This window comes from Achromobacter sp. ACM03 (genome assembly GCF_014851665.1).
Classification (GTDB): Bacteria; Pseudomonadota; Gammaproteobacteria; order Burkholderiales; family Burkholderiaceae_B; genus Achromobacter; species Achromobacter aegrifaciens.
Map to the genome: position 1 here is coordinate 56,471 of NZ_JACVAD010000008.1, position 56,031 is coordinate 112,501.

A 56,031-nucleotide genomic window follows, 5' to 3' on the forward strand; every position below is an offset into this window, starting at 1 on the left:
CTGCTTTTTGAAGCCGCCCGCGCCAAGCAGCAGGTTGCCCACGGGGATGCGGCAGTCTTCAAAGTAGAGCTGGCACCATTGTTCGCCGCTCATGAAACTGGAGGGTTCGCCAACCGAGAATCCCGGCGCGCCGCGTTCCACCAGCACGGAACCGATGCCGCCGATGCCGGCGCCGAAACGCACGTAGATCAGAAACAGATCTGCTTCCGGACTGTGGGTGGAGAACACTTTGCTGCCGTTGATCACGATCTCGTCGCCGTCCAGGCGCGCGCTTGTCTTGAGTTCCGTCACGGCGGAGCCCGCGTCGGGTTCGCTCATGCCCAGGGCGATCAGCTTCCTGCCTGCCAGCAGGTCGGGCAGGAACCGCGCCTTTTGCTCTCGGGTGGCGTATTCGACAAAGGTGCGGATGGGACCAAAATTTCCCGCCTGCACGATATCCGCGCTTTTGGGGCAAACCAGCGCCACTTCCTGGATGGCCAACACGGCGTGCATCAGCGAACCGCCCTGGCCGCCGTCGGCTTCAGAAAAGGTGATACCGAGCAAGCCCTGCTCGGCCAGCAGACGCGCGGCATCCCATGGATACGCAGAGGAGTGCGCCCGCGCCAACGCCCCCGCGGCGAGCTTGTCTTGCGCAAAACGGCGGACGGCATCCGCGAAGGACTGATGCTCCTCAGTCAGATCGAAGTTCATGGGATTTTCCCGAGAGGTTCTGCATGCCGCACATGATGGTCGGATTCAGCATCTGTCGGAACTTCGCGCTATGAAGCGCAGGCATTACAAAATCTCATGAACGAATGTTGTCGGGAGCGGACGGCGGGTCCGACATTCGCTTGGGATGAAGCCATACGCGGCAGCCGCGTCGCCCCTCGGCGACGCGCGGCTGCCGGACTTGCCCGCAATAGCTGCAGGGCTACTGCTTATCGGCCCGATGCAGCGCTCAGGCGGCCGAAAACCGCATGATGCCGTCCGCGCCCAGCGCGCGCTTGAGCTTCCCTTCGAAATACAGTGCGTGCAGGTGCGCCAGCGCCTCGCCCATGGCGAAGGTCAGCTGGTGCAGGTCGAGCTTGCGCTTGAACAGCACCGGCACGATGTCGGTGGTCGATTGCGGCTGGACCGCACAGGCTTCCAGCACTTCCGCCAGGCGGTCGCGGTGGTGTTCGTGCTGTTGCGCGATGCGCTCGTGCAGACCCTTGAAAGGCCGGCCGTGCGAAGGCAGCACCAGCGTGTCCTCGGGCAGGTCGGCGTAGCCGTCCAGCGAGCGCAGGTACAGCGGCAGGGGATTCGCGTCGGGCTCGTAGTCGAACACGCTGACGTTGGTGGATATGCGCGGCAGCACCATGTCGCCGGAGATCAGCACGCGCAGGTCGGCGGAATACAGCGACGCGTGTTCAGGTGCGTGGCCATAGCCCACGATGACGCGCCAGTCGCGCCCGCCGATGCGCACCGCGTCGCCATGCAGGATGCGGGTGTAGCGCGCGGGCACGGCCGGCACCAGGTTGGGGTAGTAATTGGCGCGCTGGCGGATCTGCTCCTGCGCGTCGAGGTCAGTCAGGCCATGGCGCGCGAAGTGGTCCACCGCCGATTGGCCGCCCGGGCCGCCGCCGGCTTCGCCGCGGCGCGAGGACCACAGCGAGGCCACCATGAAGTCCGTCATCGTCATCCACAGGGGCGCATTCCAGCGTTCGCACAACCAGTGCGCCAGGCCGATGTGGTCGGGATGCATGTGGGTGACGATCACGCGCAGCACCGGCAGGCCTTCGAGTTCGGTCTCGAATACCCGTTCCCACAGCGTCTTCACTTCATCGCGGGTGATGCCGCAGTCGACGATGGTCCAGCCGTCGCGGCCGTCGATGTTGTCGCGCAGCAGCCAGAGGTTGATATGATCCAGCGCGAACGGCAGAGGCATCCTGATCCACTTGACCCCATCCGCCACCACGTGCGAACGGCCGGCTTCGGGCTGGAAATCGGCCCAGGGGTACTGCAGTTTCTGTTCGTTCGGATTCATTGCCTCTCCTCCACGCTTGACGATTGGGTCAAGTCATCATAATTTACGTTTACGTAAACTGCCACACGCCGCATGTCCCCGTCAACCTGGACCATCTCTGAACTCTCGCGCGAGTTCGACGTCACGCCCCGCACGATCCGCTTCTATGAAGACCAGGGGATCGTCAGCCCGGCGCGCGAAGGACGCAACCGCATCTTCGGGCCACGCGACCGCACGCGCCTGAAGCTGGCCCTGCGCGGCAAGCGCCTGGGCCTGCAATTGTCCGAGATCCTGACCTTGATCGACATGTACGACGGGCCGGGCGACACCGCGGTCCAGCTGCGCCAGTACCTGAGCGTGCTGGAACAGCACCGCTCCACGCTGGAACAACAGCGCCGCGACATCGAGGATACCCTGCGCGAGATCGCGCAGCAGGAACAGCAATGCCGCGAGCTGCTCGCGCAAAAGCCCTAGCGGGACGCGCATGGGCGCCCTGCAAACCCTCGCGCTGTTCATCCTGACGGCGCTGGCCGAGATCGTCGGCTGCTATCTGCCTTATCTTTGGCTGCGCAAAGGCCATTCCATCTGGCTGCTCGCGCCGGCGGCCGCCAGCCTGGCGCTGTTCGCCTGGCTGCTGACGCTGCACCCCACGGCTTCGGGCCGCGTCTATGCGGCGTATGGCGGCGTGTACATCGGCATGGCGCTGCTGTGGCTGTGGGCCGTGGACGGCGTGCGGCCCAGCATGAGCGACTGGCTGGGCGTGGGGCTGTGCCTGGCCGGAATGATGGTGATCATGTTCGGGCCGCGCAGCGCGTAGGCTGCGGCAAGCCTCTCGAAGCGTCCGCGGTCTTGGGCCGGCTCAAAAAAAAAGCGCGCCTAACCCCCAGGGGTCGCGCGCTTTTTTGCCAGGCAGAGCTTATTCGGCCTTGATGTTGCCTTCCTTGATGACTCGCGCGTTGTTCGCGAATTCCGCCTGCACCTGCTTGGCGAAGGCCTCGCCCGTGGCGGTGCCCGGTTGCAGGTAGGACTTGGCCAGCAGTTCCTGGAATTCGGCGCTGGCCACCGCCTTGGCCAAGGCGGCCTGCAGCGGCTGCGCGACGGCCGGCGGCAGATTGGCCGGCGCGAACACGCCGAAGTTGGAGTAGTACTGCGCCTGCGGCATCTTCAGTTCCGCCATGGTGGGCACGTCCGGCCAGGCGGCCAGGCGCTCGGGCGCCATCACGGCCAGCGGCTTGAGCGCACCGCTGGCAACGTGCGGCAGCACCACGTCGCTATTGACCACCAGCAGCTCGACCACGCCGCCCAAACCGTCGGTCAGCGCCTGGCTGTTGCCGCGGTAAGGCACGTGCAGCATCTTGGTGCCGGTCTGCGCCGTGACGGCCGACATGCCGATGTGGGCCACGGTGCCCTGGCCCGGCGTGCCGTAGCGCACGCCGTCGGGATGCGACTTGGCGTAGTCGATCAAGCCGGCGAAGTCCTTCACGGGCAGCGCCTTGGTGGCGACGATGGCGACGGGCGCTACCGCCACGCTGGCCACGGGCGTCAGGTCCTTCATCGGGTCATAGTTGGTCTTGGCCAGATGCGGGAAGATCGTCAGCGGGCTGGTGGAGGCCAGCAGCAGCGTGGTGCCGTCCGGCTGTGCGCGTGCCACGAAGTCGGTGCCGACGGAGGCGCCCGCACCCGGCTTGTTCTCGACGATGACGGTTACGTTGCTTTCCTTGCGCAGGACGTCGCCCAGGCGGCGTCCGATCGCATCGGCGCTGCCGCCGGCGGTGTAGGGCACGACCAGCGTCACGGGCTTGGCCGGCCAGTTCTGCGCCATGGCGCCGCTGGCCATGATTGCCAAGGCCGCCCCCGCGGCCTTGATCAGCAATGTCTTCTTTTTCATATCGTCCTGGTAATGTTGCGTGGCACTGCGTCAGATAAAACGAAAGGCGTGAAGCACATCAGGCCAGATAGCGTTGCGCCAGGCGTACCCAGTACGACGCGCCAGCCGGAATCAGGGAGTCATTGAAGTCGTAGCTGGCGTTGTGCAGCATGCAGGGACCCAGGCCGTGGCCGGCCATGCGGTGCTCGCCGTCGCCGTTGCCCAGGAACACGTAGCAGCCGGGCTTTTCCTGCAGCAGGAAGGCGAAATCTTCCGAGGCCATGGCCGGCTCGATCACCATTGCCTTGTCCTCGCCCACGACCTCGCGCATGACTTCCATGCAGAACTCGGTTTCAGCCACGGTGTTCACCAGCGCCGGATAGCGGCGCTCGAAGAACACGTCGGCCTCGCAGCCGTGCGCGGCGGCGATGTTGCCGGCGATCTCGTTCATGCGGCGTTCAATCAGGTCGACCACCGCCGTGCTGTAAGCGCGTACCGAGCCACCCAGCCAGGCGCTGTTGGGGATGACGTTGATCACGCTGCCGCCGGCCTGCACCTGGGTGATCGACAGCACGGCGGCGTCCAGCGGACGCTTGCTGCGCGTGAGGATGGTCTGCAACGACTGGCCGATGGCGAACAGCGCCGGCACCGGATCGCTGCAGTCCTGCGGCGCGGCCGCATGGCCGCCCTTGCCGCGCACGGTGATCTTGAAACCGTTGGCGGCCGCCATCATCGGGCCGGAACAGACGCCGATGGATCCGGCGGGCAGCCCCGGCCAGTTGTGCAGGCCGAACACGGCTTCGCAGGGGAAGCGCTCGAACAGGCCGTCCTGGATCATGGCCCGGCCGCCCGCGCCGCCTTCCTCGGCCGGCTGGAAGCACAGGTACACGGTGCCGTCGAAGCCGCCTTCGGCCTGCAGATGGCGCGCGGCGGCCAGCAGCATGGCGGTGTGGCCGTCGTGGCCGCAGCCGTGCATCTTGCCGTCGTGGCGCGAGCGGTGTTCGAACTGGTTCTCTTCCTGCATGGGCAGGGCGTCCATGTCGGCGCGCAGCATGATCGCGCGATCCGACGTGCCGCGCTTGATCACGCCGACCACCCCGGTCTTGGCGATGCCGGTGTGGGTCTCGATGCCCCAGCCGCGCAGCGTGTCCGCCACCACTTTGGCCGTGCGATGCTCTTCGTAGCAAAGCTCCGGATGCATGTGGATGTCGCGCCGCAGCGCCACAATTTCGTCCAGGTTGGATAGTTCGAGCACGGCAGACTCCATCGCAATGATTCAGGATTCAAGGATCGGCTGGCATCTTACTCAGCGCAACTCCCTGGGCAGGGTTGAATTACCTAGGGATAACCCGACTCCAATTTACGTTTACGTAAACGTAATATTTGCAGTGCATCATTGCGCGGCGATGGCCGATCGGCGCATCATGAGCCACGCGCGGCAAGCTGGCGCCGGACACGGGCGCCCACAAAATAGTAAGTACCTACTATCACGGAGACAGCGATGAACCTTCCCGGCCTGAACTTCGACCTGGGCGAAGATCTGGACATGCTGCGCGACGCGGTGCGTAATTTCGCACTGGCCGAGATCGCGCCGCGCGCCGCAGAAGTCGACCGCAGCGACCAGTTCCCCATGGACCTCTGGCGCAAATTCGGCGAACTCGGCGTGCTGGGCATGACGGCCGACGAGGAATATGGCGGCGCCAACATGGGCTATCTGGCCCATATGGTCGTGATGGAGGAAATCTCCCGCGCCAGCGCCTCCATCGGCCTGTCCTACGGCGCGCACTCCAATCTGTGCGTCAACCAGATCAACCGCAACGGCACAGCCGCCCAGAAAGCCAGGTACCTGCCCAAGCTGATTTCTGGCGAACACGTGGGCGCCCTGGCCATGAGCGAGCCGGGCGCCGGTTCCGACGTGGTCAGCATGAAGCTGCGCGCCGACAAGAAGGGCGACCGCTACGTGCTGAACGGCACCAAGATGTGGATCACCAACGGCCCGGACGCCGACACCCTGGTGGTCTACGCCAAGACCGATCCCGAGGCGCACCAGCGCGGCATCACCGCCTTCCTGGTGGAAAAGGGCTTCAAGGGCTTTTCCGTGGCGCAGAAGCTGGACAAGCTGGGCATGCGCGGCAGCCATACCGGCGAACTGGTGTTCCAGGACTGCGAAATCCCGGAAGAGAACGTGCTGGGCCAGGTCAACGGCGGCGTCAAGGTGCTGATGAGCGGCCTGGACTATGAACGCGCGGTGCTGTCCGGCGGCCCGGTGGGCATCATGCAGGCCGTGATGGACGTGGTCGTCCCCTATATCCATGACCGCAAGCAGTTCGGCCAGGCCATCGGCGAATTCCAGCTGATCCAGGGCAAGGTCGCGGACCTGTACACCACGCTGCAGGCCAGCCGCGCCTTCTGCTACCAGGTCGGCAAGAACCTGGACCGCCTGGGCGCCGAGCACGTGCGCCAGGTGCGCAAGGACTGCGCCGCGCTGATCCTGTACACCGCCGAGAAAGCCACCTGGATGGCGGGCGAGGGCGTGCAGATCCTGGGCGGCAACGGCTACATCAACGAATACCCGGTGGGCCGCCTGTGGCGCGATGCCAAGCTGTACGAAATCGGGGCCGGCACCAGCGAAATCCGCCGCATGCTGATCGGCCGCGAACTGTTCAACGAAACCGCCTGAGCGACGCCGCCATGATCCGCATGTCCGACGTCCAGCACATCGAGCAGGCGCCCGCTCCGGGCCCCTCGCCGCTGGACGTCGCACGGCTGATCCTGGCGGGCTTCGACCGCCATTACGCGCTGTTCCGCTACAGCGCCCAGCGCGCCAAGGCGCTGTTCGAATCCGGCGACTGGCACGGCATCCAGCGCCTGTCGCGCGAGCGCATCGAGTACTACGACATGCGGGTGCGCGAATGCGCCACCCAACTGGAAGGCGTGCTGCGCGGCCGCCCCGAAGGCGCGGTGGGCGCCAACGGTAGCGCTGCACCCAACCTGAGCGACGAGCAGACCGCGTTCTGGCAGCAGATCAAACAGGAATTCGTGGGCCTGCTGGGCGACCACCGCCAGCCCGAATGCGCCGAGACGTTTTTCAACTCGGTGTCCTGCCGCATCCTGCACCGCGATTATTTCCACAACGCCTTCCTGTTCGTCCGCCCGGCCATCGCCACCGACTACCTGGACAGCAGCATCCCCTCGTACCGGGTGTATTACCCCACCACCGACGGGCTGGAAAAAAGCCTGATCCGCATGGTGGCGGACTTCGGGCTGGCGCTGCCCTTCGAAGACCTGCCCCGCGACACCCGGCTGCTGGCGCGCGCCGCGGTCAAGCAGTTGCGCGCGATACTGCCGCGCCACGTCGGCCGCCGCATCGCCAGCGACTGCCAGATCCACGCGCTGGGCTCGCTGTTCTTCCGCAACAAGGGCGCCTACATCGTCGGCCGCCTGATCAACCAGGGCACGGTGTATCCCTTTGCGGTGGCGCTGATGCGCAACCCGGCGGGCCAGGTCGTGCTGGACGCGCTGCTGCTGGGCGCCGACGACCTGAGCACGCTGTTCAGCTTCACTCGCGCCTATTTCCTGGTGGACATGGAAACGCCGGCCGCGGTGGTGAATTTCCTGTCCAGCCTGCTGCCACGCAAGCCCAAGGCCGAGCTCTACACCATGATCGGCCTGCAGAAGCAGGGCAAGACGCTGTTCTACCGCGACTTCCTGCACCACCTGGCCCATTCGCGCGACGCCTTCGACATCGCCCCCGGCATCAAGGGCATGGTGATGTGCGTGTTCACGCTGCCGTCCTATCCCTACGTGTTCAAGCTCATCAAGGACCGCATCGACAAGGACGGCATGGACCATGCCACCGTGCGCCGCAAGTACCAGATGGTGAAGCTGCACGATCGCGTCGGCCGCATGGCCGACACCTGGGAATACTCACAGGTGGCGCTGCCGCGCGCGCGCTTTGCACCCGCGCTGCTGGAAGAATTGCGCCGGCTGGTGCCCAGCCTGATAGAGGAAACCGGCGACACGGTGGTCATCCGCCATGTCTACATCGAACGGCGCATGACCCCGCTGAACATCTACCTGCGCCAGGCGTCGGATGCGCTGCTGGACCCGGCCGTGCGCGAATACGGGGACGCCATCCGCCAACTGGCGGCGGCCAATATTTTCCCCGGGGACATGCTTTACAAGAACTTCGGCGTCACGCGCCTGGGCCGAGTCGTTTTCTACGATTACGACGAAATCCAGCGCATGACAGAAATGAATTTCCGGCGCATTCCGCCCGCCCCCAACGAAGAGGCGGAGCTGGCGTCCGAACCCTGGTATGCCATCGGTCCGAATGATGTCTTTCCCGAAGAATTCGGACGCTTTCTGCTAGGCGACCCGCGCGTGCGCGGCGCCTTCATGCGTCACCATTCCGACCTGCTGGAACCGGAGTGGTGGCAGGCCTGCCGCGCCCATGTGGCGCAGGGCCGGATTGAAGAATTTTTCCCTTACGATACGGACAGACGCCTGCGTCCGGAACGCCCTACGGGCGAACCCGCGGCCTCGTAACCCCAGAGCTGTCCCGACCCTCACAGGAGCTAGCCATGTCAGATCCCATCGTCATCGTTTCCGTCGCCCGCACGCCCATGGGCGGCATGCTGGGCGCCTTGTCCGGCCTGGCCGCGCACGAGCTGGGCTCGATCGCCATCAAGGCCGCCGTCGAACGCGCCGGCATCAAGCCCGAGCAAGTCGAAGAAGTCATCATGGGCAACGTGCTGCAGGCCGGCCAGGGCCAGGCCCCGGCGCGCCAGGCAGCGCTGGGCGCCGGCCTGCCGCTGGGCGTGGCTTGCACCACCATCCACAAGGTCTGCGGTTCGGGCCTGAAGGCCGCCATGTTCGGCCATGATCTGCTGGCCGCGGGCAGCGCCAACATCGTGGTCGCCGGCGGCCAGGAAAGCATGAGCAACGCGCCCTACCTGCTGCTCAAGGGCCGCCAGGGCTACCGCTACGGCCACAACACCGTGTATGACCACATGGCGCTGGACGGCCTGGAAGACGCCTACGACAAGGGCAAGGCCATGGGCGTGTTCGCCGAGGACTGCGCCGCCAAGTATTCCTTCACCCGCGAACAGCAGGACGCGTTCTCGCTGGAATCTCTGCGCCGCGCCCGCGCCGCGTCGGAAGACGGCAGCTTCAAGTGGGAAATCGCCCCCGTGACCGTGGCCGGCCGCAAGGGCGACACCGTGATCGACACCGACGAAGCCCCCACCAAGGCCATGCCGGAAAAGATCCCCACCCTCAAGCCCGCCTTCAAGAAGGACGGCACCGTCACCGCCGCCAACTCCTCGTCGATCTCCGACGGCGCCGCCGCCATGGTGCTGATGCGCGCCTCCACCGCGGAAAAGCTGGGCGTCAAGCCCCTGGCCCGCATCGTCGCCCACAGCCAGCACTCGCAAGAGCCGAACTGGTTCACCACCGCCCCCGTGGGCGCGCTGAAGAACCTGTTCGCCAAGACCGGCTGGAAGGCCGAAGACGTGGACCTCTACGAAATCAACGAAGCCTTCGCGGTGGTCACCATGGCTGCCATGGCCGACTTCAAGCTGCCGCATGACAAGGTCAACGTCCACGGCGGCGCCACCGCCCTGGGCCACCCGATCGGCGCGTCCGGCGCCCGCCTGATGGCCACCCTGGTCGGCGCGCTGCGCAAGACCGGTGGCAAGCGCGGCGTAGCCACGCTGTGCATCGGCGGCGGCGAAGCCGTCGCCATGGCGATCGAGATGGTCTGACGCAACGCCGGGAGGCTTCGGCCTCCCGGCTTTCGATGGATTCCGCTGCGCCTTTCTTGCATGGCGTCTTAGCGCGACGGGTCGGTCGCGCGCCGTGCAGGAAAGGCGCAACGAAATCCCTCTTCGGTGCCCCTAACCGACAAGAATGCCCGGCCCACCGGGCAGCGAGACAAACCGCTCCACGAGCGCCTTCAAATTTCCAACAAGCAGGACGGGTGGAACCCCATGCCCATCATCGAATCCCGCATCAATCCGCGGTCGCAGGACTACACCGACAATGCGCAGGCCATGCAGGCGCAGCTGGACGATCTGAATCAGCAACTGGCCCATACCGCGCTGGGCGGCAGCGAAGCCGCGCGCGCCAAGCACGTGGCGCGCGGCAAGCTGCTGCCGCGCGACCGCGTCGAGCACCTGATCGATCCGGGCACGCCGTTCCTGGAACTGTCGCCGATGGCGGCGCACGGCATGTACGGCGGTGAAGCCCCCGGCGCCGGCGTCATCACCGGCATCGGCCGCGTGGCCGGCACGGAATGCGTGATCGTCTGCAACGACGCCACGGTCAAGGGCGGCACCTACTACCCGATGACGGTCAAGAAGCATCTGCGCGCGCAGGAAATCGCCGCGCAGAACCATCTGCCCTGCGTCTACCTGGTGGATTCGGGCGGCGCCAACCTGCCGCAGCAGGACGAGGTCTTCCCCGACCGCGAACACTTCGGCCGCATCTTCTACAACCAGGCGCAGATGTCCGCGCAGGGCATTTCGCAGATCGCCGTGGTGATGGGCTCCTGCACCGCCGGCGGCGCCTACGTGCCCGCCATGAGCGACGAGTCCATCATCGTCAAGAACCAGGGCACCATCTTCCTGGGGGGCCCGCCGCTGGTGAAGGCCGCCACCGGCGAAGAAGTCAGCGCCGAAGACCTGGGCGGCGGCGACGTGCACACACGCCTGTCCGGCGTGGTCGACCACCTGGCCGCCAACGACATGCATGCGCTGCAACTGGCGCGCAACGCCGTCGCGCGCCTGAACCGCAAGAAGCCGCAGCCGCTGGCCACCATACCCGTGCGCGAGCCGCGTTACGACCCCAGCGAACTCAACGGCATCATTCCCGCCGACACGCGCAAGCCCTATGACGTGCGCGAGGTCATCGCGCGCATCGTGGACGGCTCCGAATTCGACGAATTCAAGGCGCGCTTCGGCCCCACGCTGGTCACCGGCTTTGCGCACATCCACGGCATGCCTGTCGGCATCGTGGCCAACAACGGCATCCTGTTCTCGGAGTCCGCGCAGAAGGGCGCGCACTTCATCGAACTGTGCGCGCAGCGCAAGATCCCGCTGGTGTTCCTGCAGAACATCACCGGCTTCATGGTCGGCCGCAAGTACGAAAACGAAGGCATCGCCCGCCACGGCGCCAAGATGGTGACGGCGGTGGCCACCGCCAACGTCCCCAAGTTCACCGTGCTGATCGGCGGTTCGTTCGGCGCCGGCAACTACGGCATGTGCGGCCGCGCCTATTCGCCGCGCATGCTGTTCATGTGGCCCAACGCCCGCATCTCGGTCATGGGCGGCGAACAGGCCGCGAGCGTCTTGGCCACGGTCAAGCGCGACGGCATCGAGGCCCGCGGCGGTCAGTGGTCGGCAGATGAGGAAACCGCCTTCAAGGCGCCGATCCGCGAACAGTACGAACGCGAAGGCCATCCCTACTACGCCACCGCGCGGCTGTGGGACGACGGCATCATCGCCCCGGCCGACACGCGCCGCGTGCTGGGCCTGGCCTTGTCGGCGGCCTTGAACGCGCCCATCGAGGACACCAAGTTCGGCGTGTTCCGCATGTAGGACGGCATGGCCGCCCCCATTGCAGCCCAAGAATAATTTCAGCCTGGATGACATCCATGTTCGACACTTTGCTGATTGCCAACCGCGGTGAAATCGCCTGCCGCGTGGCCGCCACCGCCCGCCGCATGGGCATCCGCACCGTCGCGGTGTATTCCGACGCCGACGCCAACGCCCGCCACGTCGCCGCCTGCGACCAGGCCGTGTACATCGGCGGCTCCGAGCCGCGCGCCAGCTACCTGCGCGCCGACGCCATCCTGCAAGCCGCGCGCGATACCGGCGCGGGCGCCATCCACCCCGGCTACGGCTTCCTCTCCGAGAACGAAGCCTTTGCCGAAGCCGCCGAAAAAGCCGGCATCGCCTTTGTCGGCCCGCCGGCCTCCGCCATCGCCGCGATGGGCAGCAAATCCGCCGCCAAGTCGTTGATGGAAAAGGCCGGCGTGCCGCTGGTGCCTGGCTACCACGGCGACAACCAGGACCCGCAATTCCTCAAGACCCAGGCCGACGCCATCGGCTACCCCGTGCTGATCAAGGCCAGCGCCGGCGGCGGCGGCAAGGGCATGCGCGTGGTCGAATCGTCGGGCGCGTTCCTCGACGCCCTGGCCTCCTGCCAGCGCGAGGCCGCCTCCAGCTTCGGCGACGACCGCGTGCTGATCGAACGCTATCTGCAGAAGCCGCGCCACATCGAAATCCAGGTGTTCGCCGACACGCATGGCAACTGCGTCTACCTGTTCGAGCGCGATTGTTCGGTGCAGCGCCGCCACCAGAAGGTGATCGAGGAAGCCCCCGCGCCCGGCATGACCGAAGAGCGCCGCCGCGCCATGGGCGAAGCCGCCGTGGCCGCCGCGCGCGCCGTGGGCTACGTGGGCGCGGGCACGGTGGAGTTCATCGCCGAACCCGACGGCCGCTTCTACTTCATGGAAATGAACACGCGCCTGCAGGTCGAGCACCCGGTCACCGAAATGATCACCGGCCACGACCTGGTCGAATGGCAGCTGCGCGTGGCCGCCGGCCAGCCGCTGCCCGCGCGCCAGGAAGACCTGCGCATCCAGGGCCACGCCATCGAGGCCCGCATCTACGCCGAGAACCCCGAGAAGGGCTTCCTGCCGTCCATCGGCACCCTGGCCTACCTGGGCCTGCCGGCGCACACGGCGTTCGCCAACGGCGACATCCGGGTCGATGGCGGCGTGCGCATGGGCGACACCATCACGCCGTTCTACGACCCCATGATCGCCAAGCTGATCGTGCACGGCGCCGACCGCGACCAGGCCCGCGCCCGCATGCTGCAAGCGCTGGCCCAGACGCAGGCCGTGGGCGTGCAGACCAACGTGGCCTTCCTGTCGCGCCTGATGCAGGACAGCGCCTTCGCCGCGGCGGACCTGGACACCGGCCTGATCGAGCGCCAGCGCGCCACGCTGCTGCCCGAACCCCAGGCCGCCAGTCCCGCCACGCTGGCGCTGGCCTGCGCCGCCGTGCTGGTGCGCCAGGGCCTGGCGCAGCCGGGCGCCGCCGGCGGCAAGCAGCCTGCTGATCCCTGGGACGCGCGCGACGGCTGGCGCCTGGGCGGCCGCTACCAGCGCCAGCTGCAATGGGTGGACAACGGCGAGACCCGCCACGTCACCGTCGCCCGCCAGGGTGGCGCCTGGACCCTGGACAGCGGCTCGGGCCCGCAAGCCTTCCTGTGGCGCGCCCACGCCAGCGCCAACCCCAATCTGGCCTATGGCCTGCGCATCACGCTGGACGGCCATGAAAGCGCCGGCACCGTCGTGCTGCACGCCGAAAAAGCCCACGTCTTCGGCGAAGGCGGCGTGCACGTGCTGGACCTCTACGATCCCCTGGCGCATTCGCAGGACACCCAGGGCGAACACGGCGGCGGCCTCACGGCTCCCATGCCCGGCAAGATCATCTCGATCTCGGTCAAGGCCGGCGACACCGTGGAAAAGGGCCAGCCGCTGCTGGTGATGGAAGCCATGAAGATGGAGCACACCATTTCCGCGCCCGCCGACGGCAAGGTCTCGGAAGTGTTCTACGGCGTGGGCGATCAGGTGACGGAAGGAGCCGAGCTGGTCGCCATCGGCGAGTAGTCAGGCGCGCAGTAACAAAATCGTCATCCTCCGCGCCGCCCGCGGGTGCATCATGGGCGCTCCTGCTTATCCACGGGAGTACCCATGATGAGTGCCAAGTCACCCGAATCGGCGGCGCCCCGCCTGTTTCCGACCCTGCGCTGCCGCGACGCAGATGCGATGATCCGCTGGCTGACCGGCGTGCTGGGGTTCACCGAGCACGCCGTCTACCGCGACGACGGCGCCGTGCAACATGCGGAATTGGCCTATGGCAGTTCCATGCTGATGCTGGGCCCGGACCGCGACGACGCCCACGGCAAGCTGGTGGGCGACCTGCAAGGACGCCGCACCGACGCGCTGTACCTGGCCGTGGACGATCCCGACGCCCTGCACACGCAAGTCCAGGCCAGCGGCGCCACCATCGAAACCCCGCCCTACGACACCGCCTACGGCAGCCGCGAGTTCGCTTGCCGCGATCCGGAAGGCAATTTGTGGAGCTTTGGGACGTATTGGCCCAAGGCGTGACGGCGGGCCCGGCCGGGGACACATGAGCCGCTCTTAGTTTCCCGTCAGCCACTTGTCCCTAGAATGCGGGGTCCGGCGCCCGTCACGCGCCCATCGCGCCATCCTCCATGCCCGCCCCCGACTCCCCCAGTCCGCTGCAACGTCCCGCCTTCCTGCATTACCTGTTTGCGCGCATCAGCGCGTCGCTGGCCTTCCAGATCGTCTCGGTCGCGGTGGGCTGGCAAATCTATGCGCTAAGCGGCAGCGCCCTGGACCTGGGCCTGATCGGCCTGGCGCAGTTCCTGCCCATGGCGGCGCTGACCCTGGTGGTGGGCCATGTGGCCGACCGCTACGACCGCCGCAAGATCGTGGCGGTGTGCATGGCGCTGGAAGCGCTGGCCACGCTGGTGCTGGCGATCGCGGCCCTGCATGGCGTGGGCGGCAAGACGCTGATCTACGCCACCATCATCATCATGAGTTCGGCCCGCGCCTTTGAAGCGCCGACCCTGGCCACGTTGATCCCAGCCGTGGTGCCGCGCGAATGGCTGCCGCGCGCGACCGCGCTGGCGTCCTCCGGCGGCCAGATCGCGCAGATCGCGGGTCCTGCGCTGGGCGGCGTCGGCTACGGGCTGGGGGCAGGGTGGATCTATTGCGTGGCGGCGGCCCTGTACCTGTCGGCCTTCGCGTCCATCGCCACGCTGGTCATCGAACGCGCGCCGCCGCGCAAGGAACCGACCACCTGGCGCACGCTGTTCGCCGGCATCACCTTCATCTTCCAGCGGCGCCTGCTGCTGGGCACCTTGTCGCTGGACCTGTTCGCCGTGCTGCTGGGCGGAGCCACGGCCTTGCTACCCATCTTCGCCAAGGACATCCTCAACGCCGGTCCCTGGGCGCTGGGCGCGCTGCGCGCCGCCCCCGCCTGCGGCGCCGCACTGATGTCATTGACGCTGGCGCGCCTGAGCCTGGGCGAGCACGTGGGCCGGCTGCTGTTCGGCGCGTTGATCCTGTTCGGACTGGCTACCACGGTGTTCGGCCTGTCGACCTCGATCCCGTTGTCCATCGGCGCGCTGGTGGTGCTGGGCGCGGCGGATGCGGTCAGCGTGGTGGTGCGTTCGTCCCTGGTGCAGCTGAATACGCCCGACCATATGCTGGGCCGCGTGAGCGCGGTGAACACGCTATTCATCGGCGCCTCGAACCAGCTGGGCGAATTCGAATCCGGCGTCATGGCCGCGGCGTTCGGCGCTGTACCCGCGGTGGTGATCGGCGGGGTAGGCACCATGGCGGTGGCAGGATTGTGGATGCGGTGGTTTCCCGAACTGCGCAAGTTGAAAACCATCCACGCGTCCTGACGCGGCGCGTCCGCGCCGCGCATCGGCCAGCTCAGCGCTCCAGCCCTGCCTTCTTCGCCTGGCTGGCGATCGCGATCATCACGCCGATCCGCCGCAGCGGATCGGGCGGCAGCCAGTTCGGCCGCTCGAACGCTTCCAGGTCATCGAGCATCGGGCTGCGCCTGCCCGCGATCTGCTCGGCCAGCAGTTTGCCGTAGATGGTGCCCTTGATCACGCCCGCGCCGTTGCAACCGACCGAGGCGTACAGGCCCGGCCGCACCTGGCCCACGAAGGACGCGCCATTGCCCGTCAGCGCCGTGGATCCGCTCCAGACGTACTCGAAGTCATGCGATGCCAGTTCGGGATAGCGGCGCTGGAACGAATCGCGCAGCAACTGCGCCATGCGATCCAGGGGCTGCTCGGCTTCATAGGAATAGGCGCTGCGCACCATGAAACGGCCGCCGCGGATGCGACGCAGCGTGGTGCCCAGGCGATTGGCCGGGATGACACCCCACTGGTCGCGCTGGCCCAGCAGCGCCTGCTGCGTCGGACTCAGCACGGGCGTGACGCCAGCGTAGGTAAAGATGGTGACGAGGCGGCTGCGCAGGAAACCCAGCTTGCGCGCGAAGGCATTGTTGGCCAGGACCACGTTGTCGGCAGTGAATTCGCCGCCGCGCGTGCGCACCGTGTAGGGGCCTGCGCCGCCGACCGCCAGCACAGGATTGTTCTCCATGAGCCAGACGTTTTCAGGGAGCGTGTCGGCCAGACCTCGTATCAGCGCGGCTGGCTGCACGAAGACGTTGTTCATCGAGTGGTATCCGAACTCGTAATAGCTGGTGCCCAGTTGTTCTCGCAAGGCATCCCGATCCAATTCGGTGTACGCAACGCCCCAATCGCGGTACTGCGCCAGCGACGCGTTCAGCGTGCTGCGCCCTAGTTGCGTGGCCGCAGCGTGGTACTTGCCCGCGACATCCCAGCCGCAGTCGAATCCGCCCCGTTCCGCCAATTCCGCCAGCCAGTCCAGTCCGGACTGGTACATCGCGATCTGCTTGCGCGCGACCTGCAGCGGACTGTGGTGGCCGCTCATGCGGGTGTTGTGCGGCAGGTTGATCAGAAAGCCGGAATTGCGCCCTGCGGAGCCTTCGCCGGCTGCGGTGGCGTCCAGCACCAGGATGCGCTCCTGGGGCTGCAATTCGGCCAGCCGGCGCGCAGCCGCCAGGCCGGTGTAGCCGGCGCCGATGATCACGTGCTTGAAGCGCGCATGCGGCGGCGCAGCGGCGCGTGGCGCGCGCTTGGGCAGCATGGCGTTCCAGCCCGAGCCGCTCTGGTATTGAGGATAAGTCTGCGGTTGCCCTGATGGGTGAGACATGATGGGTTCAGTGTTGCGGTTGGCGGATCATTGGTCTGCGCGCGCCTGCAGGCTGCGCATGACTTCGTTCTGCACGATGCCCCAGATCTGCGACTTGAGCTCGATGTAGCGCGGCGAAAGCTGCGCGTCGGCGTTGCGCGGATAGGGAAGATCGTTGGAGATGTCGCAGGCGACGCGGCCCGGCCGCGCGCTCATGATGACCATGCGGTTGGACAGCAGCAGAGCCTCGTCGATGGAGTGGGTGATGAAGATGATGGTCTTGCCGCTGCGTTCGTAAATGCGGGTCAACTCTTCCTGCAGCACCTGGCGGGTCATGGCGTCCAGCGCGGCAAAGGGTTCGTCCAGCAAGATGACGTCGGGATCGTTGGCCAGCACCCGGGCGATGGACACGCGCTGGCGCATGCCGCCGGACAGGGCCTTGGGATAGGCGTCCTCGAAGCCCTTCAGCCCCACCATCTCGATGAACTTCTGCGCCGTCGCGCGACGTTCCGAAGCGGGAACGCCCTTGAGCTTCAGGCCAAAGGCCACGTTCTCGGCCACGGTTAGCCATGGGAACAAGGCGTACTGCTGGAACACCATGCCGCAGTGCGGATCCACGTCGCGCACTTCGCGGCCATTGACCACGATGCGTCCGGCGCTGGGTTTTTCGAATCCGGTGATCAGGTTGAGCAGCGTGGACTTGCCGCAACCCGACGCGCCCAACACCACCAGGAACTCGCCGCGCTTGACCTGCAGGTCCACGCCCTGCAAGGCGTGAAAGGAACCGAACGACTTGGAAATGCCTTCGATCGATATCATCGTATTGTTTGCTTCGTGGTTTATCGCGACCATGCCAACACCCTGTTTTCAATGACTCGGAAGACCACGTCGGTCACCAGCACGGTGACGCTGATGAGCGCCATGCCCAGCACCACGGTGTCGGTCTGGAAGAACTCCTTGCCGTTCATGATGAGAAAGCCCAGGCCTTCCTTCGCGGCAACCAGTTCGGCGGAAATGACGCAGGTCCACGACAGGCCCAGGATCACCTTGAAGCCGCTGAAGATCTGCGGCAGGCTGGCCGGCAGGATCACCATGCGCATCACTTGCGGACCGCTGGCGCCCAGGTTGCGAGCGGCGCGGATCAGCAGTGGGTCGATGTTGCGCGTGGCTTCGATCACGTACAACAGCGCCGGCGCGAAGGTGCCCATGAACACGATGCTGTACTTCTGCGTTTCGGTAATACCGAACCACAGCAGCGACAGCGGAATCCAGCTCATCGAGGGCAGCGGCCGCAGGAAGGACAGGATGGGGTCGAAGGCGGCACGGGCGCGCAGCGAGGTGCCCAGGAAAATTCCCAGCGGAATCGCCAGCGCCGTGGCGGCGGCAAAGCCCACCATGACCCGGCGCGCGGACGCCAGGATGTGGCCCATTAGCGCGCCTTGCTCCCACATGCCGGCCAGGCGGGCGAAGACGGACGAGGGCGGCGGCAGGAATAGCGGATCCACCCATTGCAGGCGGCAGACGCCTTCCCAGAACAGCAGCAGCACGATCACGGACACGCTGCTGATCAGCAGCAGGTCCGGACGACGCTGACGGTTTGATGCATTCATCGTTCAATTCCTGACAGAAAGAAGGGCGGGCGGCATGCGCCCGCAGGCGTATCGGTGTGGACGCCTTCGCAGTTACAGGTAGGCGGGATCAACCCAATCGCGTACAGCTGGTGCCTTGTCGATCTGTCCGTAGCGCACCATCATTTCCGCCAGCTTCTGCAAGCCATCGATGTACTTGCTGCCCGGCGCCAGCAGCGGCCCTTGTTCCGACGCGGCATACCAATCGGCGCCCTTGACCATTTCCAGCTGATCGGCAGCGGTAAGTTTGGTCAGTTCCGTCAAGGCGGCCACCGTGCTGTCCGGCTGCGCGCGCAGCTGCTCGTTGGCACGGAAATACGCCTTGAGGAAGCGCTTGACGGTTTCGGGGTGCTTGTCCAGGAATGCGCGGCGCGCAACCAGCACGTCCGGCCCCGGCGTGACGCCGTATTCCTTGTAGAGCGAGAACTGCGTATCGTCGGCCAGCATGCGCGCGCCCGGCATGGCGCGAATGGCGTTGAACTGCGGCGTCCATGCCGCTGCCGCGTCGATCTGGCCTGCCTTGAAGGCCGCCGGCATTTCCGGCGCGGGCACATTCAGCACGGTGACGTCCTTGTCCGCCTTCAGGCCCGCCTGGTCCAGCAGATTGAGCACCAGCAGGTGCGCGCTGGAGGCGAACGTGACGCCGACCTTCTTGCCCTTCAGGTCTTGCATGCTTTGCACGCCGTCGCGCACGATCAACCCTTCGACCCGGCCGAAGTTCTCAGGCACGCCGATGATGGCGAAATGGCGCGAACCCCGCGCCATCACCGCCAGCGCAGCGGGTGCGGCGGTGACCGCCATGTCGATATTGCCCGACAGCAGGGCGCTGACGCGTGCCGAGGTCGTGCCGAAAGACTCCCAGCCTACGTCCAGCCCTTCATTCTTGAAGTAGCCGGCCTGGATGGCCAGCCAGGCTGGGTAGTGGCCCAGCCACGCCGAGCCGCCATAGCGCACGGCCTGCGCTTGCGCGGCCCAGGCCCGTCCTGCCATCGGCAGCGCCAAGGCTGCGGCGCTCAGGGCGGCGCCTTGGATGAATCTGCGTCTAGTCTCCTGCATGTCCTTCTCCTTTTTGTCGTCGGGCTATCCTGCGGCGAAAAACCGGCTGCGCGCGGCGCCTCGCGAAAGCGTGGCGTCTTGCCCAGGCGTTTCCCGCCGGGTCAACAAAGCCGCATCTGCCGCCCGAGCCAGGGCAAATGCGCGCTTACCTGCGGGAAGATTTCCGTCTCCAGCGCCTTGCGGCTGATCTGCCAGAACATGTCGGCCATCTCCTCGAATTCGTCCTGCCGCGACACCTGGTGCAGCGTGCGCGCCAGGCCCGGTCCCGGCAACGGCAACACCGCCACCTGATCCAGCCACGAACGTCCCTGCAACAGGCACAGCGGCGTCATCAGCGCCCAACCCAGATTGGCCGCGATCATCGCCATGACCACGTCGCTGGTGTCGATCTCCAGGAACGGCGGCGCGGTCACGCTGCAGCGGCGCAGATGACGTTCGATCATGGCGCCGAAGTGCGAGCGGCCGCTGAAGCGGATGAAGGGCGCGGCCTGGGCCACTTGGCGCAGGTCCATGCGCGCAAACTCGTCGGCGCGCGCCGCCGGCACCACCAGCGCAAAGGGCTCGGTCAGGATGGCGCGCCGCGCCAACCCGTCCACGTCGTCCAAGGCGTCGGTGGTGACGATGATGTCGACCTGCCGGTTCAGCAGCGCCTGCGCGTGGCCGTAGGCCAGCCCGGACCACACCAGCACCTGGCTGGCGCTCTGCGTCAGCCGCTTGACGATGGCTGGACCGGTGGTCGCGGCGAAGGAATCAATCATGCCGATCCGGATGGCCGGCCGGTTCATCAGGTCCGCCTCGCGCACCTGCGAAATCAGCCGATCCACGTCATCCACGATCTGCCGCGACTGGCGGTGCAAGGTCACCCCCGCCGGCGTCAGCCGGTATGGCCTGCGCGACCGGTCCAGCACGCGCATGCCCAGCGTGCTCTCGATCTGAGAGATCGTCTGCGACACGGCCGACTGCGTGATGTTCAAGGCTTGCGCCGCCGCCGACAAACTATCGGCCGCCGCCACCGCCGCGAAGATGCGCAGCATGCGGATGTCCAGGCTGGAATCGTTTTTTAGTGCGCCCATGGTGTCTCCTATCAGTGATGCTAAGAATGCCGGAATGAGGGGTCAAAAAATACGGGCAACTTAAGCAAATCTAATAGTCGACATTAGGAAGCGTGAAACAACGATGGTTGTGGAAACGCGGACGCCCATCGGGAAGATGGGTGCACGGCCGACGCAGATGGCGCGGCGACGCTGCACCCGGAGACAGGGCGCTTTCAATGCGAGGGAAGATCCCGGGGCCGCAGGCCGCCGGGTGCGGACGGACGTGTCCTTAAACCGCCACGCGCGGATTGCTACATCAGAGCGCCGGCAGATCCGCTTTCATGCAGGGCAAGACAAAGGACGCTCACACAGCCGCAAGCCGCTCCACGGTGTCTGGATACTTCTCGACCAGGCGAATCAATAGCGCGGCCTGCGCGTTCGGCTTGGCTCGGCCTTGCTCCCAGTTTTCGAGCGTTCGGGGATTGGTCCGCAAGTAACGAGCGAACACCTGGCGAGACAAATGCAGGCGCTCGCGCAGCGCCAGCAGCTCTTCGGCGGTCACATCCGGTGCAGGCTTGAACTCTACTTCGTGGGTGCGCAAGGTGTGCTTGCCCGCGCGCGCATTCGACATCGCATCGAAACCCTCGGCGATCTCTCCGTATAGATTGCGCTTCTTCATCGTCTCGCCTCCAGTTCCGCTTTCAGCATGGCCCTGAGTGCCAGCTTTTCCTTGGCGCTCAAATCAACTGCCTCGTTCTTGTCGTACAAAGTAAACAGCCAGAACTGCAGGCCTCCATCCCACCAGTAGTAGATCACCCGCAGGCCGCCGCGCTTGCCTTTTCCTCTGCGCGGATCGCCGTAGCGCAGCTTGCCTGCAGACCGCCCGCGCCTTCGAGCACGTCTCCAGCGTCCGGGTTCTGCATCATGGTTTCCTGCAAGCCGCGAAATCCGTCGTCGTCCAGATAGTCGGACCGGTAGCGAAGAAATGCCGGCAACTCAATGAATAGGGCCTTCATGGCATGTGCACCAAATTATACGCAATTAACGTATAGAAGCAGCGCAGGTTACTGGACTATCCGGCCCGAAGTTCAACGTTCGCCGTGGGCCGCTCGCCTAAGGCAAATCGCTCTATTCTGGAGGTGTCCCCCCGCCCCGTCATGCTTGCAACTTTTCCTGAATTACCCGAGCTATCTCTTGCAGGAGGTGTCCATGGCACCTCGGCACACCGTCCGATATTGTTGATACAATAAGAATCATTATCATTTAATTGAAGCCATGCCTAAGCGCCAGCTTCACAGAGCGCGCAGCGGACATAGCCTAGGGGCATCATGGGGGAGCGGTTCTTCGGCGTGATCGCCGAGGCGTACAAGGCGTGGAACGCGGAGCTGGTCGGTTTCCTGAACCGCCAGCTCAAGCGTTCGCCCGAGGCCGCCCAGGACCTGGCGCAGGAGACCTTCGCCAAATGGCTGGCGGCGCATGACGGCGCCACGCCGCCGGAGAAGCCGCGCGCCTATCTGTACGAGATCGCCCGCAACCTGCTGCGCGACCATTGGCGCCGCGAGAGCGTGCGCGATGAACATGTGGTGGCCAGCCTGGACGACCAGGGTTTCGAGCCCACGGCAGTCGGCTTGGCTGCCCCCGCCGGCCTGCAACCCGAAGCGCGCGCCGACGCCAGCCAGCGCCTGCGATTGCTGCAGGCCGCCATCGACGAGATGCCGCCGCGCCAGCGCGAGGCCTTTCTGCTTTATCGGTATGATGAGCTCCGTTGCGAGGACATCGCCGACCACATGGGCATCAGTGTGCGAGCGGTCGAGAAGCACCTGCAACTGGCGCTGGCGCACTGCAAGCGCCGTGTCCACGGCGAAACGCCATGACCCGATCCCTACCTTTGTCCGCTGTCGAAGAGGCCGCGAGCGCATGGTTCATGCGCCGCCGGGAGCGCGCGTCCGACGCCGGCGCCGAACAAGCCTTCCAGTCCTGGCTGCAAGCTTCGGCCGAGCATCGGCGAGAGTACGAGCGGCTCGAGCTGGTGTGGGAGGACATGGCGGCGCTGCCGCGCCCGGACTCCGCGCGGGTGCACTCGCAGCCGGCCAGCCACACGCAGAACCCGTCGCGCAGCCGGCCGCAGTCCCCGCCCCGCGCGTGGTCAGCGCCGACGCGGCGCCCCGCCTTCCTGCGCTGGGGCGGTGCGCTGGCCGCGATGCTGCTGATCGCGGCCGCCGCCTACCAGTACGTGCCCATCAGCTACGAATCCGTGGTCAACGCGTCCACCCAGACCCGCAACCTGGACCTGCCCGACGGCACCCGGCTGCATGCCAACGTCGGCACCCGCGTGACCGTGCGCTACACGATGGCCGAACGCCATATCCGCGTCGAGGGCGGCGAGGTCTACATCGATGCCGCCCCCGACCGCCGGCCGCTGATCGTGGCCGCGGGCGACGCGGAACTGCGCGACATCGGCACCGAGTTCAACGTGCTGCTGCTGCCCGACGTGCTGCAGGTCGGCGTGCGCAGCGGCGAAGTCAGACTGGACGCCCAAGGCGCCAACGCGCCCGCCGCGCAGACGCTTCAGGCCGGCGACACGGTGCTGCTGTCGCGCGCCGACGCGCGGCTGTTGCGCCGCCAGCAGGTGCCCGCCAGCGAGATCGGCGCCTGGCAGGGCGGCGTGGCGGTGATGCACGACGCCACCTTGCAGCAGCTGGCCGGCTATCTGGCCCTGTACCGCGACACGCCGCTGCGCTTCGCCGACGAGCGCGCCCGGGGCTTGCGCCTGTCCGGCACGCTGGATCTGCGCCAGCCGGACGCCGTCCTGGACATGCTGCCCGGCCTGTTGCCGGTGACGGTAAGCCGACGTCCGGACGGCGCCGCGGTGATCGGCAGCCGCTGAAGACAAGAATTAAGAATTATTTTTAATTAGACAGGTTCGGGTTTTGGCGGCTGGCGCGTCTTCCCCAGTTGAAGATCCACTTCCAGACTGGGGAAAGTCCATGGCGCAACGCCATTTTCATCGTCGGCTGAGCGCCGGCCGTTACGCGCTGCTGTGCGCGCTGTCCATGAGCGCCGCGCTGGCGGTCCAGGCGCTGGCGCCATCCGCAGCCCATGCGCAAAGCGCCGTCGCGCAAAGCTTCGACCTGCCCGCCGGCAGCCTGGCCGACGCGCTGGTGGCGTTGGGCCGGCAGGCGCAGTTGCAGGTGCTGTTCAGCCCCGACGTCGTGGCCGGCCTGAACGCCCCCGCCGTATCCGGCTCCATGACCCCGCAGGTCGCGTTGAACCGCCTGCTGGCACGCAGCGGCCTGGTGGCCGTGCAGAGCGGCTCGGGCTTCGTGGTGCGGCGGCCGGCCGACGCATCCACCGGCGATGCCACCACCCTGGCGCCCGTGACGGTCACCGGCCGCGACCTCACCGTCACCGAAGGCACGGGGTCCTACACCGCCCCAGCCGTCACCATCGGCAAGAACGCGCAAAGCCTGCGCGAGATCCCGCAATCGGTCTCGGTGGTGACGCGCCAGCTGCTGGACGACCAGAACCTGACCACGCTGGATGACGCCATGCGCACCGTCACCGGCATCACGGTGGAAGCGGGCAGCATCGGCGGCAACCATGGCAACTTCTACTCACGCGGCTATGCGCTGGACACGATCCAGGTCGACGGCGTGAACACGCCGGCCAGCACCGGCAACGACCTGTCCTCGGGCTTCGGACTGGCCATCTACGACCACATCGAAGTGCTGCGCGGACCTTCCGGCCTGTACCAGGGCGCGGGCGATCCCGGCGGTACCGTGAACCTGGTACGCAAGCGCGCGCAGAAGGAATTCGCCTTCAGCGGCCAGGTCATGACGGGCTCCTGGGACCGCTATTACACCGAGGCCGACATCACCGGCCCCTTGGACAGCGATGGGCGCCTGCGCGGCCGCCTGGTGGCGTCCTATGACGACCGCAAATCCTTCGTCGACGGCGTGTACACCGAGAAGCCGCTGTTCTACGGCACCCTGAGCTTCGACCTGACGCCCGACACCGTCCTGACCGCCGGCGCCACCTACCAGCAATACAAGGGCCGCCCCTTCTTCGGCCTGCCCGGCTACACCGACGGCCGCTTGCTGGACGTGCGCCGTTCCACCAACCTGGACCCCAGCTGGAACCACATCACCGAGGAAGTCACCGAGTACTTCGCCGACGTGGACCACCGCCTGGCCAATGGCGGACGCATCAAGGTCAGCGGCATCTACCGCGAACAGGACGAGCCCAGCCGCGAGTTCGGCTGGTCCGACTGCGCAGTGGACCCGATCACCGGCGACACCTGCCTCGTCAGCTGGAAGTACCGCAGCAACTGGAAGACCTACGGCCTGGACGCCTTCGTGGCCACGCCCTTTGAAGCCTTCGGCCGCCAGCACGAGCTGACCGTGGGCGCCGACTACCGCAACGTCCACAAGAACTTCCGCTACGGCGGCGGCGACAACGCCGACACCAACCTCTACCACCCCAACAACAACATCCCCAAGCCGGACTACCAGTTCACCAACGGCAACGACAGCAAGACCGACCAGTACGGCCTGTATGCGCGCACCAATCTGCGCGTGACCGACGCGGCCACCATCATCGCTGGCGGCCGCTTCACCTGGTGGGAAAACCGCACGCAAAACCGCAACGCGTACTTCAACCAGTTCACCAACACCAGCGACAAGATCAACGGCAAGTTCACGCCCTATCTGGGCCTGGTGGTGGACCTGAACGAGCAGTTGTCGGCCTACGCCAGCTACACCAGCATCTTCACGCCGCAGACCGTCACCGACGTCAACGGCCAGCTGCTGGACCCGCGCACCGGCAAGCAGTTCGAGATCGGCCTGAAGGGCGAATTCCTGGACAAGCGCCTGAACGGCCACGCCGCGCTGTTCCGCATGGAAGACGAGAACCGCTCGATGACGGACCCGAACAATCCGCTGTTCTCCATGGCCGCAGGCAAGATGCGCAGCCAGGGCTTCGAGGCCGAAATCAGCGGCAGCCCCGCGCCAGGCTGGGACATCACCGCCGGCTACGCCTACACCACCACCAAGACCCTCAAGGGAACGGAAGAACAGAAGTCGCAACAGTACGCCTTCATCACGCCGCGCCACACCTTCAACCTGTGGACCAAGTACACCTTCGCCACCGGCACGCTGGAAGGCCTGTCGCTGGGCGCGGGCGTGCGCAGCGTCAGCAGCATGTACCGCCTGAACGGCCCGGTGAAGTTCGAGCAGCGTCCGTACACCACCGTGTCCGCGCAAGCCGGCTACCGCTTCAACAAGCACCTGGAAGGCACGCTGACGGTGAACAACCTGTTCGACAAGGTCTATTACCAGCGCGTGTGGGCCGCCTACGGTTCGAACTACTACGGCGAGCCGCGCAGCGTGATGCTGAACCTGCGGGCGACGTACTGAGGGAAAACGCCGCGCGAAACCCATCCCCGTCCCGTAACGGGCGATGGGTTTCACGCATTGCAGGACAGTTCTGTCCGCCACGTCTTTCTTGCGCCACACCCATCCTACGATCCCCGAGCAAAACGCCGATTCCGTGGCAGACTAGCCAGGGGCGCTCCATGCATTGCAGTCCGACACAATTGGCAAATTGTTGTCCGACGCGGATTGCAACGGGCGATTAGGATGGCGCCGCACAGACAGAGACAGGCGATCACAAGGCTTTCCCGCCTGAGGCCGACAAGAAGATGTCCGACACATGAAAACCATTCAGAAAACCCGCCCCCCTGGCCGTTTGCTCCGCACCGCCATGGCCGGCCTGCTGGCGTCCACCCTGGCCGCGCTGTTCAGCCCCGCCGCAACCGCCGCTGAATCCGCCGGCGCCGCGGCGCTGCCGCCCACCGCCCAGGCCGCCGCCATTGCACCGCCCGATGTGCCCACGGTGATGTATTCCATCTACCAGATCGACGGCAAGGGCGCCGATTCCTACGAAGTCGCCAACGGCAGCATCGCCACCTTCTGGTTCGGCCATGCCTTCGAACTGGGCGGCACGCGCTACTACACCGGCTTCACCTGGGACACGCGCGAACGCTACGGCAAGCCGGGCGAAGACGAGGTCGGGCCCGGCACTCAGGTCAACTTGGCCGAAGCCACGTACACGTTGACCGGCGCCACGCCCGAACGTCCCTGGAAGTTCCGCGGCATGAAGCACTCGGTCGGCGAGTTCGGCGCCTACGAAAAACCGGAAGACGTCGACACCCGCCGCAAGCCGGTGGAGTACCGCACGCCCGCCGGCAAGCTGCTGCTGGCCGTGCCCACCGAAGGCTTCGACAACGGCATCAGCTTCAGCGGCTACGCGCTGCTGGTCTTCAATCCGGCGGGTCCGGACGAAGGCGCGGGCTGGACCTATGTAGGCAGCATCAATACCGGCGAAGACAATAGCGCGGCCTGCGCCGAAGGCGACGTCATGCCTTGCGTGGCCAGCTCGGGCGAACTGGTCTTCTCCGCGCATGGCGGCAGCGACATGCCGCGCGTGACCGTCAAGCGCAGCGGCACGGAAATCGCCGGCCCGGACAAGACCCGCCAACTGGGCGCGGGCGATGCCGTCGTCTACGCCTACGACACAGCCAGCAAGAAGTACGCGGAGAAGTAAGGCCGGCATTGCTGCCAGCCGGGCGCGCAAGCCGGCTTCCCAACGGCTGCGCTGCCCGCGCGGCTTGTGCTGCTATGTGAGATTCAATCCGCCATCGGAAAGCAGGATCTCGCCGGTCAGATAATCCGACGCGGCAAGCATGGAGACCGCCTGCGCGATATCCTCCGGACTGGCCGCCCGGCGCATCGGCGCCTTGTCGCGCCACAAGGCTTGCGCCTGCGTCCAATCGGCCGTCATCGGCGTGTCCACCAGGCCCGGCGCAACCGCATTCACGCGGATATGCGGCGCCAGCGAAAGCGCGAGCAAGCGCGTCACATGGTTGAGCGCCGCCTTGGTCGCCGCATAGGGAATGGAAGCGCCTTTGGGCCGGATACCCGCGTGCGAACTCACATTGATCACGCAAGCCGGCCGGCCATGCGCCGCCGCCGCTTGCAACGCGGCCTGCGCTTCGGCCACCAGGCGAAACGGCGCCACCACGTTGACCTCATGCAATGCATGCCAGATGTCCGGCGTGGCCGCGGCCAGGTCCGCATGGGGAATGACTTGGCTGATTCCAGCGTTGTTGACCAGCACGTCCAGCCGCCCCCATGCCGCGACGGCTTCCCGGACCAGCCGGACCCGGTCGGCATCGTTCGCCAGATCCGCCTGCACGTAGACAGCATCGCCCAGCTCGCGCGCCAAGGCATGGCCGGCTTCAGCCGAACGGCGTGAATGCACGACCACCGCATAACCGTCCCGCGACAGGCGGCGGGCAATGGCCTCGCCTATGCCGGAGGTAGAGCCCGTGACCAGCGCGACGGGACGCGTAGATTGCAAATGGGACATCGAGGAATCTCTTGCTCTGGAATGCGCCGCATGTGGCGATGGGTCTACAACTTAACACCGTGATGAAAATCGCAACCTGAGAGACAAGGCCTAGGCTGCCGCGCCGCCGTCCTCGCGCGACGCGTCCAGTTCTTCGGACACCCACTCGCAGAACGCGCGCGTCAGCGGATCGTCCTCGCTGTCCCGATGCACCAGCAACGCCCATTTCGGACCGCGCACGGTCTGCTCCGTCAACGCCGCCAGCGAGCCATCGCGGCGCGAGCGGTCGGCCAGCAAGCTGCTGACCAGCGCCATGCCCAGGCCCTCGCGCGCCGCATCCAGCAACAGGCCAGGGTCGGAAAAATTCATGCCCTGGCCGCGCTGGCCCACGTCGGCGCCGCCTTGCGTTTCCCAATGGCTCCAATCCATCTCGCGTTCGCCATGCAGCGTGGCGCGCGTCTCGGCCGCCAACAGGCGAGGGTGGCAGGCTGGATACATGCGGTCCTCGACCAGCACGCGGAACGCGCAATCGGCCTGTGGGCCCAGGTCGTCGCGCAGCGCGATGTCTATGGTCTGCTTGCCCATGTCCGGCGCGGCATCGCTGGTGTACAGCCACAGGTCCGCCTCGGGATGCAGGGTGCGGAAGGCTTCCAGCCTGGGCAGCAGCCAGTGCCGCGAAAACGCCGGACTGGTGTTCACGATCAGCTGGTTCGGCTTGCGGTACTGGTCCAGCCTGCGGATGCCGGCTGCCAACTGCTGCAGCATGGCCTGCGTCGTGCCCAGCAGATCCCAGCCCGCATCCGTCAGCGACACCGCGCGGCCCTGGCGGAAAAACAGCGGCTGGCCCAGATAGTCCTCCAGGCTGCGCACCTGCTGGCTGATCGCCGACTGCGTTAGATGCAGCTCGTCAGCCGCTTTATGGAAGCTGCCCAGCCGGGCGGCCGCCTCGAAGCCGCGCAGCACGTTCAGGGGAGGCCATTGCTTGAGCATATCAATAAGCCCTGCTAATCAGAATTCCACTAAATATATCGCTAGTCCGCGCGGTCAGGCGGGAAATACACTGCAATTCAAGAGGTGCGCACCTTTGACCCAAACATAACCATTTTTTATCGATCTTCCAGAATTACAGGAGCCCGACGTGCCCACCCGCCGCCAACTCATCCAACACACCGCCACGCTCATGGGCGTCCAGGCCGCCGCCTTGCTGGGCCTGGGTCTGCTCGCCCCCGGCGCACGGGCGGCGCCAGCGCCCCGGTGGCACATGCCCGACGAAGGCGCGCCCCAGGCCCGCGCCTTCATCGCCTTCGGCGCCCAGGACGCCATCTGGGAAGACTTCACCGCCGACGTCCAGGCCGCGCTCGGCCGCATCGCCCGCGCCATCGCCGCCCACCAGCCCGTCACCGTGTTCTGCCGCGCCCGCGAACGCAGCCTGGCCGAACGCCATTGCGGCGCCGACAACGTCAGCTTCGTCGAAACCCGCCTGGACGACATCTGGATGCGCGACATCGGCGCCAACTTCGTGCTCGACGGGCGGGGCGCGGCCACCGGCGTGGACTTCAACTTCAACGGCTGGGGCAACAAGCAGCGCCACGCCGCCGACGCCAAGATCGCCGCTGAAACCACCGAGGTCACCGACACCGAATACCTGCAAAGCGAACTGATTGGCGAAGGCGGCGGCATCGAAGTCGATGGCCGCGGCACCGGCATCATGACCGAAAGCAGCTGGATCAATTCCAACCGCAACCCCGGCTGGAGCAAGGCGGAAGTCGAAGAGGAACTAAAGCGCTGCCTGGGCCTGCGCAAGATCATCTGGCTGCCCGGCATCAAGGGTAAGGACATCACCGACGCCCATGTCGATTTCTACGCCCGCTTCGCTCGGCCCGGCGTCGTCGTCGCCAACCTCGACATGGACCCCGAGTCCTACGACTACGCGCTGACCCGCAAGCACCTGGAGATCCTCCGGCGCGCAACGGATGCCGACGGCAAGCCGCTGGAAATCCACACCGTGAGCCCGCCGCTCAAGCCCCGGCGCAGCAAGTTCCTGCGCGACAACCCGGACTTCGCGGCGGGCTACATCAACTACTTCGTCATCAACGGCGCCGTCATTGCACCGGAATTCGGCGATGCGGAAGCGGACGCGAAGGCGCTCGACCTGCTGACGCGTTTGTATCCGGGGCGCAAGGTGGTGCAGCTGGATATCGACGCCATCGCGTCAGGCGGCGGCGGAATTCATTGCGTGACGAATCAGTTGCCGGTGGTCTAGGCCAGACGGAAAGCCGCGCCTCACGCGGCCGTCAAACAGGCGCCAGACGCCCCATCAACCGGGCCTGCTGCTGCAAATTCGCGGCCAGCAACGCAATCCTGTCGGCGCGCATCCGCTCGTCTATTGCCGCAATGCTGATGGCCGCGATCGGCCGGTCCAACGAATCGAAAATCGGCACGCCCACGGCAGTGACGCCCAGCGTTACCCGATTGCGTATGAATGAATAGCCGTTGCGGCGCGTTTGCGCCACGGCCGCACGCAACGTGCGCTCGTCCAGGCCCGCCTCCGTCTGCACGCGCGGCAAGATGTGCGACATCACTTCCTCGTACTCCGCCGCCGGCAGGTGCGACAGGATGGCCAGCCCGCCGGCGCCCAGACCTAACGGTCTGCGGCTGCCGATGGACAGCGTGTTCACGCGGATCGGCGAGGGCCCTTCCTCGCGCGCCTGACATACGGATTCGATGCCGCTGCGCACACTGAGATAGACCGTGTCGCCCAGCTCCTCCGCCAATTGCCGCATGCCCGGCTGGCAATGCTCGCGCAAGTCGTAAGAGGGCGCCGCGGCCAGACCCAGCTCGAACGCCAGCGGGCCCAACGCATAACCCTTGCCTGTTTCACGCTGCACAACTAACCGCTCCTGCATCAACTGCCGCAGCAGACGGTGCACCGTGGAGTGCGCCATATCGGTGGACTTGGATAACTGGGTGAGTGCCAGGCCGCGCCGGCCCGCCGTCGCAAGCAGCTTGAGCAATTGCACGGAACGTTCAAGCACGCCTGGCTCGGCAGGTCTAGCAGGCATAAGTCGTGTCCACTCAACGGAAATTCGATCAGGGAATTTTCCTCCAAATCATATAGTCGCCATAAGAAAAGAGGCATGCCTTTCTGTACAACGGACAGAAGGCGCAACGGAGACTTTCATGGATCAGTGCTTCACCCAGCAAGGCCAGCCGGCCTCGCTGACCGGAAAAACTGCATTGGTGACCGGCGGCAGCAGCGGCATAGGAGCAGCGACGGTACGTGTGCTGGCCAATGCAGGCGCGCGCGTGGCGATCGGCTACCTGAACGGCGAGGACCGCGCCCGGGAGCTTTGCGCATCGCTGCCTGGAGCCGGCCATCTCGTGTTGCGGGTGCCGCTGGACGACGCCAATGCCCAGACGCGCGCGGCCGAGGAACTGGGTACGGCGTTCGGAAGCTTGAACATACTGGTGCATTCGGCTGGCTACACACGCCGCATTCCGCACCGCGACCTGCACACCCTCACGCCGGAACTCTACAACGAGATCCTCACCGCGAATGCGGGCGGACCGTATGCGATCACGCGCAGCTTTCTACCCTGGCTGCAGCGCGCCGACGAGGCAGTCGTCGTGGCCGTTTCTTCCGTATCCGCATATACCGGCTCCGGCAGCAACATCGCCTACTGCGCCGCCAAAGCCGCCCTGGACACGACGATCCGTTCGTTGGCCCGCGCGCTCGGCCCCATCCGGTTCCTTAGCGTTTCGCCTGCCGCAGTGGATACAGGATTCGTCGAAGGCCGCAACCGTGCGGACCTGGAGAAACATGCCGCAGGCACGGCCCTGGGACGCGTCGTTTCGCCGCAGGACGTAGCCCAGGCAATTCTGGCGGCCGCAACACTGCTGAATACCAGCACCGGTGTGCGGATCGTCATCGATGGCGGCCATACGCTATGACGCAACGCGACCATACCCACGACCCGGCCCTGCACAGCTGGGTGGAAAGCGCGAATGCCGCCGGAACGGATTTTCCGATCCAAAATTTGCCTTTCGCCGCGTTCAGCTGCCACGGCGCCACCCCGCGCATCGGCGTGGGCATAGGCGATGCCATCATTGATGTCGCTGCCGCGGCGCCATTGCTGCAGGGTCTGGCGGCTCAAGCTGCGCAAGCCTGCGCCGAACCCGTGCTCAACCCCTTGATGGCGCTGGGCGGCGAGGCGCGCCGGGCGCTGAGGGCGGCGCTATCCCACTTGCTCGACGCGCGCAGGACAAGGCAGACGCTGCCGCTTTTTCCCCAACGCGATGTCCGCCTGCATACGCCGGTGCAGATCAGGGGATTCACGGACTTTTTCGCTTCGATCGATCACGCCAGCAACGCAGGCCGGCTGTTCCGGCCGGAGCAGCCCTTGCTGCCAAACTACCGCTACGTCCCGGTCGCCTACAACGGCCGCGCCAACAGCATCTTGTGCGGTGCCGACATCGAACGTCCGCGCGGACAGCTCCGCCCGCCGGGACAGGAAGCGCCCGCCTATGAAGCCTGCCAACGGCTGGACTACGAAGTGGAGCTGGGCGCATACATCGGCCAGCCATCGGCGCGCTGGCAACCGGTGCCGGTGGAGCAGGCCTGGGAACATATCTTCGGCTTCTCGCTGCTGAACGACTGGTCCGCGCGCGACATGCAATCCTGGGAATATCAGCCGCTCGGCCCCTTCCTGGCCAAGAGCTTCGCCACCAGTGTCGCGCCCTGGATCGTTACACCGGAAGCGTTGGCGCCTTTCCGCATTCCCGCCCGCGTTCGCAGCGCGGATGAGCCAGCGCCGCTGCCCCATCTGCACGGCGCGGCAGACCAGGCGCTAGGCGCGCTGGACATCACCATGGAACTGCAGCTGCGAAGCGAGGCAATGGCACGGCAAGGCATCGCGCCGGTCACGCTTTCGCGCGGCAATACCGCAGACCTTTACTGGACCTATGCACAGATGGTGGCGCACCACACCAGCAATGGCAGCACCCTGGACGCGGGCGACCTACTGGGTTCCGGCACCGTCTCGGGTTCGCTGGCCAGCAGCTGGGGCAGTCTGCTGGAACTGACCCACGGCGGCAAGGAGCCCATCAGACTGCCCAATGGCGAGACCAGGAGCTTTCTGGCGGACGGGGACGAGGTCATCCTGCGCGGCTACTGCGAACGACCAGGATGTGCCCGCATAGGCTTTGGCGAGTGCACGGCCCGCATTCTGCCGGCACGGGAGGTGCGAACATGATCGTTGAACAACGCACCTACACCACCCACCCTGGCAAATGGCGGGACTACCTGGCCTTGTACGAGGCCGAAGGGCTGGCCGTGCAGCGCCGCATACTCGGACGCATGGTCGGCTATTACTACAGCGAAGCAGGCGCCTTGAACCAGATCGTGCACCTGTGGGCCTATCAAGACCTGCAAGAGCGCGAAACAAGACGAGCCCGGCTTGCGGCCGATCCGCAATGGCAGGCCTACGTACAGCGCATGCTTCCGCTGCTGCAGCACCAGGAGTCCAAGCTGCTCAAGCCGGCGCCCTTTTTCACCCATTCCTGGCACGACGATGCGAGTCAATCATGAATGCAACGAAGATTGAAGCCTTGCAGTACCAGAGCGGCTTTGGCAACCGCTTCGAATCGGAAGCCGTCGCGGGCGCGCTGCCGGTTGGCCGAAACTCACCGCAGCGGGTCGCGCATGGACTGTATGCGGAGCTGTTGTCCGGCTCGGCCTTCACCATGCCGCGCGACCTCAATCTGCGTACCTGGATGTACCGCATACGCCCGGCGGCCATGCATGGCCGATTCGCGGAAATGCCCGTGCCGCGCTGGCAGACGGGTCCTTTCACCGACGCGCCCACGCCCGCCAACCGGCTGCGCTGGAATCCCTGGGCAGAACCGGATGCGCCCACGGACTTCATCGATGGCGTGGTAACGGCGGCCGGCAACGGCGACGCGCATGCACAGGTGGGCGTCGCCGCGCATGTGTACGTGGCCAATCAATCCATGCGCAGGCGCTACCTCATGAACTCCGACGGCGAAATGCTGTTGGTGCCCCAGTCCGGACGGCTGCGCTTGCATACCGAACTGGGCAGGCTCGATATCGCCCCCGGCGAGATCGCCCTGGTTCCGCGCGGCATGCGCTTTCGCGTAGAGCTACTGGACGTGTTGGCACGCGGCTATCTGTGCGAAAACTACGGCAGTCCCTTCCGCCTGCCCGAACTGGGGCCGATAGGCTCCAACGGCCTGGCGAACGCGCGTGATTTCCTGGCGCCGGTCGCGGCCTATGAGGAAGACGACGGCCCGGTCCAATTGGTCAACAAGTTCCTCGGCCGCTTCTGGCAATGCCAGCAAGACCATACGCCGCTGGACGTGGTCGCGTGGCACGGCAACCTCGTGCCCTACAAGTACGATCTGGCGCACTTCATGGCCATCGGCTCGATCAGCTTCGATCATCCCGATCCGTCCATCTACACCGTCCTCACCTCCAACACCGACACTCCCGGCGTGGCCAACTGCGACTTCGTCATCTTCCCGCCGCGCTGGCTGGTGGCCGAGGATACGTTCCGTCCGCCATGGTTTCACCGCAACGTCATGAGCGAACTGATGGGGCTGGTGCGAGGCGTCTACGACGCCAAGGCCGAAGGCTTCGTGCCGGGCGGCATCAGCCTGCACAACTGCATGCTGCCGCACGGCCCCGACGCGGCCACATTCGAAAAGGCCAGCCAGGCCGATCTCGCGCCGCATGCGCTGAAAGACACCCTGGCCTTCATGTTCGAGAGCCGTCACGCATTTCGCCCCACCGCGCAGGCGCTGGCGGCGCCCAACCTGCAGCCGGACTACGACGATGTTTGGAAAGGCTTCAGCCGCCATTTCGAGCGGCGCTAAACCACAGATGGAGACAACGCCATGACCAACACAAAACGCCGCCAGTTGATACAGATCGGCCTCTGCGCGCCCGCGCTGGCCTGGCTGCCCCAGGGATTTGCCGAAGACGCTTATCCGGCCCGGCCGGTCCGGCTGATCCACGGCTTTGGCGCGGGCGGTAACGCCGACGTCGTTGCCCGTCTGGTCGGCAAGCAATTGACACAGTCCCTGGGCCAGCCAGTCGTCGTGGAAATCAAGAGCGGCGCTGGCGGGCGCATCGCCAGCGATGCGGTCGCCAAGGCCAAGCCGGATGGCTACACCCTGATCATGCTGACCGGCGCGCATACGGTCTCCGCGGCGGTCTCCAGGGAGCTGTCCTACGATCCGGTCAAGGACTTCAGCTTCCTGTCCACCGTGTCCAAGTTTCCGTTCGTGATCGCGGTAAGGGCGGATCATCCCGCCAGGACGCTGGCCGATCTGCTCGCCATGGCCGCCAAGGCTCCCGCCAAGATCACGTTCACGTCCGTAGGCGTGGGATCCACCCAGCACATGACCGGCGAACTGCTGGCCACCGAGGGCAAGGTGGAGTTGCTGCACATACCGTATCGAGGCGGCGGCGCCCCCGTCGAGGCTGTGCTGTCCGGCGATGTCGACATCCTGGTGGATACCTTGACCGTGGCAACGCCGCAGCTGAAGGCGGGCAAGCTCAGAGCCCTGGCCGTCACCAGCGCCATACCCTGGCCGCAGGCTCCGGATATCGCTCCAGTCGCGCAAACCCTGCCGGGCTTCGAAGTGCTGTCATGGTTGGGCATTGCAGGCCCCCCGGGCCTGCCCGAAAACATCGCGGCAACCTTGAATTCCGCCATCGGCAAAGCCCTGGAAGAGGGCGAAGTGAAGCAAACGCTCGCCACCCTGGGAAGCCAGCCCGCGCCCAGCAGCCCGGCCGCCATGCGCGACATGGTCGCCAGCGAGATCGTGCGGTGGAAGCAAGTCGTCAAGGCGGCGGGGATTCCGCCTTTGTAGCGCGGTCCGCACCGGCCAGAATCCGTTCACGACGCGATGGAGGCAGGAGAACATGGGGGTCATGACTGCCGTGATACAGTCAGCCGTCATTCCTGTCGCACCTATCACGTCGCCACGCATCGGTCCCCGGCCGGCAGGCCGACCCGCAAGGCGCGCATGGCAAACCCTTTGCGGAGCGGAGCATGAACACCCAGACCCCGGCCATCATTCCGGCGCGTACCGCCTTGCTGGTCATGCACTACCAGACCGACATCATGGAACTGTTTCCGTCGGTCGCCCCCGCCTTGCTCAGCAACACGCGGCAACTGTGCGACGCCGCGCGGCGCGCCGGCGTCAGCGTCTATTTCGCCAAGATCCATTTCAGCCCTGGCTATCCTGAAGTCAGCCCCTTGAACAAGAACGGGCAGGGCATCAAACAGCTGGGCCGCTTCGTCCACGACCGCATCTCGCCGGAACTCGACCGCCGCGAAGACGAGCCCATCATCATCGCCCACCGCGCCAGCGTGTTCTTCGGCACCGACCTGCAAGTGCGGCTTTCCGCGCAGAGCATAGACACGCTGATCATGGCCGGCGTCGCGTCCACCGGCGTGATGCTGTCATCGATTGCGCATGCCAGCGACGCGGACTACCGCCTGCTGACGGTCAAGGACTGCTGCTACGACCCGGACCCGATCGTGCATGAGCATTTGTTTGCGACGGCGTTTGAATCGCGCACCACCGTGCTGTCGCTGGACGATGCCTTGTCCTTGCTGGGCTAGCGGACTGCTGGAAGAATACCTGCCTCCATGACCCCGACGGGTTCCCCCTCGCTGCCCATCATGTCTTTCCAAACGATTCCTGCAGAACCTTACGCACCGCGCCGCATGGCGTTCATCGAACAATGGCGCGAAGACGGCCTGGCCATCAAGGCCTACGCGATACAACGCAATCCCGATCCAGCCGTTGCGCTGCTGTCCGCTGAAGTGGCCGCAGCCGCGCGCAAGACCGCAATGGCCGCGTTGCGAGACGCCGCCAGCGATCCGCGCGCCACGGGCTTGGGCTTCTGCATCGTGCACGTGGGCGAAGAAGCGGTCTGGCTGCTGGCTGACTGGTGGATATCCGGCGGCATCCTGTGCCAACAGATGTACTCCGCGCCGCTGGATCGGCCCGAACAGTTTCAACCCGTGCAGGGACCGTTCATTGCCTGCGTGTGGGAGCTGGAAGTGACCGCGCATGAGCGCGGCGCGTGGATGCGGCATGCGCTGCGAGAGACGCCGGATATCAACGCGTATTTGGCGGACGTGCTGCCTGCGGGCAGCTATTGAGACTGCCTCAAGCAGCGCGGCGCTTACTTCCTGAGATAGGACTTCTTTCCGCTATCGGTATAGCAGAACGTTCCGCCCCGCGGCCCGGTGCAGTATTGGCCATCACGGCAGCTGCATGCGCCATTCGAGCCGGAAGCCGAGGGCTTGGAAACAAGTGGCTGTGCGCTGGAATCCGGACTTGAGCACACGCGCTTGGATGCGCTGATCGAACCGTCGCGGCACAAAAACTGTTCTCCGACGCAACGCTCCACGCCACCCTTCTTTCCTGAGCAGGGATAGTTCGCCGCATGGGCCGTCGCGGCAAACAGCAAGGCTGCCAACAACAGACCAAGACGCATCGTCATTTCCATTGCAAGTAGGCAAGAACAGCGGCGGGAGCGGACCGCGATCAGCCCGTGCAACGGCCTTCGGCCGCCAGGTTCACTTCGGACTTGGAGATCACCCGCTGACCTTCCTCTTCCGTTACCTGCTCCACGCCGGCGCCACCCACAAATACGCCCATTTTGATGAATTGGCGCACGAAGTAATTCTTGCCCGCCTCCATCATCACCATCAGGTCGTTCGGCGAAAACTCCGATTCGGTGGAGACTTTGTGCTGCTCGTTGCCGGCCACCTGCGTGTAGAAGAACACGCGGTCGGCGGTTTCACCCAGGCACTTGCCGTTGACGTACACGTCCTTCTTCAGCGCCTTGCCCACGAAGCTATCCCGGTAGACATACAGGCCGGACTTTCCTTCGTCCGGCGCCGGGAACGATTTGGCCTGCTTGTTTTGTTCCGCTGGCGCCATCGGCACATTGGCGCATCCCGCGACCGTCATCACGCAAGCGGCAGCGGCCGCCAACTTCAACATCTTTTTATTCATGTGATTCGTCTTCTTCAGCTTAGTTATCTGCCGCTTCCTGCCCTCCGCAGGGGAACGGGTAAATGTATCCAAGAGATTCTAATAATGTCACATGAATACCAAATAAGCTATCTGACAGTAGGAAATGCTGCTGTTCCGGGATTAGAAATGGCAGACTATGACTCCCCGGCGACATCGCAGCCTGACATCTCCTCGTCCATGAACAAAACCGAAGGCGCTACCTTCCTGATGGCGTATGACAAGGGCAACTCGCACTTCAGCGATCTGCACTTCCACGACTGCACCTTCGACAACGGCGCCCTTTCCATGGTCAAGGCCCCACAGCGCATGTCGCGCGTGCAGAACGTGCGCGTTTCCAAATGCCGCGCCGTCAACTCGATGATCCACCCCTGCATGTTTGAAGACGTGCTGATCGAGGACTTGTCCACCAACCCCATCCTGCTGGTGTGGGCCTCGTTCTTTCGCCGGGTCAAACTGGCGGGCAAGATCGGCAAGCTCAATCTCAACCTGACGCCCACCGCGTTCTTCAAGGACGAGCGCATCCTCGATCAGTTCGCAACCGCGCGCGCCGCCTTCTACGCCGAGACGGATTGGGCCTTGGATATCAGCGAAGCCAAGCTGTTGGGCCTGCGCTGCGAAGGCGTGCCGCTGCACCTGATCCGGCGCGATCCGCAGACGCAGGTCATCGTGGACAAGCAGGGGCGGTATCCGGGGTATGAGGCGCTGGGAGCGGATTTCGTCCAAGCGTTTCCGGGCATCGCCAGCACGCTGCATGGCTTTGATAGCTCGCCCACCCAGTCCATGCTGCTGACCGCCTCGCTGGCCGCGCCCAAGGCGCGACGGGACGAGGAAAAGGGCGCGATCGCGGAACTCAGGACCTTGGGGTTCGTGGAAGAAAGTTCGGCGTAGTTCTGCGCGCAAGCCCGCCGGTGTGGGCGCTACCGAAAATACGGCGCAAGCCAGAACCACGCCGCAAGACTTATCCCCAGCCATAGCGCCACGATCATCACCGCGCCCGCCAGGCTGCGCGGCTTCTCCCTTTGCGACTGCATCCAGGCGTCCGCCTGGCCTCTGCATTCCTGCAGCACATCGGGCGGCAGCAATTTGATGGCCAGCCAGATCAGGCCGGGCAACAACAGCACGTCGTCGACGTAACCCAGCACGGGGATGAAGTCGGGGATCAGGTCGATGGGGCTGAGCGCGTATGCCACCACGAACAGGCCCAGCGCCTTGGCGTACCAGGGCGTGCGGGCGTGCTTGCCGGCAAACCATAGCGTCAGGCCGTCGCGCTTGATGCGCTTGGCCCGGGCTTTCAGGCGGTCGCTGAGGGTCATGCGAGGGAGCGGGGTCTCGTGCCGAATAGCCGTGAATGGCCGTAGTCTGACACACCTTTTCCGCTCATACGGTGCGCTGCTTCAGGGCTTGCGGTCGATGACAATCCGATTGCCATCCCGGCTGCACGTCAAGGTATCCCGATACGCCGTGCACAGCTTGTCCACCAGCGCGGACCAGCAGGCGCCGCTGACCGGTTGAGAGATCACCACGGTCTCGGCTCCTCCCTTCAACAGGATATCGGCGCTGGAGTTCCGGCGTAACCCTTCGGCGATGGAACCGAGTGTGCGAGGCGCCCCTGAGAATTCTTCCGCGTTGGCGGGGAACCTGTTGTTCAACTGCCAGTAAAGCCCTCCCACCAAGGCGATGGAGAGAAGTATCAAGAACACGCCGGCAGGCCCTTTCAAACCATATTTGTCGATGGTCGTTTCCACCTCATGCTTGGTGTTTGGCGTAGGGGAGGGTCTGGGTCGAAGCAACAAGTAGATCCCCAGCACGAACAAGATCAGGGCCACCACGACGGCAACAAGCAGCACGGCCCAATCCAATCCGGGAAGCTCTCGCATGCAGGTGAGATCCATGGCCGATCACCTCTTCGCATCAGAGAAGAAAAGCACCAGCAATTGCGACGCTTGCTTGTAGTCCATCAGCACATAGCCTCGCCCGATCTCAAACTGAAAGCCTTCCGTCCACGTCACCGAAAGCGGCGGCCTTTTTCCTTGGAATACTTCCGCTATGACGTTGCTGTATTTCCTGGAGAAAACAACGATCTCGTTGTCGATCTGTTTGACGGGCAACTCCGCGATGACGACGGCCTGTCGAAACAGGCTGCCTCGCGCCAGGACCGGCAGGGCGCTCTCTATGAAACTGCTCTCGCTCAAGGCCGACGTGTCTCCCGACTGCGCAAACGCCAGATAGCGGGGGAAGATCTGCGCCGCGGATTGCAGCTGCGCTTGGTACGCGTCCTGTCCAAGGATGGAAGTAAGAACCGCCGGATTGGCCCCGATACCCGAGAAACCGTATTCGCACTTGCGTCCGCCGGCATAGCGCTGGACGGTGCAGGTCCCGTTGACGCTATAGGCCTCGTATTGCCCGGATGAGAAGCGGCATTCGCAGTATTTCGCCGGCGCAAGCGGCGCGGTGGTTGGAACGTTCTGGCCGGTGCCTTGCGCTTGGGCTGTGGCGCCCAGCGCGATGAACGAAGCTCCAATGGCAGCCAGAGCATGCTGGATGAATCGAGAGTGTGGCATGGGTACACCTCGCTTTATTCAACCACCTGAACGGGATAGTGAAGCTTGCCGCACATTTAATAACGATCCCGCGCGGTCTGAACGAGGATTAATCCATCAGGAGAGATCCAAAATGGGCTCTGCCGGTGGAGCGGGTGACGATGAAGTCTCCATCCCCTTTGGCTTTCCCGAACCCATCATGCCATAATTGATAACGATTCCCATTTATTCACAGCACAAGCCGTGGACTCAACGCGTGACACCTGCTTTTCCACCATCTACAAGAGCGACCATCCCTGGCTGGAGCGCCGCCTCCAGAACGGCCTGCGCAATCGCGAGGATGCCGAGGATGTCGCAGGCGAAACCTTCACCCAGTTGCTCTGCCTTCCTGCGCTGGAGCAATTGAATGAACCCCGCGCGATGCTCATCACCATCGCGCGGCGCATCACATGGCGGCTGTGGCGCCGGCGTGAACTCGAGCAAGCGTGGCTGGAGATGCTGCGCCTGCAGCCGGAACCCCTGGAGCCCTCGGCCGAAGAGCGGGTACAGACCCTGCAGTCCTTGCAGGCGCTCGACACGGCGCTGGACGGTCTTTCTTCCAAGGCCAGGATGGCTTTTCTCTACAGCCAGCTCGACGGCATGACGCATGTGGAAATCGCCGCACGGCTGAAGGTTTCTCCCACCATGGTGCGCAAGTACATCGTCCAGGCCCTGCGCCGCTGCTGCGAGGTGTTTGGCGTATGACGCCCCTGGATATACGCAGCCGCGAAGCGGCTATCGAATGGCAGGTCTGTCTGTCCAGCGGTCAGGCCAGCGATGCCGACCGCAAGGCCTTCGACCGGTGGTTGGCCGAAAGCCCGAGCCACGGCGCGGCCTGGCAGCGGCTGAACTCGGCATTGGACGGCACGCTGCATCGCCTGCGGCCCGGACTGCTGGCCGACGGCAACCCGCTGCGGCGTTCGCTGGTCGGGCCGCAACTCGCGCAGCGCCGCAGGCTGGGCAAGCTCGTCCTGGCGGGCGGGACCGTGCTGCTCGGCGCCGGTGTCGCGGACCGCTATGTGCCGCTGCGGCATCTGACGGCGGGCTATGTGACCCACACCGGTGAACGCCGGCGCGTGGCCTTGCCTGACGGCAACATGATGGAACTGGACGCGCGCAGCGCCGCAACGCTGGACGGGCAGCACGGCGTACACGTGTCTTCTGGTGCCGCCATCTTTGAGGTGGCGGCAGGCCAGGGGCTGCAAGTACGTCTGCCCCATGGCGAAGTCCGCCTCGCCCAAGGCCGCGCCATGGTGCGCTGCGCGTCCGAACGCAGCTTCTGCCTGGCACTGAGCGGAGCGGCGGAGGTCTCCACACTTGCAGGTATCCGCCGGCAATTGGCGCCTGGCCAGAGCGTCTGGTTCGACGCGCAGCAGATCGATGCGGTGCAGGACAACCAAGAGTACGCCGCCGCCTGGAGCAACGGCGAGCTTGAAGTCCATGACGAACCCTTGCAGACCGTGGTCGATGCCCTGGCCCGGTATCGACCGGGTTGGCTGCGGGCCTCACCCCAGGCGTCCCGCCTGCGCGTCACCGGCCTGTTCCCGCTGGACGATAGCGACCGCGCCCTGGCGGCGCTCACGCATACCCTGCCCATCCGGCTGCAACGGCTGAGCAGTTGGTACGTCATGATCGACCTCGCCTGAAAATTTTTTCTGCGCCAGGTGTTTTTTTGCCGGCGCCGATGCACATACATGGAACGCGTGCTCACGCATCCACGGAGTGTTCCATGCTTTCCCTCAGGTTTCCGGCTGCCTGCGTCATCGCAGCCGCCGCCAGCACCGCCCATGCCCAGGCGCTGCGCCAGTATGATTTGCCCGCGGGCCAGCTGGATGTCGCGCTGACACAGATCGCGCGCATCGCGGGCGCGGTCATCTCGTTTCGCGCCGAACTGGTAGCAGGCAAATCCGCGCCGGCCATCTCCGGCCGGTTGACCGTCGACGAAGCCACCGCGCGCGCGCTGACCGGAAGCGGGCTGGAACTCCGGCGTACACCGGACGGCAGCCTGACCGTGGCGCCATCAGGCACCACGACACTCTCGCCGGTGACCGTCGAGGCGGCCACGCTGGGTGTGACCGAGGGCACGCATTCATACACCACGCCGGTGATGGCCACGGCCACCAAGTTCGCGCTTTCGCCGCGCGAGACGCCGCAATCGGTCAGCGTGGTGACCCGCCAGCAGATCGAGGACCGAGGCTTCCAGTCGCTGGACGATGTGGCCCGCGACACCACCGGCCTGACCACGCGCCAGATTGGCGGCGGCGAGCGCACGCAGTTCTTCTCACGCGGATTCGAGATCAGTTCGTTCCTGGCCGACGGCGTGCCGCTGGCCTACGACTACGACACCCAGGGCGTGGCGACGCTGGCCATGTACGATCACATCGAAGTGCTACGCGGCGCGGCCGGCATGATGACCGGCGCAGGCAATCCCTCGGGCACCATCAATCTGGTGCGCAAGCGCGCGACGGCGGTGCCGCAGTTTTCGGTGACCGCCAGCGCCGGCAGCTGGGACAACTATCGCGGCGAAGTCGACGGGTCGGGCGCATTGAACGAAAGCGGCACCCTGCGCGCACGCGGCGTCGTGGCCTATCAGGACTCGGATACCTTCAAGAAAGCCTACGAGCATCAGCGCCAGCTCTATTACGGCACCATCGAAGCCGACCTCACGGCAAACACCACGCTCAGCATCGGCGGCTACTACAACCGCGAAGACAATCCCGGCGCGGATTGGAACGGCCTGCCGACCCGCCGCGATGGCAGCTTCTACGACTTCAAGCGGTCGACCCGCCTGTCGCCGGATTGGGCCTATTGGAACAAGGAAAACACCAGCTTCTTCGCCGAACTCGATCATCGCTTCGACAACGGCTGGTCCGGCAAGCTGACTGCCCGCACGCTGCGCGCCAGGATGAACATGCTGGGCAGCTACCTCTATCCCCTGGAGAACTCGACGTTCTTCGGACAAGGCTTGGGCCAGTACAACTACGACAAGACCCAGTACAGCGTCGACGGCTACCTGAGCGGCCCGTTCACGCTGCTGGGGCGCACGCATGAACTGGTGCTGGGCGGCAGCTTCATGAAGAACAAGGACGACGACGGTCCTGGCGGATGGCCGCTAGGCTATGACATGACGGTCGATCCCGAACACTGGGACTCCAGCGCCGTCGAAAAGCCCGCATTCATCTACCCCTGGTCGCGCAAAGGATTCCAGCGTCAGATGAGCGGCTATGCCACTACCCGCCTGAGCCTCGCGGACCCGCTGACGCTGATGCTGGGCGCCAGGCTGGACTGGTATGAATACGACATGACGCTGAAGTCCGGCGACTACGTCAGCCCGCCCGCGGCCTACAAGGTCAACCACGAACTGACACCGTACGCGGGCCTGATCTACGACCTGGACCGCCACCATTCCGTCTACACCAGCTGGACCAGCGTTTTCCAGCCGCAAAACTACCAATCAGCCAGCGGCGCACCGCTGGATCCCGTCATCGGCACCAATCTGGAAGCAGGGATCAAGGGCGAGTACTTCGACGGCCGCCTCAACGCCAGCGCGGCGGTATTCCAGATCCGCCAACGCAACCGTCCGGTCGCCCTGACCACGTCCGCGTGCGGCCCAGGGGTGATCGAATGCTATGCGCCATCCGGCAAGGTGGAAAGCCGAGGCGTCGAATTCGAAGTGGCAGGCGCAATCACGCCGGGCTGGCAGGTGTCCGCCGGCTATACCTACAACCAATCCAAGTATCTGGAGGATTCGGGCAACCTCCGGGCTGGCGCAGCGTATGACACGCAAACCCCGCGCCATCTGTTCAAGCTCTCGACCATGTACACCTTGCCTGGCTCCTTGAATGCCTGGCGTGTGGGCGGGGCGATGCGCGTGCAAAGCGCGATCAGCTTGCCCGCCTACAACGTGCGCCAACCCGGCTACAGCATATGGGATGCCGTGGTGGCTTATCGGGCCAGCCCGAATCTGGATCTGCGGCTGAACGTCTACAACCTGTTCGACAAGTACTACTACCAAGCGATTGGCAGCAACCAGGACAACAACCACTTCGGCGCGCCGCGGTCGTTTTTGTTGACGGCGAAGTACACGTTTTAAGGTTGGGGCGTGGCTGGGAGAATCGTTCGTAGAAAGAATTTCGGACTACACTTTCCGGGGCAATTTCACAGCCTGACACCTTGCCTCGGACTCTCTGCCTGCCCGGCCTTGACCCACGGCATCCGGCTTGAAGAACACGACAACTGCGAGACGACACATGCGTGCTTTAAAAGCGGCTTTCCTGCTGGCGATACTGTACCTCGGCGTCGCTGTCTCGGCGCAGGCCGAACAAGGTTGCCCGGACGGCTTTATGCCCAACGCCGCCGGCACGCCGGGCCAGCAGTGCGTGCCGATCCCAGGCCTGTCGCGGCCACAAGGCGGCACCGGCGCGCAAACCGCGCCTGACCAACCGCGCTGGACCACCCGCTGGGGCGCAATCGCATACGACCCGCCCTCGGGCTCCGTCGGCATCGCCGCCGACAAGACCAGCAAGGTCAAGGCCGAACAGGCCGCGCTGGAGCATTGCGCGTCCAAGGGCGGCAAGGGTTGCAAGACCAACATCACCTACTACAACCAATGCGTGGCGGTGGTGTACGGCCCTTCCCCCAAAGGCGAGGGCGTCTTGATGAATTCCGCCAGCGCCGAGACCAAGGAACAGGCAGAAGCATTGGGCATGGAAACCTGCAATAAAGCCACGCAGACCTCCTGCAAGACCTTCTATACGGGCTGCAGCTACCCGGTGCGGTTTCAATAACGCGCGGGCTTCAACTACCGACCCATGACGTGACACGGGATGACCACGGGCCTGCGCAGCTGACGGCACTCGCGATACTGAAACACGCTGCACAGAGTAGACTGGCCGCCTGTCCATCTGTATCGAGTCCTACTCCATGCTAGTCAAAGCCCTACGTGTCGGCCTGGGTCAAATCATCGTGCTGGGCGACGCGCTCACGCGGCCCCGCCCGCAACAGCGCTCCGCGCAAGGCCAGGCCACGGTCAACACCGAAGCGGCCAAGCTGTCGCTCTACCAATTCCACGCCTGCCCGTTCTGCGTGAAGACGCGGCGCGCCATCCACAAGCTCAACGCGCCCATCGCGCTGCGCGACGCCAAGGGCGATCCCGAAGCGCGCGCGCAACTGCAGGCAGGCGGCGGCAAGGTGAAGGTGCCCTGCCTGCGCATCGACGACGCCGCGGGCACGCGCTGGATGTACGAGTCCAGCGACATCATCGCCTACCTCGAACAACGCTTCGCCAACGTAGCCTGACAAGGGTTCATGGGCATGATGCGCCTGGCTCGCCTGTTCCTCATCGCCTTGGCCACCGCGAGCACGCTGGCCGGCTGCGATGCCGCGCTGGAGCCCGCGCCGCCCGGGTCGAAACTCAACGCTGAAGCCATCGCCACGCGCGACACGCCTCCGGAGCATCAGTTCAAGGGCGTGCTGGCCGGGAAGCCCGTGCATCTGCTGATGCATAAATGCAAGGTGTACATGGTCGAGCCGGCCGAAGGTGAAAACCTGAAGTGGACGCTGGTGCTGGAAGGCGACCTGTATCCGCTGCCGACCAGCTGCATCCGTCAATCGCTGACCGAGAGCAAGGGCGTGGTGACCGCGTTCATCGGGCGGCAGGCGTTTGGGGCGGGCGGGTGTTGCACGGGGACGCCGGAGTATCGGTCCAGGGATGGGGTGAATTGGAAGCCGCGCTGAGCGCAGCGATATCAGGCCGCCAGCACCCTTTGCAGAAATCCCCGCATCAACGCAGCCACCTCGTCCAGATGCGTCTCCAACAACCAATGGCCGCCACCTTCCAATAGGTGCAGTTCAGCATCCGGCAAATCCCGCAGATAGGCACGGGCGGAAGCTTCCGGCATGTAGTGATCCTGCGGCCCCCAGACAATCAGCGTAGGCGGCTGGTGATCCCTTAGATACCGCCGGTGCTCCGCAAACCACGCGCGGTTTTGCTTCAGGCCGGCAATCAAGTCGATGGCAACCTCCTTGCGGCGCGGCGTCATCAGCGACCAATGCAGCTTCCATAGATCCGGGGAAATGCGGTCGACAACTTCCGGCCCGACATGGTTCAGGAATTCCTCCTGGAAGCTTGCTTCAGTAATGCTGTCGCCTATGGCGTGGCGCATCTCCGCGGGCGGTAGCGCCCAGGTGGCTTCGATGTCCGCATATTTGGGCCCCAGGGCGTCCTCGTAGGGAACGTCGCCATTCTGAATGATCAGCGCCGTCACCCGATGAGGCGCACGGATCGCCAGCCGCGCCCCGATGGGCGAGCCGAAGTCGTGCAGGTAGAGCGCATAGCGGTCCAGGCCCAGGGCCACGACAAAGCGATCCAGAAAGGCCGCATAGCCGTCGAAGCTGTAATCGAAGTCCTCGGGCGTGGCGCTGTAGCCGGCGCCGGGATAGTCGGGCGCGATCAGGCGCCAGCGATCGGCCAGGCGAGGCATCAGGTTACGGAACTCGTAGGAAGAACAGGGGTAGCCGTGAGGCAGCAGGAGGGCAGGCGCATCGGAAGGGCCCGCGATGCGGTAGAAGGTGTCGATGTTGTCGACCGGGATGCGGCGGTGCTCGACAGGGACGGTCATGGGAGGCTCCTTGGGTTGCGGACGGCGGGTGGGTGTAGATGGCCGTCAGTCGTCAGCAATCACAGTGCCTGGGCATGGCTCGCCCCAGGGGGAATGTCCCGAGGCAATCGCACCGGCGCCGCGCGTGACGCCGTAAGCGCCTCTGCCCACTTTTGGCTTTCCGGAATTTGGGAAAATCGTCGGGGAAGAAGACATCAGGCTACGATTTCGCAACATGCGGTTGGTCAGCCAACCTCCCGTTACGCCGTACCCCAAAGGAAAGCCGCAGATGGCAAATGACGACCGCAGCCTGATCATTCCCAGAAGAACGCCCGAATCAGCGACCATGACGGCCAACATCAAACGCGCGATGACGATCACCGCCGCCCTCAACCGCCTGACCTTCAACGACGCCGCCGAAGTCCGCGCCTTGTTCAGTGAATTGATCGGCAAGACGGTCGATGAGAGCTTCCTGTTGATACCGCCGTTCTATACGACCGGCGGCCCCGACATCAGCGTCGGGCGCAATGTCTTCGTCAATCAGAACTGCACCTTCTATGACCTGGGTGGGTTGAGCATTGCCGATGATGTGATGATCGGGCCGAACGTCAGTCTCATCACGTCTGGACATCCCATCGAAGCTTCGCGGCGGCGCGACTTCGTCACTGCGAAGCCCATTGTGATCGAGAGGAATGTCTGGATTGCGGCGGGTGCGACCGTAATTGGTGGCGTGACTGTGGGCGAGAACTCGGTGGTCGCGGCGGGTTCGGTGGTCACCAAGGATGTGCCCGCGAATTCGCTGGTGGGCGGGAATCCGGCCAGGGTGATTCGGTCGATTGCTGAATAGGGCGGGCGCGTAAGCGCCACGCCTCTGGCTGCTGAGTTTGGCTACTGGATCGACGACGGCGCGCCGTGTGTGACGTCGCCGAGATCTGCATCCACCTCGCATAAGCGCGCCTGCGCCAGCATGGCATCGGTCAAGGTGCCCAGGTGATCGCACAAGCCTTCTACTCCACCCATCAACGCCGCCACCGTCCAGGCGTCCAACGGCCGCCCGCCGGTTGCGTCGGGTTCGGATGCGCTATTGCCAACCATGCGGGCGATGGCCTCGATGGCGTGGCGGGCGCGGTCTATGTGGTGGAGATGGGAGAGGGGGACTGGGCCGAGTTCGGGGTCGGATTCGACGGACCAGGGGTTTTGGGTGAGGGGGTGGGATTGCATGACAGGCTCCAAAGACAAGTTAGACCTGCTCCCCACTTCCAAATGGGGTGGGCGGGCACATGGCAAGGTTGGAAGACCGGCGTCTTTGGAAACCGGCGTGCGCGAACGCACCCTCGCCAAGGCCCACCCATAGGGACGTGCAGAGGCGCACGGACGTGAAAATGCCGCCTGAGCGGCGGGCTGTCCGCCAAAGACATTACCGGCTTCCAAACCGGGCTACCGGTGGTGCGGTAGTAGAGCGAGTATACGGTAAGGGGGAATGCGAATTGGGCTGGGAGACAAATTCGCTACGAGAAGGCGATGTTCATATCACGGCAGAATGTCCGCTTTCGACCCGCAGCAGACGGTGAATTTTTGGTGGACAATTCGCCTTATCACCCATAGCTTTGAGCGGAGAAACTTGTGGAGCTTCATCATCAATTGGCTCAGGTTAGCGATGCCAAGACGTTTCTCGTTTTTGCTCGTGCTTTGGCGGAGTACATACCAAATGGCGAATGGGAAAATACAACGATAGAAGCCTTCCTCCACGGTGCCATTGCATGGGCTGAAGATAGTAACTTTGGAGTTGCTCAAGGGCTTCAAGCTTCCAACCTCTGGCATCAGTTCGCCACTTTCTTGTACTGCGGGAAAATCTACGAGTGAGCAGGTGACGCACGTATTCGCGTTCAGCATCATGCGCGCCGGATAGCGTGGCTGCTTTGGTTCAGTCCGCTGATCGTCCGCTACTGGCCGAAAGCAGTCATTAGCGATCGCTGGCGTGTGTCGTACAAAATAATGGTGTCAGACTACAATTTTCCGCCGGCTCGCTGAATGCTTGGTGCATGGGCGGAGCGATCCGCGCATACAAGTGCGCTCCATCACCGCTACAGCAGTTGGGCCACCGTGGTGACGTATCGGGCCAACCGTACCCCCGATAAACCACCTCAGAATGCCGTAATCATCTCTGTTGACGACGAAGCACTCGTTTTGGCGTTGATGGTGAATGACGAAATCGTGGCAATCGATTTCCCCGGGCGGACGCAGTGGGAATCAGCTCAAAATCAGACCAAATCAGCTCATTTCTTGAGCTGATTGCTGCTAAATTGAGCTGATTCAACATCTTCGGCTCTTGCCATGACCGTCCGCGAAGACATTCTTCAGTTTCTGCGCGCCCAGCAGCGCGAGAACCTGCCGTGGGTGAGTTCCAGCGAACTGGCCTACCGAACCGGCGTCAGTTGGTCCACGGTGAAGCGCCAATTGGAAAACCTGCGCAAGGCCGGATTGGTGCTGCGCGAGGGCCAGGGTCGAGCAACCCGCTACCGGATTGCGGACGAAACAACCGCATCGACACTCCCAACGACCATTGCCACGCGGCTGGCGGAGCCGGCGTCCCAGGCCGTCGGGATGATCTGGTCTGAGCGTGGTCAAGCCCTGCTGGCCCGGCTTCGGCAGCCGTTGTCGGCCCGTGCACCTGTGGGATACGAACGCGCCTTCGTGGAAAGCTATGTGCCAAACCAGAGCTTCCTATTGCCGCCTTCGTTAGCTCAAGACTTGGCCGACGAAGGCCGCATGCCAGGTCAGTCGCCAGCCGGGACTTACGCGCGTCGCGTACTGGAGCCGCTGCTGCTCGACCTGTCCTGGTCATCCTCTCGACTGGAAGGCAACCGGTATTCCTTGTTGGCCACGCAGGAACTCTTCAAGCACGGAATGGCCGGGGAAGATCTGGATGCAGTGATGCTGCTCAACCATAAGAGGGCCATCGAGTTCATGGTCGATGCGGTGCCCGCACATGGCCTGACGTCCGCCGTGATCGGCAACCTTCACGCGATCCTGCTGGAGGAACTATTGGCCAATGCCGACGGCCTGGGCCGCATCCGTCAGATCGTGGTCAACATCGGGGACACGACTTACGTGCCGCTCCAGGCGCCCTTGTTGCTGCAGGAAATGTTCGACCAGATTGTGGAGAAAGCTCGGCTTATCAAGAACCCGGTGGAAGCGGCATTCTTTCTGTGGGTGAACCTTGCATATCTTCAGCCTTTCGAAGATGGCAACAAGCGCACCAGCCGCCTGTCGGCCAACATTCCGCTGATGCTTTACAACTGCGCGCCGCTGTCCTTCCTGGACGTAGAGGTACAGGACTATGTCTACGCCATGTTGGGAGTCTATGAATACGGCGATGTGACGCTGGCGACAGAGCTGTTCGCCTGGGCCTATCGGCGCTCGATCCGCAAGTACGCCGTGCAACTGAACGCCGCGGGCGTGCCGGATCCGGTGCGATTCCGATTCCGGGAAAAACTGAACGAAGCGGTTGGCCGGGTACTACGCGAGCAGCAAACCGCCGACACCGCAACAGCGGCGCTGGGCCTATCCGAAGACGATGTTCAATTGTTCCGCCCGATACTGGCGCAAGAACTGCGCATACTGGACGTGTACAACTGCGCTCGCTATCGCTTGTCGATGGACCTAGTCCAACAATGGGTCGAGGCTGGGCGGCCGCACTGAAGTGAACCAGCGGAACAAGAGCCGCAAACATTGCGGCTCTCTAGTCCCGACACCGATAGATGTGAATCAGGGCTTACACCCCAACCACTCAGGTATTGTCTTTCACCACAGTGCTTGGCCCATTGGTCTTCACAGACGCAATCCCCGCGTCCCGAGCCGCGGCGCTCGAATACATTTCACTGCGTCCAATGGACTGCCCATTCGCCGCGCTCAACGAGAAATAAGGTGAACCGTTGGTTGCCGTCTTGCGCTGATAGCGCTCATCGATCGGCGAATTCTGCCGAACGGACGCAATGCCATCCTGAGCGCTAGCCTTGGTGGTGTACAGCTCGCTCGTCAGAATGACTTCATGATTCCCAGCTTTCAGATTGAACATGTACTGATCGCCGCTGCGCTTCAACTCGTAGTAACCGCTCATGGAAACCTCCAATATCTGGCTAGTTCAACAATGGGTCGATACTGCGATGTACACACATGAATGCCGGTTGATGATAGTCCACGTCCTGCGTTCATGGACATACCAAAGAAAAGGGCCGCTAATCGCGGCCCTCATCGTTACTGCTTAACGTATCGCTTCAATTACGCCTTGCGCACCTGCGCAATCAAGCCATCCAACTGCGCCAGCATCGTATCGATTTCCTCAGCCGTCACATTCAAGGCCGGCATGAAGCGCAGCAGGTTTCCGCGCGGCGCATTCAGCAGCAAACCATTCGGCGCCAGATTACGCGCAGCCTCAACAATGGCAGGACCATCATCCCGATCCATCACCAGCGCACGCAGCAGACCCATCCCACGCTCACCCTTCATGCCCCACTTGGCCGACAAAGCCAGCAGGCCTTCGGACAGCTGCTTGGCGCGAGCATTGACCGACTCCATAAAGCCCGGCGCAGCCAGCGCATCAAACACAGCAACGCCAACAGCAGCCATTAGCGGATTGCCGTTGTAGGTACCCCCCTGATCACCATGCGAGAACACGCAAACTTCCTGACGAGCCAACAGCGCAGCCAGCGGCACCCCGCCGCCAATACCCTTGGCCAGCGTCATGATGTCCGGCACAACATCCGATTGCTGGTACGCAAACATGGTGCCCGTACGCCCCATGCCCGTCTGCACTTCATCAACGATGAACAGCAGCTTGTGTTCATCGGCCAGCTTGCGCAGGCCTTGCATGAATTCCTTGGTGGCGGGGATGACGCCGGCTTCGCCTTGGACGGGTTCGAGCATGATGGCGACGGTCTGGTCGTCGATCAGCTTGCGCACGGATTCCAGGTCGTTGATTTCGGCCTTGGGGAAGCCTTCAACCTGCGGGGCGAACATCTTGTCCCAGCCCGGCTTGCCGGACGCGGACATGGTTGCCAGCGTGCGGCCGTGGAAGCCGTGGTTCATGGTGATGATCTTGTAGGCGCCATTCTTGTTCACCTGGCCCCATTTGCGCGCCAGCTTGATGGCGCCTTCGTTGGCTTCGCCGCCGCTATTGGCGAAGAAGACGCGGTCGAAGACCGAGGCGCCGGTGAGGCGCTCGGCCAGTTCGATGGAGGGCAGGTTGTAGAACGCCGGCGAGGGGTTCATCAGCAGCTTGGACTGGTCCAGCAGGGCCTTTTGCATTTCCGGAGCGCAGTGGCCCAGGGTGTTGACGGCCCAGCCCTGGACGAAGTCCAGGTATCGCTTGCCCGCGTGATCCTCCAGCCAGGATCCCTGGCCGCGCACGAACACGAGGTCCGGGCGGGAGGTGATCTCCATGAGGGCGTTGGTCTTGAACTGGCTGAATTCCATGGCGGTTCCTGCGGAATGAGAGAACAGGGATTAAAAGTGATTGGACGATGCCAATAGGCGAATTTAGCACCGACGGGGGGATGCTATTGTGACGTACCCCCAGCCGATCCGCCCCGGGCCGCCTCAAAAGGGCAGACAACGCGGGCGCTCTATTTTATGCAACAGGCGCGACCCCGCGCGCAGCCCTTTGTCGCTTTTTACTGACCAATCATGAAACGTATTCTTTCCAGTCTTGCCGCCGGCCTGGCGCTGGCGGCGGCCACGGCGACCGCGCATGCCGATTTTCCCGAGCGCCCCATCCGCCTGATCGTGCCGTTCCCGCCCGGGCAGGCGACCGATATCTTTGCGCGCGCGCTGGCCGAAAAATTGGGCGCGGCCGTCAAGCAGCCCATCGTGGTGGAGAACCGCGCGGGCGCGGGCAGCAATATCGGGATGGAGCAGGCGGCGCGCGCGACGCCGGACGGCTATACGCTGGTGATCGCGGGCTCTGCCGCGGCGGTGAACCAGACGTTGTACAAGACCATCAATTACAGCCTGACCAAGGATTTCGCGCCGGTGTCGGGGGTTTTCTCGGTGCCGCTGATGTTCCTGGCGACGCCGGCTTCGGGCATTACCTCGCTCAAGCAGCTGGTGACGCAGGCGCGCGCCAATCCGGGCGAGCTGGCCTATGCCAGCGCGGGTATCGGCGGCACGCAGCATTTGTCGGCCGAGATGTTCAAGGCGGCGGCGAACATCGACATCCGCCACATTCCGTACAAGGGCAGCGGCCCGGCGCAGGCGGATTTCCTGGGGCATCAGGTGCCGTTGATGGTGGACTCGGTGACTGCTGGTCTGCCGCATGTGCAGAGCAAGAAGGCGGTGGCGCTGGCGGTGACGACGGCCAAGCGCCTGCCGCAGCTGCCGGACGTGCCGACCGTGGCGGAATCGGGGTATCCGGGTTTCGAGGCCATCGGCTGGGCGGCGGTGCTGGCGCCGCGCGACACGCCGGCCGAGGTGACGGGCTATCTGAGCAAGCAGATCGGCCAGGTGCTGAATTCGCCGGACATGCAGAAGTTCTTCCGCGACCGCGGTGCAGAGCCGATGCCGCTGACGCCTGAGGCGACCGGCACTTTCATTGCCGGCGAAGTGAAGAAGTGGGGCGAGGCGGTGAAGCAGTCCGGCGCTCAGGTCGACTGACGGACGCGCAAGACGTCATGACCCCAGCAAACCGCCCCGCATCGCCGGGGCGGTTTGCATGAGGGGCTGAGGTAAAGCTATGGCGGCTTAGGCCGGATCACCCGGCTGGCCCGGCCGTCCGGGCTCGCCAGGCTGCCTGGGCTTTTCTGCGGGCTGTCCGGGGTTGCCGGGCACTTCCGGCGGCATGCGGCCCGGATCAGTATCATCGGGGCCGGGCTGGCCCGGCACCTGGCCGGGAGCCTGCTTTTCGGGCGCATCGCCCGGCTCCTGTCCGGGACGCTGGGACGGATCGATGCCGGTCTGGTTGGCGGGATCGCCGGGCTTCTGGTTCGTGTTCATGGATGTCTCCTGAAGATTCACGTGTAGCGCTCACGCGCAGCGGCACGCGTATCGTGCAAGTCCACGATAGAAGCCAGGTTCGCGCTCGCCCAGATCACGCAGGACGACTTTATCTAGTACTTTCTTCTTATCTCTTGCTCAACCAGGAGCCGGAATGAAGAAGACTGCCACGGCGTTCACCACGGAACGCCGCCATCTGCTGGAAATCATCGACGGCCTGATCGAAGGCATCATCCTGCTGGACCAGGACCGGCGCATCGTCTGGGCCAACGACACTGCGTTGGCCATGCATGGCGTGACGGATCTGGCCGCGCTGGGCGGCACCGCTGCCGGCTACCGCAAGGCGTTTTCGCTGCGCTATCGCAATCACCGCGCGCTGCGCGCGGCGCAGTATCCGCTGGACCGCGCGCTGGCGGGCGAGACCTACAAGGACGTGGTGGTGGAAGTGACCAGCCGCCGCGATCCGGACTTCAGCCGCATGCATCAGGTACGAAATCTGGAGCTGCGCGATGCGCAGGGCGCTGCCGAAGGCATGGTGCTGGTGCTGCTGGACGTGACCGAACGCTATAGCGCGGAAGAGCGTTTCGAACGCACCTTCAACGCCAACCCCGCGCCGGCCGTGATCTGCTCGCTGGCGGATCTGCGGCACATCAAGGTCAATGACGGTTTTCTGGCGATGACGGGCTACACGCGCGAACAGGTGCTGGGCAAGACGCTGCGCCAGCTGGACGTGCTGGGCGATACGCCGCAACGCGAGGATGCGCTGCACCGGCTGGCGGAAGGCACGACCATTCCGCAGACGGAAACCATCATCGCGGTGCAGGGCGGCGGCAGCAAGCTGGTGATCGTGGCGGGCCAGCCCATCGAGGTCGCGGAGCAGCCCTGCATGCTGTTCACCTTCAACGACCTGGAGCCGCGCCGCAAGGCCGAGACGGCGCTGCGCGATAGCGAACAGCGCTTTGCCACGGCGTTCCGGCTGGCGCCCGTGCCCATGACGCTGAGCACTACGGAAGGCAAGCTGCTGGAGGTCAACGATGCCTTTGTCGCGACCACCGGCTACGACGCCAAGACCTTGGCGCGCGACGAGGATGCGCTGGCACAGCTATGGACGGACCCGCAAGCCTATGACCGCGCCATGGCCTCGCTGGAGCAGGGCGCCAGCGTGCGCAGCCAGGAAATGGCGTTGCGCACGCGCGACGGCGCACTGCTGGACTGCCTGGTGTCGGCCGCGCCGGTATCCATCCAGGACCAGCCCTGCGTGCTGGCCGCGATCCAGGACATCACCGAGCGCAAGCGCAACGAGGTGGAACTGATGGAGGCGATCGAAACGGTGATGCAGGACACCTCGTGGTTCAGCCGCACCGTCATCGAGAAACTGGCGCAGATCCGCACGCCCCAGGGCGCGCCGCAGGGGCAAGGCGAACTGGCCGACCTGACGCCGCGCGAACGCGAGATCCTGGGCCTGATGTGCCAGGGCCACACGGATCCGGAGATTGCCGCCAGCCTGCACTTGTCGCGCAACACGGTGCGCAATCATGTGGCGGCGCTGTACAGCAAGCTGGACGTGCACCGGCGCAGCGCCGCCATCATCTGGGCGCGGCAGCGCGGCATCGTGGGATATGAAAAGCCGGCGCGCAAGCAGGCGCAGAAAGCGCCTGACAAGCAGGCTCAAAAACGGGTCCACAAGATTCGGTAGAAAAGTACCAGTCGATCTGATGCGCGCGCTTCTTACGCGCGTGCCATGCGCTTCCTATAGTGGGTTCGTCCGCAGCCGGAGCCAGGCTTCGCAGGCCTCTCCAGCGCGGTTTCACGCAACCTGGAATTAGGAGCGACAACATGGATAACGACCGCATCAAGGGCGCAGCCAAGGAAGTCAAAGGCTCGATCAAGGAAACGGCAGGCAAGCTGACCGGCAACCGCGAGACCGAAGCCGAAGGGAAAGCGGAGAAAACCGTGGGCAAGGTGCAGC

At 64.7% G+C, this 56,031-nt stretch carries 57 protein-coding genes (2 of these 57 only partly in view); 34 read left to right on the forward strand and 23 right to left on the reverse strand.

Translation table 11 applies throughout. The features are described 5' to 3' along the window. A protein-coding gene (locus IB257_RS26785; RefSeq protein ID WP_192493080.1) for an acyl-CoA dehydrogenase family protein crosses the window boundary here: on the reverse strand, positions 1–690 show its 5' portion. The gene continues 468 nt to the left of window position 1, outside the view; the window shows 690 of its 1,158 coding nt (coding positions 1–690); it begins with the start codon at positions 688–690; the stop codon falls past the left edge of the window. Positions 691–937: 247 nt separating this feature from the next. After that, complete coding sequence (locus IB257_RS26790) at positions 938–2,005, reverse strand: MBL fold metallo-hydrolase (protein ID WP_119449837.1); 1,068 nt, start codon at positions 2,003–2,005, stop codon at positions 938–940. A gap of 72 nt (positions 2,006–2,077) precedes the next feature. On the opposite strand from IB257_RS26790, the gene IB257_RS26795 reads away from it, so the two are divergent. Then, complete coding sequence (locus IB257_RS26795) at positions 2,078–2,458, forward strand: MerR family DNA-binding transcriptional regulator (protein ID WP_054455614.1); 381 nt, start codon at positions 2,078–2,080, stop codon at positions 2,456–2,458. A 10-nt stretch (positions 2,459–2,468) separates the two neighbouring features. Continuing rightward, the gene (locus tag IB257_RS26800) at positions 2,469–2,801 is read left to right on the forward strand and encodes a YnfA family protein (protein ID WP_054455615.1); all 333 of its coding nucleotides are present in this window, start codon (positions 2,469–2,471) and stop codon (positions 2,799–2,801) included. 99 nt (positions 2,802–2,900) lie between these two features. Here IB257_RS26800 and IB257_RS26805 read toward each other — a convergent pair whose 3' ends face one another. Both IB257_RS26805 and IB257_RS26810 read right to left on the reverse strand, forming a co-directional pair. Continuing rightward, positions 2,901–3,872: a tripartite tricarboxylate transporter substrate binding protein gene (locus tag IB257_RS26805; protein ID WP_119449836.1), complete on the reverse strand. Its 972-nt coding sequence runs from the start codon at positions 3,870–3,872 to the stop codon at positions 2,901–2,903. A 58-nt stretch (positions 3,873–3,930) separates the two neighbouring features. Next, on the reverse strand, positions 3,931–5,106 hold the full coding sequence (locus IB257_RS26810; RefSeq protein WP_082401115.1) for a M20 aminoacylase family protein: 1,176 nt from the start codon (positions 5,104–5,106) through the stop codon (positions 3,931–3,933). A gap of 246 nt (positions 5,107–5,352) precedes the next feature. Here IB257_RS26810 and IB257_RS26815 point away from each other — a divergent pair, with 246 nt between their 5' ends. The 7 genes from IB257_RS26815 to IB257_RS26845 all read left to right on the forward strand — a co-directional run bounded on the left by IB257_RS26815 (position 5,353) and on the right by IB257_RS26845 (position 15,362). After that, positions 5,353–6,531 (forward strand): isovaleryl-CoA dehydrogenase, encoded by a 1,179-nt coding sequence (locus IB257_RS26815; RefSeq protein WP_125471016.1) that lies wholly within the window; start codon positions 5,353–5,355, stop codon positions 6,529–6,531. A gap of 11 nt (positions 6,532–6,542) precedes the next feature. Next, positions 6,543–8,399: a bifunctional isocitrate dehydrogenase kinase/phosphatase gene (gene aceK / locus IB257_RS26820; RefSeq protein WP_119449834.1), complete on the forward strand. Its 1,857-nt coding sequence runs from the start codon at positions 6,543–6,545 to the stop codon at positions 8,397–8,399. A gap of 35 nt (positions 8,400–8,434) precedes the next feature. Beyond that, positions 8,435–9,616: an acetyl-CoA C-acetyltransferase gene (locus tag IB257_RS26825; protein ID WP_054455626.1), complete on the forward strand. Its 1,182-nt coding sequence runs from the start codon at positions 8,435–8,437 to the stop codon at positions 9,614–9,616. Between the two features lie 225 nt (positions 9,617–9,841). Then, on the forward strand, positions 9,842–11,449 hold the full coding sequence (locus tag IB257_RS26830; RefSeq protein ID WP_054455628.1) for a carboxyl transferase domain-containing protein: 1,608 nt from the start codon (positions 9,842–9,844) through the stop codon (positions 11,447–11,449). Positions 11,450–11,505: 56 nt separating this feature from the next. Further along, positions 11,506–13,530 (forward strand): acetyl/propionyl/methylcrotonyl-CoA carboxylase subunit alpha, encoded by a 2,025-nt coding sequence (locus IB257_RS26835; RefSeq protein WP_192493081.1) that lies wholly within the window; start codon positions 11,506–11,508, stop codon positions 13,528–13,530. Between the two features lie 84 nt (positions 13,531–13,614). Beyond that, a complete protein-coding gene (locus tag IB257_RS26840) occupies positions 13,615–14,034 on the forward strand; it encodes a VOC family protein (protein WP_225589257.1) in 420 nt (139 codons plus the stop codon). A 107-nt stretch (positions 14,035–14,141) separates the two neighbouring features. Then, positions 14,142–15,362, forward strand: coding sequence for an MFS transporter (locus IB257_RS26845; RefSeq protein ID WP_192493082.1), 1,221 nt, complete (start codon positions 14,142–14,144; stop codon positions 15,360–15,362). A gap of 31 nt (positions 15,363–15,393) precedes the next feature. Here the strand turns inward: IB257_RS26845 and IB257_RS26850 are convergent, their stop codons facing one another. The 7 genes from IB257_RS26850 to IB257_RS31655 form a co-directional block, all read right to left on the reverse strand. Further along, on the reverse strand, positions 15,394–16,710 hold the full coding sequence (locus tag IB257_RS26850) for an FAD-binding oxidoreductase (RefSeq protein WP_192353694.1): 1,317 nt from the start codon (positions 16,708–16,710) through the stop codon (positions 15,394–15,396). 27 nt (positions 16,711–16,737) lie between these two features. Beyond that, positions 16,738–17,508 (reverse strand): ABC transporter ATP-binding protein, encoded by a 771-nt coding sequence (locus tag IB257_RS26855; protein ID WP_370539999.1) that lies wholly within the window; start codon positions 17,506–17,508, stop codon positions 16,738–16,740. Positions 17,509–17,528: 20 nt separating this feature from the next. Continuing rightward, positions 17,529–18,299 carry an ABC transporter permease gene (locus IB257_RS26860; RefSeq protein ID WP_059376592.1) on the reverse strand — a complete coding sequence of 257 codons (771 nt, stop codon included), beginning with the start codon at positions 18,297–18,299 and terminating at the stop codon, positions 17,529–17,531. A 72-nt stretch (positions 18,300–18,371) separates the two neighbouring features. After that, positions 18,372–19,373 carry an ABC transporter substrate-binding protein gene (locus tag IB257_RS26865; RefSeq protein ID WP_192493083.1) on the reverse strand — a complete coding sequence of 334 codons (1,002 nt, stop codon included), beginning with the start codon at positions 19,371–19,373 and terminating at the stop codon, positions 18,372–18,374. A 101-nt stretch (positions 19,374–19,474) separates the two neighbouring features. Continuing rightward, complete coding sequence (locus IB257_RS26870) at positions 19,475–20,446, reverse strand: LysR family transcriptional regulator (protein WP_059376590.1); 972 nt, start codon at positions 20,444–20,446, stop codon at positions 19,475–19,477. 325 nt (positions 20,447–20,771) lie between these two features. Continuing rightward, complete coding sequence (locus tag IB257_RS26875) at positions 20,772–21,086, reverse strand: DNA-binding transcriptional regulator (RefSeq protein WP_192352905.1); 315 nt, start codon at positions 21,084–21,086, stop codon at positions 20,772–20,774. Positions 21,087–21,219: 133 nt separating this feature from the next. Continuing rightward, positions 21,220–21,423 (reverse strand): addiction module toxin RelE, encoded by a 204-nt coding sequence (locus IB257_RS31655; RefSeq protein ID WP_225589258.1) that lies wholly within the window; start codon positions 21,421–21,423, stop codon positions 21,220–21,222. A 312-nt stretch (positions 21,424–21,735) separates the two neighbouring features. Between IB257_RS31655 and IB257_RS26885 the strand changes: the two genes are divergently transcribed. The 4 genes from IB257_RS26885 (at position 21,736) to IB257_RS26900 (ending at position 27,010) form a co-directional block, all read left to right on the forward strand. Then, positions 21,736–22,281, forward strand: a complete 546-nt coding sequence (locus IB257_RS26885; RefSeq protein WP_054455634.1) for an RNA polymerase sigma factor — start codon at positions 21,736–21,738, stop codon at positions 22,279–22,281. Beyond that, the gene (locus IB257_RS26890) at positions 22,278–23,294 is read left to right on the forward strand and encodes a FecR domain-containing protein (RefSeq protein ID WP_192493084.1); all 1,017 of its coding nucleotides are present in this window, start codon (positions 22,278–22,280) and stop codon (positions 23,292–23,294) included. The genes IB257_RS26885 and IB257_RS26890 overlap by 4 nt, the downstream gene beginning before the upstream one ends. A 100-nt stretch (positions 23,295–23,394) precedes the next feature. Next, positions 23,395–25,821 carry a TonB-dependent siderophore receptor gene (locus IB257_RS26895; RefSeq protein WP_054455637.1) on the forward strand — a complete coding sequence of 809 codons (2,427 nt, stop codon included), beginning with the start codon at positions 23,395–23,397 and terminating at the stop codon, positions 25,819–25,821. A 295-nt stretch (positions 25,822–26,116) separates the two neighbouring features. After that, positions 26,117–27,010, forward strand: coding sequence for a hypothetical protein (locus IB257_RS26900; protein ID WP_175163076.1), 894 nt, complete (start codon positions 26,117–26,119; stop codon positions 27,008–27,010). A 72-nt stretch (positions 27,011–27,082) separates the two neighbouring features. Here IB257_RS26900 and IB257_RS26905 read toward each other — a convergent pair whose 3' ends face one another. Further along, a complete protein-coding gene (locus IB257_RS26905; protein WP_192493085.1) occupies positions 27,083–27,835 on the reverse strand; it encodes an SDR family NAD(P)-dependent oxidoreductase in 753 nt (250 codons plus the stop codon). Positions 27,836–27,925: 90 nt separating this feature from the next. Next, positions 27,926–28,804 (reverse strand): LysR substrate-binding domain-containing protein, encoded by an 879-nt coding sequence (locus IB257_RS26910; RefSeq protein WP_119449828.1) that lies wholly within the window; start codon positions 28,802–28,804, stop codon positions 27,926–27,928. Positions 28,805–28,952: 148 nt separating this feature from the next. Between IB257_RS26910 and IB257_RS26915 the strand changes: the two genes are divergently transcribed. Then, positions 28,953–30,077 carry an agmatine deiminase family protein gene (locus tag IB257_RS26915; protein ID WP_192493086.1) on the forward strand — a complete coding sequence of 375 codons (1,125 nt, stop codon included), beginning with the start codon at positions 28,953–28,955 and terminating at the stop codon, positions 30,075–30,077. 31 nt (positions 30,078–30,108) lie between these two features. Here IB257_RS26915 and IB257_RS26920 read toward each other — a convergent pair whose 3' ends face one another. After that, positions 30,109–30,849 carry an IclR family transcriptional regulator gene (locus IB257_RS26920; RefSeq protein WP_175181643.1) on the reverse strand — a complete coding sequence of 247 codons (741 nt, stop codon included), beginning with the start codon at positions 30,847–30,849 and terminating at the stop codon, positions 30,109–30,111. Positions 30,850–30,994: 145 nt separating this feature from the next. Here IB257_RS26920 and IB257_RS26925 point away from each other — a divergent pair, with 145 nt between their 5' ends. The 7 genes from IB257_RS26925 (at position 30,995) to IB257_RS26955 (ending at position 37,011) form a co-directional block, all read left to right on the forward strand. Then, positions 30,995–31,765, forward strand: coding sequence for an SDR family NAD(P)-dependent oxidoreductase (locus tag IB257_RS26925; protein WP_192493087.1), 771 nt, complete (start codon positions 30,995–30,997; stop codon positions 31,763–31,765). After that, complete coding sequence (gene fahA / locus IB257_RS26930; protein WP_175212897.1) at positions 31,762–33,066, forward strand: fumarylacetoacetase; 1,305 nt, start codon at positions 31,762–31,764, stop codon at positions 33,064–33,066. The genes IB257_RS26925 and fahA overlap by 4 nt, the downstream gene beginning before the upstream one ends. Beyond that, on the forward strand, positions 33,063–33,401 hold the full coding sequence (locus IB257_RS26935; RefSeq protein WP_054455651.1) for an NIPSNAP family protein: 339 nt from the start codon (positions 33,063–33,065) through the stop codon (positions 33,399–33,401). Before fahA ends, IB257_RS26935 begins: the two co-directional genes overlap by 4 nt. Further along, positions 33,398–34,705, forward strand: coding sequence for a homogentisate 1,2-dioxygenase (hmgA, locus tag IB257_RS26940; protein WP_192493088.1), 1,308 nt, complete (start codon positions 33,398–33,400; stop codon positions 34,703–34,705). Before IB257_RS26935 ends, hmgA begins: the two co-directional genes overlap by 4 nt. Before the next feature lie 21 nt (positions 34,706–34,726). Next, positions 34,727–35,707: a tripartite tricarboxylate transporter substrate binding protein gene (locus IB257_RS26945; protein ID WP_175181641.1), complete on the forward strand. Its 981-nt coding sequence runs from the start codon at positions 34,727–34,729 to the stop codon at positions 35,705–35,707. Between the two features lie 182 nt (positions 35,708–35,889). Further along, the gene (locus IB257_RS26950; RefSeq protein WP_192330669.1) at positions 35,890–36,465 is read left to right on the forward strand and encodes an isochorismatase family cysteine hydrolase; all 576 of its coding nucleotides are present in this window, start codon (positions 35,890–35,892) and stop codon (positions 36,463–36,465) included. Positions 36,466–36,570: 105 nt separating this feature from the next. Beyond that, complete coding sequence (locus IB257_RS26955) at positions 36,571–37,011, forward strand: hypothetical protein (protein ID WP_054455659.1); 441 nt, start codon at positions 36,571–36,573, stop codon at positions 37,009–37,011. Positions 37,012–37,399: 388 nt separating this feature from the next. Here the strand turns inward: IB257_RS26955 and IB257_RS26960 are convergent, their stop codons facing one another. Further along, positions 37,400–37,873: a DUF2846 domain-containing protein gene (locus IB257_RS26960; RefSeq protein ID WP_119449824.1), complete on the reverse strand. Its 474-nt coding sequence runs from the start codon at positions 37,871–37,873 to the stop codon at positions 37,400–37,402. Positions 37,874–38,071: 198 nt separating this feature from the next. On the opposite strand from IB257_RS26960, the gene IB257_RS26965 reads away from it, so the two are divergent. Then, complete coding sequence (locus IB257_RS26965) at positions 38,072–38,782, forward strand: hypothetical protein (RefSeq protein ID WP_192493089.1); 711 nt, start codon at positions 38,072–38,074, stop codon at positions 38,780–38,782. Between the two features lie 29 nt (positions 38,783–38,811). On the opposite strand, the gene IB257_RS26970 is transcribed toward IB257_RS26965, so the two are convergent. The 3 genes from IB257_RS26970 to IB257_RS26980 form a co-directional block, all read right to left on the reverse strand. After that, entirely contained in the window at positions 38,812–39,207 is a 396-nt protein-coding gene (locus tag IB257_RS26970; RefSeq protein ID WP_125471035.1) for a YkvA family protein, read from the reverse strand. Between the two features lie 81 nt (positions 39,208–39,288). Continuing rightward, positions 39,289–39,786, reverse strand: a complete 498-nt coding sequence (locus tag IB257_RS26975) for a hypothetical protein (RefSeq protein WP_125471036.1) — start codon at positions 39,784–39,786, stop codon at positions 39,289–39,291. Positions 39,787–39,792: 6 nt separating this feature from the next. Then, a complete protein-coding gene (locus IB257_RS26980) occupies positions 39,793–40,455 on the reverse strand; it encodes a hypothetical protein (RefSeq protein ID WP_192493090.1) in 663 nt (220 codons plus the stop codon). Positions 40,456–40,677: 222 nt separating this feature from the next. Between IB257_RS26980 and IB257_RS26985 the strand changes: the two genes are divergently transcribed. The 6 genes from IB257_RS26985 (at position 40,678) to IB257_RS27010 (ending at position 46,209) form a co-directional block, all read left to right on the forward strand. Beyond that, on the forward strand, positions 40,678–41,178 hold the full coding sequence (locus tag IB257_RS26985; protein ID WP_054455669.1) for a sigma-70 family RNA polymerase sigma factor: 501 nt from the start codon (positions 40,678–40,680) through the stop codon (positions 41,176–41,178). Next, positions 41,175–42,119, forward strand: coding sequence for a DUF4880 domain-containing protein (locus IB257_RS26990; protein ID WP_192493091.1), 945 nt, complete (start codon positions 41,175–41,177; stop codon positions 42,117–42,119). The genes IB257_RS26985 and IB257_RS26990 overlap by 4 nt, the downstream gene beginning before the upstream one ends. 83 nt (positions 42,120–42,202) lie before the next feature. Further along, positions 42,203–44,566: a TonB-dependent receptor gene (locus IB257_RS26995; RefSeq protein ID WP_192352898.1), complete on the forward strand. Its 2,364-nt coding sequence runs from the start codon at positions 42,203–42,205 to the stop codon at positions 44,564–44,566. A gap of 157 nt (positions 44,567–44,723) precedes the next feature. Further along, entirely contained in the window at positions 44,724–45,260 is a 537-nt protein-coding gene (locus IB257_RS27000) for a DUF4189 domain-containing protein (protein ID WP_119449818.1), read from the forward strand. A 136-nt stretch (positions 45,261–45,396) separates the two neighbouring features. Further along, positions 45,397–45,771 (forward strand): glutaredoxin, encoded by a 375-nt coding sequence (locus IB257_RS27005; RefSeq protein WP_013390852.1) that lies wholly within the window; start codon positions 45,397–45,399, stop codon positions 45,769–45,771. 15 nt (positions 45,772–45,786) lie between these two features. Beyond that, positions 45,787–46,209: a hypothetical protein gene (locus tag IB257_RS27010; RefSeq protein WP_119449926.1), complete on the forward strand. Its 423-nt coding sequence runs from the start codon at positions 45,787–45,789 to the stop codon at positions 46,207–46,209. Positions 46,210–46,220: 11 nt separating this feature from the next. On the opposite strand, the gene IB257_RS27015 is transcribed toward IB257_RS27010, so the two are convergent. Beyond that, entirely contained in the window at positions 46,221–47,093 is an 873-nt protein-coding gene (locus IB257_RS27015; RefSeq protein ID WP_192493092.1) for an alpha/beta fold hydrolase, read from the reverse strand. Positions 47,094–47,361: 268 nt separating this feature from the next. Here IB257_RS27015 and IB257_RS27020 point away from each other — a divergent pair, with 268 nt between their 5' ends. Continuing rightward, on the forward strand, positions 47,362–47,919 hold the full coding sequence (locus IB257_RS27020) for a sugar O-acetyltransferase (protein ID WP_192493093.1): 558 nt from the start codon (positions 47,362–47,364) through the stop codon (positions 47,917–47,919). Positions 47,920–47,960: 41 nt separating this feature from the next. Here the strand turns inward: IB257_RS27020 and IB257_RS27025 are convergent, their stop codons facing one another. After that, positions 47,961–48,293, reverse strand: a complete 333-nt coding sequence (locus IB257_RS27025; protein WP_192493094.1) for a hypothetical protein — start codon at positions 48,291–48,293, stop codon at positions 47,961–47,963. A 402-nt stretch (positions 48,294–48,695) separates the two neighbouring features. Between IB257_RS27025 and IB257_RS27030 the strand changes: the two genes are divergently transcribed. Both IB257_RS27030 and IB257_RS27035 read left to right on the forward strand, forming a co-directional pair. Then, the gene (locus IB257_RS27030; protein WP_192353047.1) at positions 48,696–48,935 is read left to right on the forward strand and encodes a hypothetical protein; all 240 of its coding nucleotides are present in this window, start codon (positions 48,696–48,698) and stop codon (positions 48,933–48,935) included. A 471-nt stretch (positions 48,936–49,406) separates the two neighbouring features. After that, positions 49,407–50,774, forward strand: a complete 1,368-nt coding sequence (locus IB257_RS27035; RefSeq protein ID WP_192493095.1) for a Fic family protein — start codon at positions 49,407–49,409, stop codon at positions 50,772–50,774. Between the two features lie 88 nt (positions 50,775–50,862). Here the strand turns inward: IB257_RS27035 and IB257_RS27040 are convergent, their stop codons facing one another. Both IB257_RS27040 and IB257_RS27045 read right to left on the reverse strand, forming a co-directional pair. Next, complete coding sequence (locus tag IB257_RS27040) at positions 50,863–51,192, reverse strand: YegP family protein (protein WP_192493096.1); 330 nt, start codon at positions 51,190–51,192, stop codon at positions 50,863–50,865. A gap of 161 nt (positions 51,193–51,353) precedes the next feature. Further along, the gene (locus tag IB257_RS27045; protein WP_175163036.1) at positions 51,354–52,547 is read right to left on the reverse strand and encodes an acetylornithine transaminase; all 1,194 of its coding nucleotides are present in this window, start codon (positions 52,545–52,547) and stop codon (positions 51,354–51,356) included. 210 nt (positions 52,548–52,757) lie between these two features. On the opposite strand from IB257_RS27045, the gene IB257_RS27050 reads away from it, so the two are divergent. Next, positions 52,758–53,723 (forward strand): tripartite tricarboxylate transporter substrate binding protein, encoded by a 966-nt coding sequence (locus IB257_RS27050; RefSeq protein WP_175212915.1) that lies wholly within the window; start codon positions 52,758–52,760, stop codon positions 53,721–53,723. Between the two features lie 87 nt (positions 53,724–53,810). On the opposite strand, the gene IB257_RS27055 is transcribed toward IB257_RS27050, so the two are convergent. Further along, entirely contained in the window at positions 53,811–54,062 is a 252-nt protein-coding gene (locus IB257_RS27055) for a hypothetical protein (RefSeq protein ID WP_054455691.1), read from the reverse strand. 154 nt (positions 54,063–54,216) lie between these two features. Between IB257_RS27055 and IB257_RS27060 the strand changes: the two genes are divergently transcribed. Then, complete coding sequence (locus IB257_RS27060) at positions 54,217–55,758, forward strand: helix-turn-helix transcriptional regulator (protein ID WP_192493097.1); 1,542 nt, start codon at positions 54,217–54,219, stop codon at positions 55,756–55,758. A 140-nt stretch (positions 55,759–55,898) separates the two neighbouring features. Beyond that, positions 55,899–56,031, forward strand: the 5' portion of a protein-coding gene (locus IB257_RS27065) for a CsbD family protein (protein WP_013390838.1). The gene runs 53 nt beyond the window's last position; only the first 133 of its 186 coding nucleotides appear in the window; it begins with the start codon at positions 55,899–55,901; its stop codon lies off the right edge, out of view.

Coding starts and splice junctions, on each gene's coding strand:
- IB257_RS26850 (WP_192353694.1), bottom strand. CDS start 16,710: ATGTCTCACCCATCAGGGCAACCGCAGACTTATCCTCAATACCAGAGC.
- IB257_RS26840 (WP_225589257.1), top strand. CDS start 13,615: ATGATGAGTGCCAAGTCACCCGAATCGGCGGCGCCCCGCCTGTTTCCG.
- IB257_RS26995 (WP_192352898.1), top strand. CDS start 42,203: ATGCTTTCCCTCAGGTTTCCGGCTGCCTGCGTCATCGCAGCCGCCGCC.
- IB257_RS31655 (WP_225589258.1), bottom strand. CDS start 21,423: ATGAAGGCCCTATTCATTGAGTTGCCGGCATTTCTTCGCTACCGGTCC.
- IB257_RS26935 (WP_054455651.1), top strand. CDS start 33,063: ATGATCGTTGAACAACGCACCTACACCACCCACCCTGGCAAATGGCGG.
- IB257_RS27000 (WP_119449818.1), top strand. CDS start 44,724: ATGCGTGCTTTAAAAGCGGCTTTCCTGCTGGCGATACTGTACCTCGGC.
- aceK (WP_119449834.1), top strand. CDS start 6,543: ATGATCCGCATGTCCGACGTCCAGCACATCGAGCAGGCGCCCGCTCCG.
- IB257_RS26980 (WP_192493090.1), bottom strand. CDS start 40,455: ATGCCACACTCTCGATTCATCCAGCATGCTCTGGCTGCCATTGGAGCT.
- IB257_RS27055 (WP_054455691.1), bottom strand. CDS start 54,062: ATGAACACGAACCAGAAGCCCGGCGATCCCGCCAACCAGACCGGCATC.
- IB257_RS27010 (WP_119449926.1), top strand. CDS start 45,787: ATGATGCGCCTGGCTCGCCTGTTCCTCATCGCCTTGGCCACCGCGAGC.
- IB257_RS27045 (WP_175163036.1), bottom strand. CDS start 52,547: ATGGAATTCAGCCAGTTCAAGACCAACGCCCTCATGGAGATCACCTCC.
- IB257_RS26945 (WP_175181641.1), top strand. CDS start 34,727: ATGACCAACACAAAACGCCGCCAGTTGATACAGATCGGCCTCTGCGCG.
- IB257_RS26835 (WP_192493081.1), top strand. CDS start 11,506: ATGTTCGACACTTTGCTGATTGCCAACCGCGGTGAAATCGCCTGCCGC.
- IB257_RS27005 (WP_013390852.1), top strand. CDS start 45,397: ATGCTAGTCAAAGCCCTACGTGTCGGCCTGGGTCAAATCATCGTGCTG.
- IB257_RS26895 (WP_054455637.1), top strand. CDS start 23,395: ATGGCGCAACGCCATTTTCATCGTCGGCTGAGCGCCGGCCGTTACGCG.
- IB257_RS26830 (WP_054455628.1), top strand. CDS start 9,842: ATGCCCATCATCGAATCCCGCATCAATCCGCGGTCGCAGGACTACACC.
- fahA (WP_175212897.1), top strand. CDS start 31,762: ATGACGCAACGCGACCATACCCACGACCCGGCCCTGCACAGCTGGGTG.
- IB257_RS27015 (WP_192493092.1), bottom strand. CDS start 47,093: ATGACCGTCCCTGTCGAGCACCGCCGCATCCCGGTCGACAACATCGAC.
- IB257_RS26910 (WP_119449828.1), bottom strand. CDS start 28,804: ATGCTCAAGCAATGGCCTCCCCTGAACGTGCTGCGCGGCTTCGAGGCG.
- IB257_RS27060 (WP_192493097.1), top strand. CDS start 54,217: ATGAAGAAGACTGCCACGGCGTTCACCACGGAACGCCGCCATCTGCTG.
- IB257_RS26925 (WP_192493087.1), top strand. CDS start 30,995: ATGGATCAGTGCTTCACCCAGCAAGGCCAGCCGGCCTCGCTGACCGGA.
- hmgA (WP_192493088.1), top strand. CDS start 33,398: ATGAATGCAACGAAGATTGAAGCCTTGCAGTACCAGAGCGGCTTTGGC.
- IB257_RS26855 (WP_370539999.1), bottom strand. CDS start 17,508: ATGATATCGATCGAAGGCATTTCCAAGTCGTTCGGTTCCTTTCACGCC.
- IB257_RS26790 (WP_119449837.1), bottom strand. CDS start 2,005: ATGAATCCGAACGAACAGAAACTGCAGTACCCCTGGGCCGATTTCCAG.
- IB257_RS26870 (WP_059376590.1), bottom strand. CDS start 20,446: ATGGGCGCACTAAAAAACGATTCCAGCCTGGACATCCGCATGCTGCGC.
- IB257_RS27035 (WP_192493095.1), top strand. CDS start 49,407: ATGACCGTCCGCGAAGACATTCTTCAGTTTCTGCGCGCCCAGCAGCGC.
- IB257_RS26885 (WP_054455634.1), top strand. CDS start 21,736: ATGGGGGAGCGGTTCTTCGGCGTGATCGCCGAGGCGTACAAGGCGTGG.
- IB257_RS26865 (WP_192493083.1), bottom strand. CDS start 19,373: ATGCAGGAGACTAGACGCAGATTCATCCAAGGCGCCGCCCTGAGCGCC.
- IB257_RS26905 (WP_192493085.1), bottom strand. CDS start 27,835: ATGTCCCATTTGCAATCTACGCGTCCCGTCGCGCTGGTCACGGGCTCT.
- IB257_RS26875 (WP_192352905.1), bottom strand. CDS start 21,086: ATGAAGAAGCGCAATCTATACGGAGAGATCGCCGAGGGTTTCGATGCG.
- IB257_RS27020 (WP_192493093.1), top strand. CDS start 47,362: ATGGCAAATGACGACCGCAGCCTGATCATTCCCAGAAGAACGCCCGAA.
- IB257_RS26845 (WP_192493082.1), top strand. CDS start 14,142: ATGCCCGCCCCCGACTCCCCCAGTCCGCTGCAACGTCCCGCCTTCCTG.
- IB257_RS27050 (WP_175212915.1), top strand. CDS start 52,758: ATGAAACGTATTCTTTCCAGTCTTGCCGCCGGCCTGGCGCTGGCGGCG.
- IB257_RS26950 (WP_192330669.1), top strand. CDS start 35,890: ATGAACACCCAGACCCCGGCCATCATTCCGGCGCGTACCGCCTTGCTG.
- IB257_RS26825 (WP_054455626.1), top strand. CDS start 8,435: ATGTCAGATCCCATCGTCATCGTTTCCGTCGCCCGCACGCCCATGGGC.
- IB257_RS26795 (WP_054455614.1), top strand. CDS start 2,078: ATGTCCCCGTCAACCTGGACCATCTCTGAACTCTCGCGCGAGTTCGAC.
- IB257_RS26815 (WP_125471016.1), top strand. CDS start 5,353: ATGAACCTTCCCGGCCTGAACTTCGACCTGGGCGAAGATCTGGACATG.
- IB257_RS26960 (WP_119449824.1), bottom strand. CDS start 37,873: ATGAATAAAAAGATGTTGAAGTTGGCGGCCGCTGCCGCTTGCGTGATG.
- IB257_RS26860 (WP_059376592.1), bottom strand. CDS start 18,299: ATGAATGCATCAAACCGTCAGCGTCGTCCGGACCTGCTGCTGATCAGC.
- IB257_RS26805 (WP_119449836.1), bottom strand. CDS start 3,872: ATGAAAAAGAAGACATTGCTGATCAAGGCCGCGGGGGCGGCCTTGGCA.
- IB257_RS26965 (WP_192493089.1), top strand. CDS start 38,072: ATGAACAAAACCGAAGGCGCTACCTTCCTGATGGCGTATGACAAGGGC.
- IB257_RS26890 (WP_192493084.1), top strand. CDS start 22,278: ATGACCCGATCCCTACCTTTGTCCGCTGTCGAAGAGGCCGCGAGCGCA.
- IB257_RS26955 (WP_054455659.1), top strand. CDS start 36,571: ATGGCGTTCATCGAACAATGGCGCGAAGACGGCCTGGCCATCAAGGCC.
- IB257_RS26900 (WP_175163076.1), top strand. CDS start 26,117: ATGAAAACCATTCAGAAAACCCGCCCCCCTGGCCGTTTGCTCCGCACC.
- IB257_RS27040 (WP_192493096.1), bottom strand. CDS start 51,192: ATGAGCGGTTACTACGAGTTGAAGCGCAGCGGCGATCAGTACATGTTC.
- IB257_RS26800 (WP_054455615.1), top strand. CDS start 2,469: ATGGGCGCCCTGCAAACCCTCGCGCTGTTCATCCTGACGGCGCTGGCC.
- IB257_RS26990 (WP_192493091.1), top strand. CDS start 41,175: ATGACGCCCCTGGATATACGCAGCCGCGAAGCGGCTATCGAATGGCAG.
- IB257_RS26975 (WP_125471036.1), bottom strand. CDS start 39,786: ATGGATCTCACCTGCATGCGAGAGCTTCCCGGATTGGATTGGGCCGTG.
- IB257_RS27025 (WP_192493094.1), bottom strand. CDS start 48,293: ATGCAATCCCACCCCCTCACCCAAAACCCCTGGTCCGTCGAATCCGAC.
- IB257_RS26970 (WP_125471035.1), bottom strand. CDS start 39,207: ATGACCCTCAGCGACCGCCTGAAAGCCCGGGCCAAGCGCATCAAGCGC.